The organism is Bdellovibrio bacteriovorus (assembly GCF_048286975.1).
In the GTDB taxonomy this organism is placed as follows: domain Bacteria; phylum Bdellovibrionota; class Bdellovibrionia; order Bdellovibrionales; family Bdellovibrionaceae; genus Bdellovibrio; species Bdellovibrio bacteriovorus_H.
Genome location: NZ_JBLVRT010000001.1, coordinates 681,978 through 739,156, shown reverse-complemented (window position 1 = coordinate 739,156; position 57,179 = coordinate 681,978). Strand labels below are relative to the sequence as shown.

The following is a 57,179-nucleotide window of genomic DNA, read 5'->3' as shown; positions in this document are numbered from 1 at the left end:
TTTTTTTTTAGAACAGATACTGAACCCCACCAAACAACGTCGTCATCTTGTGACTGGTGCTGGTGGCACGGGTCGCGCCCGAGAAGTCTGTGCTGTAGTTTTCAATCATCAGCTCGCCGCGAATCTTGAATCGCGTTTTCATTTTATAATCCATAAAGAAGCTGAAGGAATTGATCTTGCTGTCAGACCCTGAACCGCTGTCCTGGGATTCGCTCATGCCGGGATTCATATAGAAATCAAAGCGTCCGCCGATATCCACAGGGATTTCCTCAGACAGTGGGAACTGACCCGCCAGGCTGATCAGGAAGCCGCTATAGTCCATGCTCGTGAACGTGGTGGGCGTGCTGCCATCCACAGTGAACTTGGTTGTCATGTAACCCGCACCGATTTGCAGCTTCGGGCCGAAGAAGTCATTAGTCAGCAGGAAGTTATAGCCCGCGTTCACGCCGTATTGGCCCACAGACATGTTCAAAGACGAAGGGGAGCTTCCGGCCTGGTTATTATCAATTGCGAACACTGACTGGCGCAGGTGAACGCCCATGTACCATTCCGGGTTCAGCCACAGCTCGCCACGCACCAATATATTTGGAGCGAAGTTGTTGCTGCCACTCACCGACTCTGGCGTGGTCAGGCTGCTGTTTTGGGTGTAGTTGCCAAAACCCGCCATCAATTCCACTTTGCCGAACTGCGGAGGCATTGTTGGCAGCCATTCGGTGGGCTCTTCTCCAAACGCCACATCCTTGTCCGGGCGGGTGCTGATGTCCTGCAAAACTTTTCCGGAAGGTGTGGTGATGGGGGTTGAGTACTTCACAAATTCGTCCGGCATCACTTTGGAGCCGACGGCGATCACGCCCGGGTCTTTTTCCATTTCGACGTAACCAAAACTCATGAATGGTTCGACTTTGAAAAGTTTCACGCGGCCCAGAACCTCTTTTTCGGTGCTGACCATGAATTTTAGTTTTGGATGACGGTTGATCTTGATGATCTGAACGACGGACACACGGCTGTCAGGTTTAAGCCCGTAGTTGCTTCCCAGATTCAGCGTCACCTGCTGGCCACGGCGGCTCAGGATGGTGGCTCTGAAAGGCATGCGGTACTTCAGGTTTTCAAAAAGGCGACGGACTTCACTTTTGATTTCCGCAGTTTCAAAACCTTTGTAGTCATTCAGGGATTCCTGCAACAGGGGCAGACCTTCGCGGCCCACAAACAAAGTCAGCGTGATGGAAATTCCGCGGGGACCACGGATGATTTTTGAAGTCAGGGCGGCTTCGCTTTGCGTGGATTGCAAAACGGTTTGAACTTCAGATGGATTTTCATCCAAGGTTTCAGATTTGATTTTCAAATCTTTTGGAAAGTTGGACAAAGACCACTGTTTGTCTTCGTTCAAAAGATTTCTAAGTTCTTCTTCCGCAGGTTTTGCATAAATGCCCCCGACGTTGTCGGTGGTTGGCACCAGCACGATGGATTTGATGGCAAGATCTTGGTCGGCGGCACTGACATAGACGTTCTGGGCATTAGTCTGGGCCCACGCAGTCGGGCTGATTGAAATGAAACAGGACGCGACGAAGAGAGAACCTAGGAAGAATGATTTCATAAATTTATTCTGCCCTGCCTCTGAAAACAGGTCAATTTGGCGTCAAGTAATACGGACCGAAAGCCGAAAGATTTCTTATGAAGTCTTCATTTTCCTTTCTGATTTTTGCAGCTCTTTTTGCTTCTGCCTTTCCGGCATCAGCCCAAGTGGGTCTGGAAGGATTTTCTTCCGGGCGCTATGAAGTTCGTAAAGCCAATAAGCGCAGTCCAGCGTCTGAGACAGAAGCAACTCCGGTAATCACGGATTCCGACGGCGTGGCGGTTAGAACCCTGAAGACCAGCGAACTTGAGGCCGAGAAAAAAGCTGAAGCTGAAAAGAAGGAAAAGGAACTGGCAGCCAAAAAAGAAGCAGAAGCCAAGGCAGCCGCAGAAGCTCAATCCGCGGCGGCAGCGACGGCTGTGCCTGTAGTTCCAGCAGCAGCGTCCAAAGTGGCGGGTGCTGAGACCTCGTCTGAAGTCGAGGAACCAACCATCAGCGAACAGGCCGAGAGCCTTTTCTCTGATAAAGCCTCCAAGATCTTTCAATTTTACCGTGAACAAATTCATGAAGATGACATTCGTAACAACCGTCTTGAGCTGGATGTCATGCCGGTGGTTGCTTACAATGACTCCCAGTCCAATTATACATTCCGTGACTATCAGAGCTTCTTTAATGCGTTGAAGATTCGCACCAACGTTTGGTTCACGCCACTTATTGGTGTGAGCGGACAGATTTTGTTCTCATTTGCCGCGGATGTGGACTCTATCCAGGCGGATCAGTCCCGGGTTTCGGCAAAGTATGAATTTGTCGATCTGGGTTTGAACTTCCGTAAGTTCTTCGGCGTCTCCCGCAAATCCAATTCATTGGAATTTTCTTTGTTGTTCAGTGATAACAAGATGACCGTTCCAAGTGACAACACTTCCCGTGCCCGTCTTAAAACTCAGGGGTTGGGTGTGGGGCTGAAGGCGCGCATTCCAACGTCTGCGAACTATGCCTGGACGCTGGGGGGCAGTTTCTTCCCGCGTCTGCAGCATTCAGAAAGTGCCACGGGTGTAAATATCCAGTCCGGTGCTTCGGAAGAAAGCGTGCGCATTGGTTTGGATGTCGGTGGTGAATGGAAATTCACCCGCGAAAGCCAGATGATCTGGAGCTTGGGTGCTTCGGCTGAAAGAAACGTGTTTGACGGTGCCGCCGGTCTGCCAGACCCTGGTACAGGTTTGACTCCGAACAATGTCAGCGTGACCAACTCGCTTTATATGTTCTCACTGGGCTATCGTTGGGGTCACTAAAATCCACTCACAAAAAAGCCTGCTAAATTCTATACTGGCGGTATGAAGATTCGTTTTGCTGTTATTGATGATGCCGCCTTCTTGCGTGAACTTATCAAAAATATTGTGACCTCTGAAGGGGGCCTTTGCGTCGGCGAGGCTGCCAATGGGGACGAGGCGGTAGCGTTGGTATCAGCGACTCTGCCCGACCTGGTGTTTTTGGATATGGTTATGCCTCTTCGTAACGGCATTGAAACCGCAAAGATTCTGAAAGAGCTTCATCCCGAAATCAAGATCATCGGTTGTTCCACCATCGATCAGGAAGCTTTGGTGCAGAAGGCCTTCGAGGCGGGCTTTGATGCCTATCTGCCAAAACCATTCAGCAAAGAACAGCTTTTAAAAGAAATCACAAAAGTATTACCGCATCTGGGAGAATCGACTCATGGAAGAACTTAAATTTGTATTGAAGTGCTTTGCCGCAACAGCCTTGCTGATTGTTTTGATGCAGGTGAAAGTAGCTGGCGACTCGATTGAATCTCATTCTTTCCGCTGGTTGCAGAAATCCACGGTGTCTCAGTACATTCAGAGTGCGGCAGCCGGTGGTGCCATGGCGATCAGAAATTTGGGGCGTTCATTGGGTGATGGCGTGGCCAGCACAGTAGATGGATTCCAGGAAGGCGCTCACGAAAAGGCGATTCGCTAGGACACCCTGCCCTTTTTAAAAAAGGGGAAGGGAGAGCGACTGTAAGGGGGGGATAGTCACTCTCCCTAGGGGGCATATTCAATTCAAGCCGGGGCGTGGATTAGTTCCAGCCTTTGCTTGTTTTCTCTTTGGAAGTCTTCGTCGAAGTGTCTTTAGCAACCTTCGCTTTAAACTCCTGCTTGAACGCCGTCGTGGAATGACGACCGCTTGCACTGTTGTTTTTGCAAGAAACACCGGTGTTCGCCATTGCCACAGAGGCGATCAAAGACATAGCAATAGTGGCTTGTACGATTTTCTTCATAAAACTCTCCTTTATCTATACACACTTAAAAACATCATTAAGAACTCATAGAGGTCTATTGCATCGCGTGTGCCAGAGTTTTTGTCTCAGGATGAGACGAATCGGAGGGTTTCAGGGCAAAAAGAAAGGGCTTTGGATGTCCAAAGCCCTTTTGTGTAAGGCGAGTGTCAGGTTTCTAGACAGACAGGATTACTGTCTTCCGGTGCCGGCTTTCTCAGATCCACCAGGGGTCGCGCTGGAGCCCTTGACTTCACGGGAAACGGTGTCGTCATGGCGACGGGAGCCTTTGCCAGTGGTAGCGCCTGTACGGTAGGCAATACACTCACGGCAGTCACCCAAAGCGGACGTCGTGGCTTCAAATGGAGACGATCTGAACGCCTCATTAGGGTCTTCGCCTGGATTTACCGGGCGGTTGGCGTTTTCGTCAGCAGAGGCTGTTCCCGCGAAGGAGAAGCCCAGGGTCAGCAAGATGGAAAGAACCAAGAGTCTTTTCATATAATCACCTTCTCCTTACAGGTAAAGTTCCGCAGTTGCGGGAGCAATGATATCCAAGAGGTTATTAAATGTGCTGGCTACCTGCATGGCTACAGATGGCCCCTCTTTGCTGTCCACCTTGTTGATTTCACCATTTGGCTTATAGGATACCACAATTGTGCCCAAACCGGGACGGGTAACTACGGATGGTTTACCATAGCGTTCCTCGTACTCGATTTTAACCACTTTCTTGGCCTGATCTGTAATGGTCGCAATACGGCCGCGGCTATCATATGTCATATTGATCTTCTGGCCGTCGCTGTTCTGGGCATAGGAAAGGTTCCCTTTGCCATCGTATTTGAACTGAGCGGCCTTGGTGGCTACCTTGGCACCTTTTTCGTTGAAATAAGTGCTGTTTACAGAGCTGACCTTTTTAACCTTCGGGTCATACTCAAATGCCATCTTCATATTTGGTGCGGCTTTCACCTTCACCAGGCCATCTGGATAGTATTCGTAAGAAATACGGTCGGCATTACGACGGATGGAAACGGGTTTGCCAAAGACCTCATGGTAAGTGATGTCTGTGACGTTGCCGTTGACAGTCGTCATCACACGCTGCAGGTAATATTGACCGTCAGCGCGCTGTTGATGCCAGAATTCGTATTTATTATCCGCCATCACTTCCTTGCCGCAGGTCTTTTTCACTGTGGACCAGTAGTGATTCTTTGGATCAGTCGGGGAATCTTCGTATTTGTAGGTCTCGATACATTTATCACGATCTGCAAACGCCAGAACCCAGTCTTTTTGTTTGTCGTACTTCAAAGCGACAAACGTTTTATCCGGCCAAGTCGCCTTGGTCAGATTGTGAAGCTCGTCGTATTCGTAAGTGTACGTTTTCAACCAGGCATTCTTTACGGAAGCCAGGTCATCCAGATTTGCGAACTTGTATTCCGCCATCAGACCGTTGGGGCCAGTGATGGTTTTTACTTTTTTGTTCTGGAAGTACTTGAAAGTCAGACGACGACCGTTGTTGTCCTGGAGCGTGGAGATCACGTCCTTGTCATAGTCGAATTTCAGGAAGTTGTTGTTCTTGTCATAGATATGAGTCAGTTTGCCCTGCGGGCTGAAGCGCTGGGAGCTGCCATCTGGAAGATTTCTTGTGTAATACGTTTTGTTGAACGTGAAGTGCTCAACTTCGCGGCCGTTGGCGTAGAACTTGGTGCCTTCTTTAACCGGAACCGTGATTCCGTATTGGCGGGCATATTCCGCGCGCAGGCTGTCGTCTTCAAGCAACTGTGTTTTCAGCGTGTTGATTGCCGCCTCAGTCAGGCCGACTTTCTTTTCCGCTTTCATCTTGTTCACGATTTGCGCGATAGAGCTGTCGACATCCTTGCGCGTGATTTCACGGGGGGAGAAGGTCACTTCAAGACCGCCACCGCATTCTTTCACCTTGATATTGCCTTCGGCCGTGACTTCCATCCCGGTTTCAAAATCAGAGCACCAGCCAAAGCCGAACATACCGTTGAAAAGTGAACGGCTGTTGTAAGTGCGCACGATTTTAAGATCATACCCGCTGCCTGGAACATCCATATCAATCCAGGTGTTGGAGTAGTTGGCATTTTTCATATCCACAAGCGCGAACGCCTGGGCAGAAAAAAGAAAGGCGAACGCCAAGAGTGCTTTCTTCATTATCGATACCTCTTCCTTGAAACTGACAAACTACACTTTAATGGTAACAAGCTTTTTAATAAGCACGCCACCGATTATTTGCAGACCCAGCATCGCTGCCAGTAACACTAGACCTAGGGTTGTGTTAAACATTGGTTTGATGAAAGCCGGATCGATCACAAGGAACACGGCCATCAAGATAAACGGAATCAGAGTGACGATTATCCCTTGCATCATCCCCTGAGCGGTCAAAGCCTGAATTTTTTTCTCTACTTTTTGTCTTTCGCGCACGACCAGTACGATGGTCTGGAAAGTCTCTGCCAGATTACCACCGGTCTCTTTCAGGATGTTGATAGAGGTCACAAACATCTGCACATCCGGTCGCGGGATGCGATTCCCCAGGTCATTCAGTGCGCTTTCAAAACTGTCACCGACTTGCATCTGATACAAAACTTGCGCAAATTCCTGACTCATGGGGTTTCCCATGATCTCCACAACACGCTTCATGGATTCCTGAGGATTGGATCCGGCCTTGATACCGTTGGCCATGATGGTCAGACCATCCACCATCTGATCCACAAACTTGGTGCAGCGCTGTTCATAGATCATGCGCACCAAAAGCAAAGGCAACTGCCAGCCGGCCACGGTGATGGAAGCACCAAAGAATGCACCCATCAAAACACTTGGCCAGAAGATCAGGAACACCAGGGCTCCCAGACCGAAGCTCATCAGCAGGATGATCAGCGTGACTTTCTTTTCGTCAACGTCCATTCCCATCACACGAAGAATCTTGATCACCTCGTCGCGCTGGCCAAGGCTGCGCTTGTGCAACCATGCAATCGCCTTGTCAGCCCATAGGATGACGATGACGAAAACACAGATGCCAAACAGAGGGATCATAACCCATTCGTTAAACAGGAAACTCATGGCTTACCCCGATTTTTTCACTGGAGCCACGCCTGGCATTTTCGGCGCCATCGCAGCTGGGATTGGTGGTTTCGCAGGAGCGGCCGCCGCCGGTGTGCCTGCATTCGGGTCATTGGCAAAGATCTCACGCGGGATCACAACACCCTTGTCGCTCAATTTTTGGATAAAGCTTGGGATGGTACCGGTTGCCTGGAAGGTTCCTTGAATTTTTCTGTTTTTGTCGTAACCGGTTTCTTTGAATCTGAAGATTTCAGCCAAAGTCACCACGTCCCCTTGCATGCCCGCCACTTCGGTGATGCTCAGGATTTTACGGCTACCATCAGACAGACGGGAGATCTGCACAATCAGATTCACCGCGCCAGCGATCTGTTCACGGATCGCACGCATTGGCAGATCCATACCGGACATCATACAAAGTGTTTCCAGACGGGCCACACATTCACGCGGAGAGTTGGCGTGAGTCGTGGTCATGGAACCATCGTGACCCGTGTTCATGGCCTGCAACATGTCCAAAGCGGCGCCGTCACGGCACTCACCGACGATGATACGGTCAGGACGCATACGCAGGGCATTCTTGATCAGATCGCGGATGTGAATGGCGTTAGAGCCTTCCATTGAAGCCGGACGTGTCTCCAGGCGCACCACGTGCTCCTGTTGCAGTTGCAGCTCGGCCGCATCCTCGACCGTGATGACACGTTCGTTGGACGGGATGAAGGAAGACAGCATGTTCAGCAGGGATGTTTTACCTGAACCGGTACCGCCGGAGATCACCACGTTCAGACCGTTTTCCACGCAGATGCGCAGGAAGTCGATCATGTTCTTGGTGATACTTCCGTAACCGATATACTTTTCAGCGGTGATACCACCTTTTTTAAATTTACGAATGGTCAGTGCCGGTCCGTCAATGGCCAAAGGCTCAATCACGGCGTTCACACGTGAACCGTCTTTCAAACGCGCATCCACATACGGAGTGGAGTCGTTGATCTGACGACCCAGTGGCGTCACGATACGCTCGATAATTCGGCGCAGGTGATCGTTGGAGGTGAAGGTCACAGGACTTAGCTGAACCTTACCGCTTTTCTCGACGAAGACACGTTTATTACCGTTGACCATGATCTCGGTGACATCAGGATCCGCCAGCAGATCTTCCAACGGGCCCAGACCCAGGGCTTCTTCCAAAACCTCTTTGATAAGTTTGGAGCGTTCTTCACGGGCCGAATCCGGAGCTTCGCGATCCACGATCAAGGTGATTTCACGTTTGGTCTTTTCGCGAACTTCTTTTTCTTTATTTTCATCCTGCTTGCCGTCGACCAATAACTTTTTAAGATCCACGGTGCGGATCAGTTCGTTATGGATGCGGATTTTCAGCAGGGTGCGTGCATCCATCCCTTGCGTGGAACCCGTGCTGGCGCTGTCGCCAGTGGCCGCTGCTGCCGCCGGGGCTGGTTTCGGACGGGACAGGGTTTTCAGTCGTTGTAAAATGCCGCCGGTCAGTTTACGGGCAACATCATAGTACGCGGCCGTGACCGGAGCTTTCGGAGCGGAGATCACAAACGGCGTGTATTTTTGCAGGGACATCATGGAAGTGGCTTCATCCTGAGGAATGATTCCCAGGAAAGGCAGCTGCAGCTGATTGGAGATCGTCTGCGGGGAAAGACCCGTCGGAGAAGCCTTGTTGATCACCAGCTGGAACATGTCTTTGGGTAAAGTGGCAGAAAGAAGTTCATTCACCAGACGCTGCGTCTGAGTAACCACCAGAACTTCCGGAGTCGTCACGATCATGATCGCAGTGGCTTCCTGAAGCACGGCCATTTGCGCCGGGCCCAGTTCCGTACCCACGTCGACGATGATGAATTTATAAGCGCGGGAGAAGAACTCCACCAGTTTTCCCAAAAGATCCGGATTGATGTTCAGGCTTTCTTCCGGTCCGCGAACCGCACCCAGATAAGCCAAACCTGACTGGTGCATTGTGACGAGTGTGTTCATCGGCTGAGAGTTCAAAGAGCCCTGGAAGCTTGCAAGTTCCTTCAGTGTTTTTTGGGGTTTCAGACCCATGATCACGTTCTGATCGCCGACGCTGCGAGCATCAGCATCGATCAGAAGAACCTGGCTGCGGAGTTCGTTCATGATGGTGCAGGCGAAATTGGCTGCGAAGACGGATTTTCCAACGCCGCCTTTACCGCCAACCACTGCGATGAGATTACAATTAGGATTGATAGCCAAACAGACCTCCAGCTTTCCTATCGGCTGAAACAGGAGGTCCGTTTACGAGACCCTAGTCGCGTAAACGGAACTTCTTCTTAATTTGCTCAGCCCCGGAGCTGGCAGAAGTCTTAACTATCGGTGTGACAAAGACCACGAACTGGCTTTGTTGCTTGATGAAGTCTTTGGATGCATAAAGGCTGATGATCGGGTTCTTCTGACCTGCCGGACGATTGTACCCGGTCGAGGTCGAGTTGCGGATCAAACCACCCACCGCCGCGCTCTGACGATCTCGCACCGTCACGGTAGAGGTCATTTCATTCGCACTGGTGATTGGCGCACCACTTGGAGTGTTACCCAGAAGGCTGGACACCTTAAAGGCCATTTCCATGTGCACGCTGCCGGATTTTTCACCCAGCAATACCGGAGTGATCGCCGTCACTATACCCACTTCGGCAAAGGCGGTCCCCTGGGTGCCGTCTTTACCGATGACTGGATAAGGCTGATTGGTCACCTGTTTGATTTCACCTTTTTTACCGTCTTCCACAATCAGACTGGTGCTTTCAAGCACGCGCGCATGACCGTGTTGTTTTGCCCAGTTTAGTTTAGGCAAAAGATTGGAAACAGTTCCGGTGATCGAGCTGATCACGCCACCCGGAGAATCACCACCGGTCTGGAAGGTCATCTGCGAGTTGTCACCCAGTTCCGGAGTGAACTGGAACTTGAAGGCCTTGGAATAGTCCTTGTTCAGTTCCACATAGTGCACCACCAGCTGGATCATTTTGCTTGGTGGTTTCGCCGGAGCTTCTTTGATCTGAATCAGGTTGATCACACCATCATTCGCCGGGCGGCGTTTCTTGATCACACCTTTTTCCTCGGCCGCCTCGATCACGATGTCGGGCAGATAGGTTTTGGCGATGATTTCGGCACGTTTGGCTTCTTCATCTGAATTGGCCCAGCCCTGCAGGATGATTTTTTCATTCACCGCACGGACTTCGATTTCTGGATTGTTGATGTCACGGGCGATGAACTCTGCGATTTTCTTCTGTGCCAGCGGGCTTAAGGTCACAAGCGAGGACGCCTGTTCACCGAACTGCTGAACCACGTTATAGATACGCGCCAGGTCTTTTGGCAAAAGGATCTGACCATCCACAACCACGCGGTTGTTCACGATCTTGATGTTAATACCCTCAATGTCACCCAGAAGGGCGCGCATTTCCCGCACGACTTTGTCGAGCTTGCTTTTCTTTACGTCAATGCGGAATTCCGCGACGATCTTGCCGTTGCGCTTGTCGTGAATCGTCAGGGTCGCAAAACCCTCACCCTTCGGAGTGAAACGCATGACGTTCAGATCCTTGGCGTAAGCCGCAGTCACGATGCGACGGAAGTCACCTTTGAATTCAATGCTGTCCGGAAGCGGGGGAAGCTTCTCGTCCTGCTCAATGCCGAGGGTGAGATTGATGAATTTGCGAGAGCGGTATACGCCCTCTTCACCTTCTGTGGATGATGTCGGCGAGGCTTCCAGTTCTTCCTGGGTCCAGGCCACACTTCCACTGATCATAAACAGGCTGAGCAGCCCAGTGATCAGAATTTTACGTCTCATATATCCCCCTTAAATTCCCCTAAATCAGACCCAATTACAAAGTTTGAAACCCGTTGGCGCGTGGTCTTTGTGCTGGCGGAGGTGCTGCCCTCTGTTGTTGAACCGGTGGTACGTAAGGTCGTGGCGGCATCGCGATTGCCGGTGCTGCCGGAGCGTCCATAGAAACCATCGGTTTTCCCAATACACTGTCAGACGTCGAACTTGGCATGCGCGGTGGAATTGTTCTGTCGCTTGGATTTCTCAAAGCCATGAACAAGTTCCCCGGAGCCGTGGAAAGAATATAGAACAGATCCTGCGCCTCTTTCGGAGTCGCTTCGACCGTGATCGTGGTGTACTTGGTGTCACCAGTCAGGGCGATCTGTGTCAGGTTCTTTCCGGTTGAATCCAGTTCAAACATGCGTGGAATGTTGTTCACAACACTCACACCCGTTGCCAGAACGACCACGTCGTTCATCATGGTGAAGACTTCACGGCGCTGGTTCACACCTTTACCGGAATCCACCGCGGCATAAATATCAATGCGGTCGCCAGGGCGGATCAGTTTAGCAACCCCGCGCACTTCATCCACTGGGATAGTCACAGCACGTTTGCTGGGCGCGACCTGCAGGGAAATCCCTGTGTCCGGGCCCGGAGTCAGAAGATTGTTCTTCACGACCATCTGGCCTTTTCTGATAGGCACGGCGGCCACGTTGCCGATAATCTCGTCAGGAATCGTGATGGCGTCAGGCTGAATGAAATCCGCCGGCAGCTCTTTGGTTTCAACCATCGTGTCGTAGATGGTCTGCATTTCAGCGATGTCCTCTTTGGCAACAACCACACGCTTGGTGGAACCGAAACGCTTGTCGTACTCGGCTTTCTTTTCCTGGGAATAGCTGTAAAGCAGGAACGTCGCAAAGACACCTGCAGCAATCGAAAGCCATAAATTTCTAGTTTCGTTTGATCCCATAATGTCCCACTCTCTTAGCTTCCGGTGCCTGCGCACTCGGAGTTAAGGCAAATTCCATACGTCGTTTTAATCCAGATCGGATTCACGGAAAGACTTTCGTTTCTTCCGCCTGGAAGAGAACGGGTCTTTTCGTGTTCCGGTTTCGTTCCCGCAATTTCTGCGGCCTCACGCTGCAAAGCCATGAAGTCAATGCGGCGGGAGCTGGCCACCCAGTCGTTCGCACCTTCTTTGGTGTTTTCAGACAGGGTTCCGTGCACCCGCATGCCGACCTTGTCGTAAGTCAGAGCCACATCCGAATTCGGAGTGGAACGGAAGTACGTCAGATTGGCGCGGTTGCGGAAAGTTTCAAAAGCATAGTTGCGGGATGCGATCGAGTTCAGAATCCCGGTGTGAATGGCGCCGAAGAACCCCAAAGAGAAGTTCACCAGCAGCACGATCACAATGATAATAGGGACGAGCTCTAGCACAGCCATCCCTTTTTCGTTATTTATGGAGGATTTGCGATTTTGCTTTTTCAGCATCCGTTGTCCTCCGAGGGAATATAGCCTGCGGTGTCGCGGGCCATTTCTTTAAAGCGTTGATCCAGATTCAATACCGCCTCATAGCGGCGTTTGATCTGAAGCTCGTAGCATTCTTTCTGGGTCGGTTCGCGAATCAGGAAGGCTGTAACCTTGGCGTTGAAACCTGCATCGTCCTCGTTCGTCGGCCCCAGGAAGGCGACTTTCAGACTGAGCAGCTTGGCTGTAAAATCAAAACGCACGCCCACTTGCGGGACGCGCTCTTCGGTGTAGCGATAGTCGTTGTCAAAGGTGCGACCGGATTCACCACCACCACGAACATCAATCTGCGGAGACAGGACGAACCAGCCGCCATCAGGCTTGTTGAACAGAGGTTTAAGCTCTTTGTTGTTGATCAGGGAAAGGTATTTGTCTTTGGCCATCTGTTCCTGCTTGTCCTGATCGATATGCCCGGCTGCGTGAGCGCGGGAAGCAGAGAACGCGATATACTGGGCGATTTCGGCCATGGACAGAGTGAAATTCAGAGCGAAGAAGACAATACAAAGCCCCGCCGCAATGACGATGGCAAAAATGAACTCTGCGGAAATCATCCCGCGTTCATTTTGTATTGTTGTGGAGAAGCTCTTCGTTCTGCTCATTCTCTCCTTTAAGGTTCCGCGGTCAGTGACCTGCGAACCTGGTTGGGATGCTTGGCACGGGCATTTTCCGGGGTGTCCCAGACGCCGGACTCAATCATTCCGGAAACTTTCTGCCATGGGCTGGAGATCAGTTTTGCAAGATACTTGTTCTCGCGCAGCTGACCGGTTGCCCAGATCAGAGCTCCCACCATGAAAGTCATCAGCAGGACGGACTCGACAAGGAATTGGCCTTTGTTGTTGTTAACATGCCTTTTCATCTTGTTTCTCCGTCCCAGCCAATGTGATTTCCATCAATGGGTTTGAAACCTGCTCCTGTCGTGAGCTGCTGTTCAATGCGTGCACCCAGCCGCGGGCCTGATGTTTTAAAGGCCTCGGCCGGAGCAGTCATGAACGCCTTCAGGATAAAGAAGAAGGTCGCAAATAGTAAAAGCACATACTCTACGGTCATTGGGTCCCCCTTTTATTCCCAGCTTGATAGCGGAAATCGTCAGGAGAAACTAGTTACCGCTGAAGCCTGTGATATCACTTGCCAATGAACCCACTTTTTCTTCCATTGCGCTTTTGATTTTATCTTTGAAGATAACCACCAAAGCGACTACAACCACCAGCAACAGGATGTACTCTGTCGCACCTTGGCCGCGTTCATTCTTCAATAGCTTCTTGGAAAAGTTCTTAAACTTCTTCATGGATGTTCCTCCTTAGAGACAATATCGGATAATTTTGGGATTCTCTTTAGAGGACGGATTACAGAAACTGAACAACGCGCATGTCTCATTGTGAGAAAATGAAAAGGGAGGTCCCTGGACCTCCCTGGCGTCTAAAGAATCGACGATTTCTCTCTATTTACACTCAGCTTTGTCGGCGAAAGTCTTGCCAAGATCCTTGCCATCAAATTTGACAGTCACGAATTTCTCAGTCAGCGTGCCCTTGCGGATGATTTTGGAGCTTTTCTCGCCCCATTTCAGGCAGGCTTCTTCGCTGTCCAGATTTTTGGATTCATCAGTCGGGTTTTTACCGTTATAAGGTTTCAACGCCTCGGTTTCCTTGCCAGCACAGGCCTTACGGCTGGTTGTGATCGTGCAATCACCGGCTTGGGCGGCTACAGATCCAAAAGCAATCAAAGCGGCGATCAATGTGGATTTCTTCATGGATAACTCCTTAAATGGCGGACTCGAATTCATCGGGCCCGTGTTTGGTTTCATTTTCATGTTTCTTATTTTCTTTATGTCCGACCAAAATGTGAAGTTCACACATCATTTTGTGTAATTCTTCAGATTGGGTTTGCATGTCTTCGGTGGAGCCGGTGACGGCACCCATGGATGAAGCCACCCCTTGCAGGCTTTGATCAATCTGTGTCAGGGCTTTGTTCACCTGCTCAATGCCCTGGGATTGTTCATGCGAGCCTTGGGCGACGGTTTGAATCAGCTCAGACACCGTGCGGGTGTTTTGCACAATCGCTTTCAAGGCCGTGTCGCTGTCAGCGGCAAGGCTCACGCCTTGCTTGGATTTTTCGGAAGCCTCGTGAATAAGAACACTGATCTCTTTTGCCGCCCCGGCACTTTTTTGCGCCAGTGCGCGAACCGCGTCAGCGACGACGGCAAAGCCTTTTCCTTGTTCCCCGGCGCGAGCGGCCTCAACCGCGGCATTCAGCGCCAGCAGGTTCGTCTGAAAGGCGATGTCGTCAATCATGGTCAGGATTTCTTCGATCTTTTTCGAGTTGTTAGAGATCTCACTGATGACCTGAACCAGACGTTCCAGTTTTTTCTGTCCTTCATCCACTGTCCGCTGACCTTCGACAGAAATATTGGCTGCCTGATTGGAATTGAGAGAGTTCTGACGAACCGTGGCTGTCAGCTCTTCCATGGAGGCGACGATTTCTTCCAAAGAAGCTGCTGTGGAAGTGGAGCTGGATGAAATCTGATCACTGGAGGACACCAGTTCCGTCGCACGATTGCGAATGGTGGAGGAGCTTTCATCCAGGCCGCCTGCAACCATGTTTAAGGACCTTTGAACTTTGCGGATGTTCCAGAAGCTGACGAAAAGCCCCAGCAAAAGGCTGACACCCACAACGGAGGCAAGAATATAGATGGTCAGCTTGAAGTTCTTGGCGACATTTTCAGCGTTGCTCACGCCTGCCATGTAGCTGTCGTCGGTAAGTTTCTTCAGGGAGTCATAGGCTTTGGTGTACTGGGTGTTGGAGGGACCCTGCAGGATCTCTTCTGCGAGCTTTTCATTTTCCTGGTCAACGGCTGCCTTGAACTTTTCGCTTTCTTCCTGATAAGCCTCCCAGCCAGCCAGGAATTCTTCATAGGTTTTGCGAAGGTCATCGGTGGTCAGTAAAGGATCCAGAACCTTGGAGTAGATCGTGATATTCCCGAGCAGACTGTCCATTTCCTCCAGAACCTGCTTGCGCTCATCGGTGCTTTGAGTGGCCAGCAGATTGAATTCCAGCTTGCGATAGTTGGCCAGATTGATATTCAGATCCGCAGCTTTGCTGACGGCCGGAAGCCAGACTTCGCCAATTTCACCGGTGACCTTGTTTTGAAAGCGCAGGCGATCCAAAGAAAGCAGATTGGTGATCAGCGCGATCGCCATCAGCAGTCCGGTCACCATCAAGAAGCGGCCTTTGAGTGAAAGTTGGTTCATATAAGGGTTCCTCCGGCCAGATTCTTCGGAGTCCTTAAATGTGAATCAGAGTCTGGCCCGACTATTTTGGGCGATCCAGAGCCAAAATACGAGGCGGTATTAATTCTGATATAAGTGAGTTTTGTTTAGAAAATTGGACCTAGGTTGGGGTCCTGTGTTGACGAAGGTCTTAAGACTCTCTAGATTGGGGCTTAGGAGACTTCTCAGCATGCCTAAGCACCTAGTTTTTCTCTACGCTTTTTGTGTGGTAATTCTATTCGTCGTGAACGTCGTCGTTTCTTAACGACGTCCCCGTGATTAGTTTTTAAGCGCGTAAATATCCGGATAATTTCTTCCGAGCTCTTCGGAATCCATCCCGTATCCAACTACATAGCGGTCTTCAATAGTCTTCCCGATGTAATCAGCTTTGATTGGCAATTCACGGCGTGCAGGTTTATCCAGCAGGGTCACGATCTTCAATGAAGCCGGAGCAGATGCAAACAGACGGCTTCTTAGGAAACTCAAAGTTCTGCCCGTGTCGATGATTTCTTCAACCACGATCACGTGTTTGCCTGCGATGTTCACAGAAATATCTTTGACGATCTTGATCGCGCCACCGCGCTCAACCGCCTGCACGTGAACGAAATCCACTTGCTGAGGCAGGTCCACTTTGCGCATCAGATCCGCAGTGAAATGGATCGAGCCGCGCAGAGGGCAGATGAACACAATTTCCTTTCCTTCGTAATCAGCTTCGATTTGGGAAGCCAGAGTTTCGACAAGCTCTTTAATCTCGTCGCTTGCCAGGAAGGAAACCATTTGATCTTTAAGTTGTGCCATGTTGTGTGCCTCTTACAAGTCGATGGAAGTGATGCCAGCTGCCTGCGCCATTTTAAGATAGCGCAAAGCCTCGGGATGTTGCGGATCCCGAATAAGGATATTCTCCCATTGTTCTGTCGCTTCAGCAATATTGTTTGAGTTGTAGTAAATCGCCCCAAGCTTCAGTCGAGCTGGAATAAGGTGTGGGTATTCGCGGATCAGGGACTTCAGATCCTTGATCGCACGCTCAGCCTGGCCCAGCTGCACATGAACTTCAGCAATGCGCATGGTGATTTCCGCTTTTCTGCTGGAAAGCTTTTGTGCTTTCAGCAGTTGCTCCAAAGCTTCATTGTAGCGTTTGTACTGATAATACAGGTCTGCCAGTTCCTCGTGTTTGGAGGCGATTTTTTCGTCAACAAACGGGTCCTGCCTGCCGGATTTTTTCTCCAGCTGGGATTGAGCATCCAGGAATACCTGTTTGCCCTCATCGTATTTACCCAGATCATTCAGGATGATGGACAGACCCACACTGGCGTCGGTGTACGTTGGATCGATTTCCAAAGCACGACGGAAGGTTTTGATCGCCTTGCTGAACTGGCCTTTGTCGTAAAAGATCGTCGCCAGCATCTGGTAAACTTCCGGGTTGCGGGTGTTTTGCAGAAGCATCTGGTTCAGAATCGGTTCGGCCATCTTGTAGTTCCCGTTGATGAAGTACCCACGGGCTTCGGAGAGCATATCGTCATGAAGAGCGTTCATTACTCAAGCTCCTTTTCAGCGTCTTTCAGTTCGCGGCTGCCAGGGAAGTCACGGGCCAAAACGGCTTCGTATTTCTTTGCTTTTGCGGTGTCGCCGATTTTTTGTGCCGAGATGGTAGCACGGGAAAGGGCTTTGGCATCAAAACCAAGTCCGCGATAATTGTTGTAAAGACCTTCATAGCGGCCAAGGGCGCTGTCGAAGATTTTACGTTTGAAGTAGAAATCCGCGATGTATTCTTCTTTTTCTGCCAGCATGCGAATCGCAGCGGTGCGCTTTTCTTTGGCTTCATTCACGAACTCAGAGTTCGGATATTTCTTAATCAAATCAGAAAGATTCAAGATCGTGTCATTGGCCAGAGTTAGATCACGGTCAATGGTGGAGGGAAGCTGGTTGTAATAGCTCATACCGATACGGAACTGAACGTAGTCTGAATTCGGAACGGTAGGGTGAAGCTCTTTGAACATCTGGTAAGAGACTTGAGCTTCCGCGTAGGATTCCTGTTTGTAGTAAACATCCGCGATGGCCAGTTCGGATTTCGTGGCGAAATTGCTGTACGGGAATTTGTTTTTTACTTCAGTGTATCTGCGAATGGCCTCTTCATAACGCTCAGATTTGTCGTACTCTTCCGCAATGGCGAAAGCCCCTTCCGGCGTATTGGAGTTCTTTTCAGTGGAGGCACAGGAAACCAGAGTTCCCAGGGCCGCGAGAATGACTATGACTCGGAGCGTTTTCAACATAGAGGTAAATCATATTTTGACCAAGGTCCAGCTGTCAACGCGTCAAAAGCAGGGAGGATTTTTTAATCCAGCCGGTGAGAGAGCCGGGGTAAGTCACCTGCACCCAATCACCTTGGGTGGTGTGGGCGACAACCTCCATTCCGCCGAATAAATCGAGGATGGAGACCTGGTTTTCGCCTGGGGCGGTTTGCAACGCGACTTTCTCTTCGATGATGGTTCCTCGAGTCACAGACAGATCATAGATTTTCAACCCCAGAAGCCCTGTAAATATAACAAAGCCCAAGGTCAAAATGACGGCCACGGTCGGGAATCTTGGCAATGCGGTTTCTTCATTCAGGGCGCGGCGTCTAGCTCCCGCATAACCTAAAAGCAACCAACCAGCGACAAAGAAAAGCAGAGTGGAAAGAATGAGATACGCAGTCAGAGGCACGGGCTGCAGCAGATTTTTTCGCAAGCTTTCGTAGGTTTCAATCTGGTGCGGAACTTCCTTTACCTGCATCTGTGACAACACAAACTTTAGTCCAGCAACCGCCGTGGAAAGCTCTGGTTCTGAATCCAAAGCTTTGCGCAGAAGGCCAACTGCCAGGGGCTTGTTTCCAAGCTGAAACTCACTCAAAGCAAGATTGGTCAGAACCGTCGCGTTGTGCGGATCATTTTGCAGGGCTTTAGAGAAGCTTTCCTTCGCTTTTGCATAGTCTTTCGCGACATAAAACTGAGTTCCCTGCTTAAAAAGATCTGCAGAGGTCTCTGTTTGCGCCGCACCTAGAGAGGGCAAAATCAGAAAAAGAAAGAACACAGAGAGCAATTTCAAGTTCGACATAGCTCTCAAAGTTTACAGATAAAAGTCTCTTGATGTCTAGGGCGTGGCTTGTCTTAGTCCTGACCCAGGAGTAAACTAGACGGGCATTTCAAAAAACAATGGGTCCTGCTTAGATTAGGCCCCGCGAAAGGTATTATGAGTTCTCTTGTAGGTCATCAGATACAGCAATCCGATAAAATCAAATCCATGGTTCAGGATCTTGTTGGCGAAGTTGGAAAACTAAACGCACAGATCACTGGCATTCGCGCTCCGATGGATGAATTTAAAGATTCTGGAAAACAAAAGATTGATCTTGCCGGTCAATTCCGTGGTCGTCCTTTGCACTATCCCTATATGGGCACGGGTGCGGGTCGCGGTCCTTACGTTGAGCTTGAAGACGGCAGCGTGAAACTGGATTTGATCAACGGTATCGGTATTCACCTGATGGGCCATTCTCACCCACGCGTGATCGCTGCGGCTGTTCGTGGTTCTTTGTCAGACATTCTGACTCAAGGGAATTTGCAGCCGAACAACGAGTATCGTTTGTTCACTGAAAAAATGGTGAAACTTGCCAGCAAAAAAAGCCGCATGAAATACGCGTGGATCGCTACTTGCGGTACCATGGCCAATGAAAATGCGCTGAAACTTTCCCGTCAGAAAAATTCTCCGGCTCGTTTTGTGATGGGCTTCAAGGACGCCTTCGCGGGTCGTTCCACAATGATGGCGGAAGTGACGGACAACCCGGCCTACAAACAAGGTCTGCCGGAATATCACGAAGTTCTGCGCGTTCCCTTCTTTGACAAGCGCGATCCAAAATCCGGCGAAAAAGCTTTGAACGTGATGAAAGAGCACGTGGCAAAACATGAAGGCAACATTTCTGTCTTTGGTTTTGAACCGATGCTGGGTGAAGGTGGTTATCAGGCGGCTCCGCGTGAATTCTTCATTCCGCTGCTGGATTTCTGTAAATCCAAAAACATCGCGATCTGGGCGGACGAAGTTCAGACTTTCACACGCACCGGTGAATATTTTGCCTATGAAACGTTGGATATCGGTCAGTACATCGATATCTGCACGATTGCAAAAACGGCGCAGGTGGGTGCAACTCTTTACACTGAAGAATACAATCCAAAACCAGGCCTGATCGCGGGCACGTTCTCTGGCTCCACCCCGTCTTTGACTGCGGGTATGGAAATGCTGGACATGCTGGGCGAAGGTTTCCTGGGTCCTCAGGGTCGTATCAATCAAATTCACAGACGATTCATTGACGGCATCAACCGTTTGAATGAATCATCCTGCAAAGGCATCGCTCAGGATGCGGGTGGTATGGGTCTGATGATTGCGTTCACTCCGCACGACGGCAAAAAAGAAAGTGTGAATGCCTTCCTGAATAAATTGTTCCAAAACGGCGTGATTGCTTTCCCTTGCGGGAAAGACCCGGTTCGCGCGCGTTTCCTGGTGCCGGCGATCATTGAAGACGCTGACATCGACATCGCTTTGAAAGCGATCGAAAAAACTTTGCTTGAAGGAGTCTAGTTGGACTTCATCGAGGCCTGCCGACAACTGATCGCTATCGACAGCTCTCCCACTCACGGCAATAAAGAATTGTCCAAGTGGGTGGCGGCCTTTTGTCGTCAGCGTGGATTGCACGTTGAAGAACAAGAGGAAGTTGTCGGAGACCTTGAACAGGCAAATGTGATTGCCCGTCCGGTGGCGGAGCGCCCGGAAGCCGAGTTCCTGCTGCAAACGCATCTGGACACGGTAGATCCGGGACCGTTTTCACTTTGGACGGATACGGGTAGCAATCCGTTTGATGCGCACATTATCGATGGAAGAATCCATGGCCTTGGGGCTGCGGATGTGAAGCTGGATTTCCTGTGCAAGCTGGAAGCTCTGGCTTCGTTTGGAACCAATCGCGCCTGGCGTTTGCCGCCGGTGCTGGTGGGGACCTTCGGTGAGGAGTCCGGCATGCAAGGGGCCCTGAAGCTGATTCGCAAAAACAAGATTTCAGCAAAGATGGCGATGATCGGGGAGCCCAGTGATCTGCGAGTGATCAATGCGGCAAAAGGTTTTGCCAGCGTTGAAATTCATGTGCCGTTCTCGGATGAAGAAATGCGCTATCGGGAAGAGCACAATCTGCGTGAAAGCACCTCGACGCAGTCCAAGATTTTCCGTGGTAAAGCGGCGCACTCTTCAACCCCGCATTTGGGGGAAAGTGCGATAGCCAAGATGTTTGAATATCTCATGATGCTTCCTGATTCAGTGAACGTCATGGAGATGGATGGCGGGATCAATTTCAACACTGTTCCTAGCCATGCGTTTTTGGAAATCGATATGGTGAACCAGATCCCAGAGCCCATTTCGCGCAAGATTGCCAATATCTATCGCGCAGTGAAAGCTCTGGAGCTGGAATTCCTGGATCATAAGGATGATGATTTTTATCCGACCACGCCGACATTGAACATTGGACTGATCCGCACCAATGAAGGCGATATTCAGATTTCCGGTTCGTGCCGTATTCCTCCGGTGATCACGCACGAAATCTATGAGGGCTGGATGGATCGTCTGCGCCAGGTGTGTGAAGCCAACGGCGCCACCTTCCGCGTGAATGACTACAAAAAACCCTTCCGCACGGAAGTGACTTCGATTCTGGCTAAAGGGTGTCTGGATGAATTGCGGGCGATGGGACTTGATGACAAGCCAATCACCCAGGCTTCCACCAACGAAGCCAGCATCTTCACCCGCGTGGGCATTGAGTGTGTGTGTTTTGGTCCCGGCAAAAGGGAAGGAAACGTGCACACCCCTCAGGAGCATGTCTCTATTGAGGATCTGCAAAAAGCTATTGAGTTTTATAAAAGGATCATCGAAAGGTTTTGTTTATGAGTTTCATAATACGTCCGGTACAGCACGATGATTTGAATCAGCTGGTGGACCTGGCAAAGCAGTTCAATTTATTGAATCTGCCGGGTGATAAAAAAGTGATCGGTGAAAAGATCGATCGCAGCGAACAGTCGTTTGCGGGAAAACTTTCCAAAACCCAGTCCGAATATCTTTTCGTTCTGGAAGATGTCGAAGAAAAATACGTCGTGGGAAGTTCTCTGGTTCTGGCCAAACATGGTAACGACGAAGTTCCCCACAGTTATTTCAAAATTTTCAAACGCGACCATTTTTCTCAGGACTTGGGAGTGGGCTTTATTCATCAAGTTTTGCGCTTTCAGCTGGATTTTGACGGTCCAACAGAAATCGGAGGACTTCTTGTTGATAAATCCTATCGCCGTCGTCCGGAAAAACTGGGAAAGCAGATCAGTCTTTCCCGTTTCCTGTACATGGGTCTTTATCCGGAACGCTTTGAAGACCGCGTGCTATGTGAACTGACGCCGCCACTGACAGATGAAGGCCGCAGTGAATTCTGGGAGGCTTTGGGCCGCCGATTCACCGGTCTTCCCTATCAGGAAGCGGATCTTTTATCCCAGTCCCACAAAGAGTTTATCGAAAGTCTGTTCCCGCAAGATGATATTTATCTGTGCCTGCTGGATGCCAAAGCGCGTCTGGTGCTGGGACGTGTGGGTGAAGCCACGAAGCCTGCCCAGCATCTTTTGGAAAGCATCGGTTTTAGCTATCTGGATGAGGTCGATCCTTTTGATGGGGGTCCTCACTATGGCGCAAACGTGTCCCAGATTCTTCCCATCACTCAAGGACGCCGTCTGCGTGTGACAGAATTCAAGGATGCCGCTTACAAAGAGCAGGGCCTTGTTGCAACCACGGGTGAGGACTTCAAAGCGTCATTGGCTTCTGCAGATGTGCGCGGCAATGATGTGGCGCTGGCGCCGAAAGTGCGTCAGCTTCTGAATATTGAAGTCGGCGAAGAAATTTATATGTCTCCATTTAATTACAATAGAGGAAAATAAGAAATGAGCACCACCATCTTCCCAACCAAATACAAAGGTGACTTTATCAACGGACGTTTTGTTCCGGTCAGCAAAGGGGACGGCGAGTTCAAGGACATCAGCCCGGCCGACTTGTCAGATCTGGTCATGACGGTGCCATTTAAGCACGATCACATCGATGAAGCCTGTGTGGCGGCGAAGAAAGCCTATATGGGCTGGGCGATGCTGTCCGTGGATGAGCGTCGTGGTTATCTGATGCGCCTGAAAGAGCTGTTTGATTCCCACGCTGAACAAATGGCGCAGGTGATTTCCCGTGATACGGGAAAACCAACCTGGGAAGCATTGACGGAAGCCAAAGCTTTGGGCGCGAAGATCGACATCACTTTGAATCAGTCTTTGAATCTGGTGGCAGAGGAAAGAATTCCCAACGCCCTTCCGCAAGTGGAAGGTGTGATTCGTTATCGCTCCCGCGGGGTGATGGCGGTGGTGGGTCCGTTCAACTTCCCGGCGCACTTGCCAAACGGGCACATCATTCCGGCGCTGATTGCTGGAAATACAGTTGTATTCAAACCTTCTGAGCAGACCCCGGCAGTGGGTCAGTTCATGGCGGAAATCTATGAAAAAGCCCAGTTCCCTCCGGGTGTGTTCAACTTGGTACAAGGTGATGGTGCTGCCGGTGGCCGTCTGGTGGCAAGTGAGCATGTGGATGGGATCTTGTTCACGGGTTCCTATGAAGTTGGTTTGAAAATCAAGCAAGAGACCCTGACACACTACTGGAAAATTCTGGCGCTGGAAATGGGCGGTAAGAATGCGACTGTCGTGTGGGATGATGCTGATATGGATAAGGCGATCTATGAAAGTCTTGTTGGCAGTTACATGACTGCCGGTCAGCGCTGTTCTTGCACCAGCAGAATTATTCTGCACCCAAGAATCGCTGACGAGTTCACCGAAAGATTCTATCAGGCCGCGAAAAAACTGACGATCGGTCACTGGACAGAAAACAACTTCATGGGTCCGTTGATCAATGAAGCAGCGGTGGAAAAGTACATCCGCTTCCAGGAAATCGCCAACCGCGAAAACTGTGAAAGCCTGATGCGCGGTAAAGCTTTGGATCTGAAACACAAAGGTTACTATGTGACGCCGTCAATTCATCTGGTGAACAAGTTTGATCCAAACAGTGTTTATCAGAAAAGCGAGATCTTCGGCCCGAACGTGGCAATATATCAGTCTGATAACTTTGACGAGACTATGAATATCGTGAATTCTTCCGGTTATGGCCTGGTGATGGCGCTGTTCTCTAAGAACAAGGAGCTTTACGAGCAGGCTTTGTTGAAGGCGCGCGTGGGTCTTTTGAACTGGAATCGCACGACGAACGGATCCAGCTCCCGTCTGCCGTTTGGTGGCATGGGTAAATCCGGCAATGATCGTCCTTCTGCGCACTTTGCAATCCAGTATTGCACAGTTCCGGTGGCGAGCCTTGAAGATGCGACTCCTTTTGACCCGACAAAAATTCTGCCGGGCATGAACTTGGATATGAAGTAATGAAGAAAACGATTTTGGTTCTGATTCTTGCGGTGGTGATCCTATTGGCCTCTGTCGGTGGCGGCGTGGCCTATTTGGCATATCAGTTTACCAACTCCCGCCCCAGCGATGTGGCTCAGGATGTGGTTTACGAAGTCACTCCGGGAAAAGGCTTCACCACGATTGCCAAAGAGCTTGAAGAAAAGGGTCTGGTGAAAAACGCAGCGTTCTTTAATCTTTTTGCCCGCTTTAAAGGGGATCGTTCCAAAATCAAAGTCGGTGAATATCTTCTTCGCACCAACATGATCCCGGCTGAAGTTCTCGAGGCCATCACTTCCGGAAAAAGCATCGCCCGAAGCTTCACTGTCAGTGAGGGCTTAAGCACTTACGAAATTGCTGAGCTTTATGAAAAACAAGGTTTTGGCACGGCTGAAAGTTTTATGGCTTTGGTGCGCGATCCGGCCTTGATTCAGAGTCTGTTGGGCGAAAAAGCCGACAGTCTGGAAGGTTATCTGTTCCCGGAAACCTACATGCTGACCAAGTACACCGACACTAAAACGCTGATCTCAAACATGGTGAAGCGTTTTTTGTACGTTTATAACGAGGTGATGGCGCAGGCTGAAATCCGCTCCATGACCCGCAATCAAGTGGTGACGTTGGCAAGTATCATCGAAAAAGAAACCGGTGCTCCTGAGGAAAGGCCGCTGATTTCTTCGGTCTTCCACAATCGCCTTGCGAAAAAAATGCGTCTGCAAACCGATCCAACGGTGATTTATGGAAAAGCCGAAGCACTGGGTAAGATCGTGATCAACATCACGCGCGCGGATCTGCAAACGCCCACTCGTTACAACACGTATGTGATTTACGGATTGCCTCCTGGCCCGATCGCAAACCCAGGTCGGGAAGCGATCTTGGCAGCGGTGAAACCTCAGGAAAGTCAGTACTTGTTCTTTGTCAGTCAGAATGACGGGACCCACGTGTTCTCTGAAGATTACAAAGGCCACCAGCGTGCTGTTCAAAAATTCCAGTTGGATCGCAAAGCGCGTGAAGGAAAATCCTGGAGAGACCTGCAAAAACGCCCGGGCACTTCGGAAAAAAACTAGACTTTAAAATAAACAAAGAAAAATTTAATATGTGGTTTTTAAGAGGTAGATCGTATGCCAGAAACCACATATGGAAAACAATTGAGAGAGAGCATCACCGCGTTCTTATCCCATTACCCGGCAGAGTTTGAAAAATATATACCTTCCAAATTCGTGTGGAATGAATTAAGTATTTCTGACCTCATAAGCAATATTAAATACTTACGCAAACGTTTTGAAGATTTAAGAGATAGCTCCTTCGAGCAGGACTTTCCATATAATTTAGTTCAAGGACTTACTGGAAATCTTAATAACCTAAATAGCTATCTGGCCCATTTTAAATCCTCTGGAGATCAGAACTCGTTCAATAATGCGATTTCCACCTCCGAAACCATTCGTTCGCTACTAATTACCAATGGGTTCTCCAACTATTTAGATTTAGATCAGAATAGTATCGAAAAGAAAAGCAATCGAATTCAGGAACAGTCTTCTGAACTACAGAAGAGCATTGAGGAAGTAGAGGACATTAAGCGAAATCTTACTGAGCTTACTAAGGTTGCTACTTCTGGGGCAATAGCAGTTTCCTTCTCGAAGAGAAGTGAAGAAATTCGAAAGACCAGGTTGTTCTGGATGTATGCTGCAATTTTTCTAATTTTAGTAAGTTGCGGGATGGGCATGCATATCGCAAATGTTGTGCAGGAAATGTCTACCATTGAAAATGCCCACACTTCTGCTTCTTCAGGATCCAGTGGCTTAAATTCAACGAAGGCAGATCGAGGATCAACAACCGTAGTTAGCTTAGAAACGGATTATGCCGAAGGACTGTTTGTGCTAATGCTTCGAATTATAGCGCTTGGTCCTCTCGTATATGGATTAGTTTTTTGTATCATTCAGTATTCAAGGGAACGTGGATTAGAGGAGGAGTATGCGCACAGAGCCGCAATTTCCAGCATCCTGCCGACTTATAGTACCTTGATTTCAGAAAGCTCTGTCAAAGACAATATTATGTCAACGGCTTCAGCTGTAATCTTCACGCTTCCGGAATCAGCAGACAAAAAGAATCAGAAATTTGGAGCCTTTATGAAGGAGGCAAAGCAAATCGCAGAACTAGTGAAGGTAGTTCGTGGCGGTGATTTGGGTAAGCCAAACTAGGGTTCAAAGCCCTCAGGAGCCGTGGCCCGGTCGAAGGATTTCGTATGCGGGTTGTAGCGGAAGATATTTAATCTTGGCACCATCTGCTCATCATAAGTTGGTGCCACAATCTCAAAAGTCCCGTCTTTGTCCACATCAGTCAGTGCCAGATTCGTGGCATTTCCCTGAACCAGCACAAATCCGTCGCGGGTTTCATACAGCGGCAGTCTTGCCATCAGGGTCAAACCTTCAGCGGCTGCATCGTAAACCTCTAAGCTCAGGCTGTTGCGGCTTTGGATTTTAAGAACCACCACTTTGGGGCCGTCCGGGCCCAAAGTGCCGTCCACTTTGGCGACGATCTTGCGCTCTGAACTTAAGAAAGCATCTTTGACTTTCCCGCGCAGGGAAGGGATCACGGCGATCACCGTCAAAGCCATGGCAACCAAGGCAAGGGCTCCCATAAGGATGATTTCTTTTTTCTTGAATGTCGTTTCAGAGGTGGTCGCGTTCATAGGGAAAGTCTGCCATAAAAGTCGTTGAATGAAAAAGCATAACCGCATTAGGATATTCCCTGGCCCAAGGGCCAAGGAGTGCATGTGGCAAAACTGGTAGTTTCTAAATTTGGCGGCACCTCCATGGGAGATGCAGACTGTATGCTTCGTAGTGCAGAAGTCAGCTTCCGTCAGGGTTCTGGCCTGGTGGTTGTTTCTGCGACCTCGGGTACCACCAACGATCTTATTGCTCTTGGCAAAACGGCTGAATCCCAAACTTGGCCGGAGTCAGAAAAAATCCTTTCCAAGATTCAGGACAAACACAACAAGATCGCCCAGGATCTGAAACTGCCAGCCGATGCCAAGCTTAAACTTGAAACTTTATTTGAAGAAATGAGCTCTTTGGCAAAAGGTGTGCACCTTCTGAAAGACTGCTCCGTGAAAGCCATGGACACCCTGATGAGTCTGGGTGAAAGAATGTCTTCCGTTCTTTTTACCGAAGCGATGTCTCAGGTTCTAAAAAAGCACGGCTCCGTAAAATCCGCTGAACTTTTGGACGTGCGCACAGTTTTGCGCACGGATGATCAGTTCGGCAAAGCGAAACCACTTACAAACGAAGTTGCCAGCCTTTGTCAGAAGAATCTGTCTTTCCTGCGCGACGGGAAAAAAGTCATGTGCACGCAAGGTTACATCGGCATGACCGAAGAAGGCATCACCACAACGCTGGGCCGCGGTGGCAGTGATTACTCTGCAGCGATTCTGGCCGAGGGTGTGTCTGCCGATGTTCTGGAAATCTGGACAGATGTGGCGGGGATTGCGACGACAGACCCACGACTGTGCCCGAAGGCACAACCTATCAGCGAAATTTCCTTCAAAGAAGCTTCCGAGCTTGCCACTTTCGGCGCGAAAGTTCTGCATCCGGCGACATTGCTTCCAGCCATTCGTAAGAACATTCCGGTCTTTGTGGGGTCGAGCTTTGATGCTGAGGCCCGTGGCACCTGGGTGCGCATGGATGTGGAAGATCACCCTCTGATTCGTGCGATGGCGCTTCGAAAAAAGCAGGTGCTCGTAACCCTTTCCACTCCGGAAATGCTGTACGCGCATGGTTTCTTGTTCCAGATTTTCAAAATCTTCAATGACCACAAAGTCAGTATTGATGCGATCACCACCTCTGAAATTTCAGTCAGCGTGACTTTGGATGACTCGACTTTGCTGAATAAAAATCTAATCAAGGATCTGTCCCAGATCGCGGATGTGCAGGTCGAAGAAAACCTGGCGCTGATTTCTTTGATCGGAAATAACATCAATCACACGCCGGGCTTGGGAAAAAGAATCTTCGAAACCATTCCAGACATCAATGTGCGCATGATCTGTCTGGGTGCCAGCAAACACAACTTCTGTTTCTTGGTGGCCGATGAACAGGGCCCCGAGGCCATCAAACGCCTGCACGCCTGCTTCATCGAAGCCGGCATCGAAGAAATGGCCTAAAAGGTACCTGCTTACTTTTTCCGAAGCATCGCGTGAGGAGATTTGTGAATGGAAAAGAATGAATTTTACAAGTTGTTGGAATCACGAAAGTCCATTCGTAAGTACAAGGCCGAGCCGGTTCCGAAGGACGTGATTGAAAGAGTGCTGGCGGCGGGAATGCAGGCGCCGTCGGGAAAGAATCGTCAGAACTGGCGCTTCTTTGTTGTGACGGGAAAAAAGCGTGACGAGTATTTGAAGTACTCACAAAAATCCTGGCTGGGCATCAAAGACATTTTGTCGCAACGACTGAAGCCTTCACTTTACGATTTCACAGAAAGATTCTTCTACACACTCGGCGATGCGCCGGTGATTGTGTTTGCGTATTCCCACAATGACTCTGAAGAGCGCTATCACACCAGCATCGGATCGGTGTACATGGCGGTGGAAAACATGAATCTGGCGTGTCTGGTGGAAGGCCTTGGCAGTTGCACGATGGGCGCTCCACTAGAGATCAAAGAAGAGGTCGATCAGTTCCTGGGTGTGGATAAACTTCCGGAATATCAGCGAGGTGAACTGGAACTTTTGTGTGCGATGGTGATGGGATATCCGGATCATAATCCCCCGAAAGCCCCCCGCCAAACCGAGGGTCGCGTAACTTGGTTTGAATAAAGTAAGTTAAGTGCATAAAATTATTAGGTTTTGCATGAACAAAGGGGTCCATTTGGGCCCTTTTTCTTTGGCTTAAAGCCACCTCAATCGAATAGACGGTCTTTCAGAAGGCGCTTTCCCCGTAAAGCCCGTGGTCATCGGGTCTGAAAAACCTATAAGCTCTCGATTTCTTTTGTTTATTCGGTGGTTTTCTCTATCCATAGAATGGGGATTTTGATATATCGCTTCCCCTATGAATCCAGTTGAAGCCTTAAAGACAAATCCCTTTGTCCTTGCCCCTATGGCCGGGATCACGGATCACGCTTTTCGCACCTTTATCAAAAAACTAGATGCCAGTGTTGTCGTCACCGAACTTGTCAGTGCCAGCGGTATTGAATACAAGTCCGATCGCACGTTGAAGCTGATGAGCTTTGATGAATCTCAGCGTCCCATCGGCATCCAGCTTTTTGGTGAAGAGCCCGAAATCGTGGCGCGTGCCGCTCAGGTGGCGGAGGCCGATGGCTGTGACTTTGTGGATCTGAACTTTGGTTGTCCTGTTCCGAAGGTCGTGAAGAAGGGGGCGGGTTCCGCCATTCTGAAAGACCCGGCGGCCGTGCAAAAGATGGTTTCCACCGTCAAAGCGGCGATTAAAATTCCTCTGACAATCAAGATCCGCACGGGCTGGGATGCGAACTCCCGCAACGCCACTGAGATTTGTAATATTGCCTACAACGAAGGGGTTTCCTGGGTTGCGATCCATGGTCGTACCCGCGCTCAGTCCTATACCGGACTTGCGGACTGGGACTTTATCGCGGATGTAAAAGCCAATACCAAGATTCCCATTCTTGGAAACGGAGACATCCTCACTCCTCGTCAGGCCAACTTAAGACTGCAGCAGTCCGGTTGTGACGGGGTGATGATCGGCCGTGGATGCCTTAAAAACCCGTTTATCTTCATGGACGCCCTGTCCTTGTGGCGAGGCGAGCCGATTAAGGACGTGAAGAGGGATTATGTGAGTCTGTTCCAGGGTCTGCAAAAAGAGATCGTGGCGCATTGTGATGAGCACATCACCGGGATCCAGCTCAGAAAGTTTGCAGCTTGGTTCTCAACAGGGTATTCTGGAGCGGCTCAATTCCGTAAGAATCTATTCCAGTCCAAAAGCAATGACGAGATCATGGCCTTAGCGAATGAGTTTTTCGCAAGTATTGGAAATGTAGAACAAGAAGACACCAGTCAGGAAGATTTCTTAATGGGCGGTCACGGTTAACAAACCGTGAACTGCGGGGGCCTCTGATGGCGTTTTGACAAGAGCCTGACGAGCATTTGTTTTGATTTTAGTTTAAGTTTTAAGTGTTTTGTTTTTAGAGAGTTTCATAACGAAGGGTAAATATGATTCAAGATCCGAAGAAAATTAGAAATATCGCGATCATCGCGCACGTCGACCACGGTAAGACGACACTGGTTGACCACTTGATTAAACAAGCAGGTACTTTCCGTGACAATGAGCACGTTGAAGAGCGCCTGATGGACTCCATGGATCTTGAGAGAGAGCGTGGGATCACGATCGCGGCAAAGAACGCCTCCTTCATGTACAAAGATATCAAAGTTAACATCGTCGATACACCGGGGCACAGTGACTTCGGCGGCGAGGTTGAGCGTATCCTGAACATGGTTGATGGTTGTATCCTTCTTTGCGATGCTTCCGAAGGTCCATTGCCACAGACTCGTTTCGTTTTGAAAAAAGCTCTTGAGGGCGGCAAAAAAGTTATCGTTTGTATCAACAAAATTGACCGTTCTGATGCTCGTATTCAGGAAGTTCACAATGAGTTGTTCGACCTGTTCATCGATCTGGATGCAACTGAAGAACAATGTGATTTCCACACTGTTTACGCTATCGCGCGTGAAGGTATGGCGACTTTGGATCCAGCGGTTAACACCGGTTCCCTGGAAGTTCTTTACGATGCAATCGTAAACCTGGTTCCGCCTCCAACTATCGAAGAAAATGCTCCACTTCAGGTTATGGTTTCCAACATCTCTTACAATGATTACGTAGGTCGTCTGGCGATCGGTCGTATGAGAGCTGGTACCATCAAAGTGGGTGACGAAGTTCTTTGCGTTCAGGCGAACGCTCAGAAGAAAGTAAAAGTATCCGCTTTGTTCCAGTACAAAGTGAACTCCCAGGTTCCTGCTCAGGAAGTTGGCGCGGGTGACATGGTTGTTATCGCCGGTATGGAAGATTTCACTATCGGTGACACCATCACTTCTGCAACAGATCCTCGTCCACTTCCGCGTATCCGCGTTGAAGAGCCGACAGTGGGCATGGTCTTCTCCGTCAACAACGGTCCTTTCGCCGGCCTTGATGGTAAGAACGTGACTTCCCGTAAAATCATCGACCGTCTGGACAGAGAGTTGTTGTACAACGTGGCTATCCGCGTGGAAAAAACGGACTCTACTGACGCGTTCAAAGTTGTGGGTCGTGGTGAGCTTCAGTTGGGCGTTTTGATCGAACAAATGCGCCGTGAAAACTTCGAGCTTCTGGTTTCCAAACCGACTGTTGTCTTCAAAGAAGAAAACGGCAAGAAAATGGAACCAATGGAAATCGCGGTTATCGATATCGAAGACGCTTACGTTGGTGCCGTGACTGAAAAGTTGGGTAAACGTAAAGGTGTGATGACTAACATGGTTCAAAAAGGTTCCGGACGCACTCGTCTTGAGTTCCGTATTCCTTCCCGTGGTCTGATCGGTTACCGTTCTGAGTTCCTGACGGACACTCGTGGTACCGGTTTGTTGAACACCCAGTTTGACGGTTGGGATGACTATCGTGGTGAAATCGAACACCGTTTGAACGGTGCGATGATTTCTGACCGTAAAGGTTCTGCGACATCCTACGCGATCTGGAATCTTCAAGAGCGCGGTGTCATGATGGTTGAACACGGTGATGAAGTGTACGAAGGCATGATCGTTGGTGAACACGCCAAGGAAAATGATCTAGAAGTGAACATCACTCGTGAAAAGAAATTGTCAAACGTACGTGCTTCGGGTTCTGATGAAGCTATCCGTCTGGTTCCAGTGAAAAAATTCACTCTGGAAAGAGCGATGGAATGGATCAAAGAATCTGAGCTGATCGAAGTGACGCCGAAGCACATCCGTCTTCGTTTGCGTGAACTTGATCCGCACAAACGTGCAAAAGCAGCGAAGGAATAATGAGTACGAACGTCGCCATTGAAATCAAGGATCTGACCAAAAAGTACGACGATAAGATCGCCGTAGACGGAATCAATCTTGAAATTTACAAAGGCGAATGTTTCGGGCTTCTTGGTCCAAACGGGGCTGGCAAATCAACTACAATGAAGATGATGTATTGCTCAGCCCTGGTTTCAAGCGGAGAACTTTATGTTCTGGGCTTGAACGTTAAAAAGAATTTCCGCGAGATCAAATCTCGCATAGGGGTCGTCCCGCAAGAGGACGGCCTTGATCCTGACTTCACAGTCCTTGAAAATCTTCTCGTCTATGCAAGCTTTCATAATATCCCAGTTGCTGAGGCCGATCTTCGGGCTCAGGCCCTGCTGCGTCTGATGAAGCTGGAAGAATACCAGGACCGTTCGGTGGAAACACTTAGCGGGGGCATGAAGCGCCGTCTGGCGATTGCTCGTGGCCTGATTAATTCTCCGGAAGTGGTTTTCCTGGATGAACCAACCACAGGTCTTGATCCGCAGGCGCGGGTTTGGATCTGGGACTTTTTCAAGCATCTAAAATCTGAGAAAAGCACTTTGGTGCTGACCACCCACTATATGGAAGAAGCCGAGCAAATGTGTGATCGTGTGGCGATCATCGATGGCGGCCGCATTCTGACGATCGGTAAGCCCCGCGATCTGATTCGCGAGCTGATCGGCAAGGAAGTGGTGGAGTTTGACACAAACCCGGTGGATCTGAATTATTACCTGGGCCGACTGCGTGCTGAGGGGTTCTCTTATCAGGTGATCAAAGATACGGTGTCTGTTCTGGTGAAAGAAAATCAGGAAGGCCGCCGCGTGGTGGACCTGATTGCCAGTGACAAGATATTCATTCGCAAGCCCACTTTGAACGACGTCTTTTTGAAGCTTGCGGGTCATCAACTGAGGGACGAATAATGAAGCTGAAAGACTGCTTTACCCTTCCCACAGTGAACAGCGGCGCCATGAAAGTATGGTCCCGCAATTTCATGTATTTTAAAAAAACCTGGCTGGTGTCCCTGTTCTGGATTGTTCTGGAGCCAGTGATCTATCTGGGAGCCATTGGTTTTGGTCTTGGCGCTTTTGTGAACAACATGGGTGGCATGTCTTATATCGAATTCTTCTTCCCGGCTTTGCTTTCAACCACGGCGATGATGGTGGCTTTCTTTGAAGGCACCTATGGGAACTACACGAAACTGACTCATCAGAAAACTTACGCGACGATCATGCTGACTCGTGTGGGTCCAGAGGAAATCGTTGCGGGAGAGCTTTTGTGGGCGACCAGTAAAGGTTTCTTTGGTGTGACGGGTGTCACGATCGTGGCGCTGTTCTTTGGGTTGATTGATTCTTACCGCATTTTGCTGGCGCTGCCGATTTTGTTCCTGATGAGTGCGCTGTTTTCGTGCATTGGAATGATTCTGACTTCTTACGCACGTAACTATGACTCCTTTATCTATTCCACTTCAGGTTTGATTGTTCCAATGAGTTTGTTGAGCGGAACGTACTTCCCGCTGGATCAGTTGCCCGCGGCACTTCGTTATGTGGCGTACTTGTTCCCGCTGACTCACGCGGTGGCAGCCGTGCGCGAAGTGCTTCATCAGGGACCGACATTGTGGGTTTTGATTCACGTTTTAATTCTGCTGGTGGCGACGTGGATCTGCATGAACATCGCCTTCTTCCGCATTCGCAAGAAACTGCTGAAATAATCAATCGACCGGGGTGACCTTGATGCCGTGTTTTTTCAAAAGCTCGGCAAAAACCCCGTCGCCGTCTTTCTGAGCGCCGGTGAAGGTGCCGTCATAGATCTTTCCGCATCCGCACATGGGGGACTTGGATTTCAACAGCGCCTCGGTGGCGCCGACAAGCTTGGCAATTCTCAGAGCTTCTTCCGCACCACGGGTGTATTGCTCAGTCACATCCACACCCTGATTGGTCAGGACTTGGTCGCCGATGCGTTCTGCCGGAGGTCGGGGAGTTGAAAGACCACCCAACTGTTCCGGGCAGACGGGAATGGCTTCCCCGTTTTGCACCATCTCTTCAATCGGGGATCTTGTCTGGGCTTTGCAGTCATAGCGGCAGTGAACTCCGGAAAGGCAGGCAGATACGATCTTCATTCAACCTCCTCGCTGCTTTCAAGCTGCTCCTGGGACTCCAGGTTTTCCAGCTCTTCCAGGGTCGGAACTTCTTCGCCAGAAGTCATTTCTTCCGGTGGAGGTTCGGGTTGGAAGAAATAAGCGACTTGGGCGCTGGCAATATCGTATTCTTCCTGAGAGATGCGGTGATACTGGAAAAGATCATCAACGATACGACCCAGGCGCTTGCGCGCAAACGGAGTCAGCTCTTTGCGGTAATAGGACTGGGAGTACTTTACCGGATTCGGAAGAACCATCGCCAGGAAAGCTGACTCAACCACCGTCAATTCTGCCGGGGACTTCTTGAAATAGTATTTCGCCGCCGCCTTGACTCCATAGATGTCTTTGCCGAACTCCACCACGTTCAGATATCTTTCCAGGATTTCTTTTTTTGTCAGGGTGTGCTCGATCCGGTCGGTGATGATGGCTTCAAGACCCTTGCGGATGAAGGTGCGGTCCTTGTTCAGGAACATGTTTTTCGCCAGTTGCTGGGTGATGGTGGATCCACCACGTTTAAAGACACCGGTTTCCCAGCCCTCTTTGGCGTTCTTTTCAATCGCGTCCCAGTCAAAGCCCTTATGATTATAGAAATTGGAATCTTCAGTCAGAATGATGGTCTTTTGCAGGATTGGGGCGATTTGTTTCAGTGGAACATAGTTCTTGGAACCAGGACACAGTTCCACCTGATACATTTTCGTGACCATGCAGCCGCGAATTTCTTTGTCCGAGGGCAACCAGGCCCACAATGAACCTGCGGCCACACCCATCAAAGTCAGAACACCCAATAAAAAGAAAATCAGCTTTTTGATCATGCGGGGATTACTTTGTCACCAGTCCGTGATCCTTCATCCATTGCACAGAATTGTGAATGGCCTCTCGAGCGGGTCTTGGTGAAAAGCCAAGTTCCTTTTGTGCTTTGGAAGAATCAAACCAGTGATACATTGTTGCCGTGTAGGCATTTTCGCGGCTCAACGGTCCCTTCATGCCCATTTTTTCCATGAAGTCACCAATAGCACCCACGGCATGCAAAAGGCCGTCAGGCAGTTGATGTTTCGGAGCTGTTACGCCTGCTTCGGCGGCAATCATGGCAAAGAGGTCTTTGATCAGCATATTTTCGCCGGAAAGAATATAACGTTCACCTTTGCGACCGACTTTCCAAGCACTCAAAATTCCAGCCACCACATCTTCTGCCGCAACAACATTCACGCCGCCGGAAGTGTAGAAGTTCAGCTTTCCTTGCGCGACTTTGACCTGCATCTTGCGACTGCCCTTTTTGGCATCTCCACGGCCATAGATTGTGGATGGGTTCAGCATCACAGCATCAATTTCGTTTTTGTCGCAGGCGTTTTTTACCAGAATTTCGGCTTGGTGTTTGGTTTCAAAATACCCCAGATTCAGATCGGCGATATTATAAGGGGATTCTTCATTCAGAATCTGATCGGGAGTATATCCGGCGCCGATGGCCACTACGGACGACAAATAAACCAGGCGTCGCACGTTGTGTTCGCGGCAAACTGCAATCACATTGGCTGTGCCTTGCACGTTGACTTTGTCCATCTGGGCGCGCTGGGACTTTTTATATGCAATAACGCCGGCCAGATGAAAGACAGTATCCATGCCCTTGGTGGCTTCCAGCAAAGAATGCACATCAGTGACGTCACCGTGAACGTATTTGCATTTCACGCCTTCAAGTTCAGAAAGGTCACTTTTCGGACGAACCAGGGCATAAACATCGTGACCCTCCTCCAGAAGGGCTTTGGTCAGCCAGCTACCCAAAAAACCGTTTGCTCCGGTGACTAAAACCTTCTTCATGTTGTAACGGTCCCTTCTTCTTCTTTGATGCGATCAAGGATCAACTTGCACAGACGTGCGAACAAAATACCAAAAATCATTCCCAGCAGTGCCCCGCAGATCACGTCTGTCGGGAAGTGCACGCCATTGTAAACGCGGCTATAGGCAATCACCGTCGCCAAAGTATACAAAGGCACTGTGGCTGGTGGGAAAATAGCGGAAGTAAAGCTCGCGAAACTGAACATGTTGGTAGAATGATTGGAAACAAAACTGTATCCGCCAAAGGGAGCCCGCACCTGAACATCCAACCCTTGAGTGTTGGCCGGCCTTGGGCGCTGAACTGTCTTTTTGAAGGCCCAGTTTCCAACTCCGTCAGAGATAGAAACAGACAGAAGAGCAAAGACAAAGATGATCAGGCCTTTTTTTAGTCCCCGACGCCAGATAAACAGGGCCAGAATCACCGGCACCAGCACGTACTTGAAAAACGGTGTTTTGTGCAGATCTGTGATAAACGGGAAGAATTGATCGGCCCAGGCCGCGGTCCAATGTGAATTCACCAATACAAAAAGACTCTTATCGAGAGACAAAATAAAATCGAGCATCAGGGTGACTTTACCCTAATTTTTCGCTCGCAGAAAGTCTAGGTTCTGCACTGGTCCAAGTGTCACCAGCAAGGGCCTATGGCATCATTCTGTTTATGGACAAAGCAACATGGATTGGGATTCTGGTAGGGGTCGGTGGGATACTGCTTGGCAACCTGCTGGAGGGCGGACACACAAGTTCGCTGATGCAGTTAACGGCCTTCATTATCGTTTTAACGGGCACTATTGGTGCCGTGATGGTTTCAAGTTCTGAAAAAGACTTAAAGACCGGTTTACAGCTGGCTAAAAAAGCCTTTCGTCACGAGGAAAGCCGCAGCAAAGTGCGCCTTAATGAAATCGTCGACTGTGCAAGGCTTGCTAAAAAAGAAAACATCCTGGCTTTGGAGCCACGCCTTAATCGCATTGAAGACCCATTGTTAAAAGGAGTCCTCAGAAATGTGGTCGATGGTGTCGACATAACGACCATTCGCGATATCTTTGAAACACAGATTCACACGGAAGAAGAAGAGCTTCTGGGCGGAGCCAAAATCTGGACAGACGCCGGTGGCTTTGCGCCTACCATCGGTATCATCGGTGCAGTTTTGGGTCTTATCCATGTTATGGGAAATCTGACCGACACAAGCAAGTTGGGCGCAGGGATCGCGGTGGCCTTTGTCGCGACTGTGTACGGAGTCAGCTCGGCCAATTTGTTGTTCCTGCCTCTTGGAAACAAGCTGAAACGCCGTGTTCAGGCTTTAACTCGTGAAAAAATGATGGTCCTTGAAGGCGGTCTTCTGATTGCCAGCGGGATGAATCCGGTGGTGCTGGAACAGAAGCTTTACGCCTATCTCGACAGCGATCAAAAATAGGTCGGAAAGAATTCATGGCAAAGAAACACTGCAAACATGAAGAACATGAAAACCACGAGAGATGGCTGGTCTCTTATGCGGATTTCATCACTCTGCTGTTTGCCTTCTTTGTTGTCATGTACGCCACCTCGACTTCCAATGAAGAGAAACAAAAAGAATTTGAAGACTCCGTGAAGCTCAGTCTGCATCTGGTGGGCCGGGGCGGATCTGATGCCGAACCAAATTCCATTGGCAGTATCATCGGCGAGCTTGAAATGCCTGTTGGGAACTTCCCCAAAAAGGGCGGGCCTGGCGAGGTCGAAGACTATGTGGAAAGAGCTCTGGATAAGTCCATGGACAGCGCGCAAAAGAAGCAGGCTATTCAGGATGTTTATCACGATGCTGTCGGGGTGAGGATTGCTCTTGCAGCGTCAACATTCTTTCAGGAGGGCTCCGCGAAGCTAAAACCTGAAGCCCTTAAGAGCTTGGACAAAGTTGCGGATGTTCTAAAGACCCATAAAAAAAGAATCATTATCGAAGGTCACACGGATGATCTGCCCATTGGCGGGACTCTGTTCCCGAGCAACTGGGAGCTGGCCGGGGGGCGTGCTTCCGCAGTGGTGCGCTATCTGGTGAAAGTGCACCAGATGGATCCAAAGCGCTTTGTTTCATTGTCTTATGGTGATCAGAAGCCGGTGGTGCCCAACGATACGGATGAGCACCGGGCGATGAACCGCCGGATCGAAATTTTCATCGTCACCGACAGTTCCAAAGTTGAAATTTAGTTATTCTGGCAAAAGCCCGTCGGGAATCTGACCATTGGCGATCGCAGAAGCGATCTTCAGGTGTTCCGGACTGCCGATGATCTTGATTGCTTCTTCCAATGGAAGTGGATCAGGATTCTGGATCTTTACCTTTTTAAAGTCCATGATGCGACGATAGCTGGCTTCAAGGTCCTCTTTCTTCAAAGAACCTTGGGCCACGGCACCCAGGATGGCGTCGTAGGCCTGCGGCGGAACCTCAGGGTCATTGCAGTAAAGCAGCAGATCCACGCCCGCTTTCAGGGCGCGCACAGGCACTTCTTCTATGCCATAGTGTTTCGTCATGGCTTTCATGCCGAGGTCATCAGTGATAATCAGACCGCGATAGCGCATCTCTTCACGAATCATTTTTCGTACGAATGTCTCGGACAAAGTTACTGGCCACTCAGGGTCAATATTCGGGAACTTGATGTGCGAGGTCATGACCATGTCCACGCGGGACTTGAAAGTCTTTTTAAATGGAATCAGTTCGCAGGATTCCAGACGCTCCAGATCGGTATTTTCAACCGGCAGGTCTTCGTGGCTGTCGACGATGGTGTTGCCATGGCCGGGGAAATGTTTTGCGCAGGTGATGATATCGGCTTTGATGTATCCGCGAACCAGGGCCGAAGCGTGTTTTGCCACCATCTCGGGATCAGAACTGATAGAGCGGTCGCCGATAACGGTGTTGCCAGGGTTCGTGAAGATATCCACGCACGGAGCGAAATCCAGATTGATGCCGACGGCTTTCATTTCAAGGCCCATGCGGTTGGCAAAATGGAAAGACACGGTCGGCGCATCCAGATCGCCCAGCTTTCTTAGCGGCGGCCACACGGTGAACGGAGCCTTCAGACGGTGAACGCGGCCGCCTTCCATATCAATACCAATGAACAACGGTGCTTTGTCGACTTGTTTGTGACGCAAAGACTGGATTTCGGCGCACAGCTCGCGAACCTGCTTGGGCTCTGCGACGTTTCGGCCAAACAGGCACACACCACCGATGTTGTTTTCTACAATGAACTTTTTTTCGTCAGCGGTGAGGGCGTGACCTGATACGCCGATGAACATGTGCTGACCAATGATGTGACTGATACTCATGAACTAGTTCCCTTTTTTCTCTGTTTCCGGTTGAGCCTTGATGATGATTCCCTGTCCTTGTGGGACGCCCATTTGCTTGCTCGGGGCTGGGGCGTTGGCTTCTGCTGCTTTCAGCTTGGCATTGCGAGTGACGACATTGGCGTCGCCGGCAGGAACCTTGCCGAATAAAGTTTTTAGCAGAGAGGCGCTATAAGGGATGTTTCCAATGGCTTCAGAAGGATTTGCCACAAGTTCAGTGACGATGCCCTGGCCCATGGCGTTTGTGCCCAGGACTTCGCCACGTTCATTGACGTAGCTTAAGAATTTGATGTCTTTGAAGGTGTTCAGAATCTTGAAGGACTTAAAGCCGTTGTAGATCTCTTCTTTTCCGACCAGAGCTTGACCCTTATAGATGGCGCCGTCTTCTTCCGCGATGGCCTGATATTCATAGTTGGTTTCTGATTTCAGGCCTTCTTTGGACTTCAACATCAGATAGACCAGAAACGTTGAAAGGAAGGTTCCTTTAGGGATCTTCTTTTCGATGCGGGAAACTTTGGTGCCGTTTTTAATCACGCCCGTCAGGGTGCCACCTTTGAACTTGGCGTCGATGATCTTGGATTCTTTGCCGGCCAAAGAGGTGTATTCATAGGAAATCGGTGTCAGGTCCGCATCCGCATAGGCCTTCAGGCTTTCGGTGGTTTCGCTGGGACCTTTTCCGGTTTTCAGGAAGTAGGTGGAAATGAACTGCTTTTTCTTTGGTTCAAATTCATAGCGGCTGATCACGTAGCCGATGTGTTCTTCGCCGGAGATCACTTTCGCGTAGCCTTCAAACAAAACATCCGCGTGAGCGGGGCCCGCAAACATCAGCGTCAGTAAAATTGTCAGGCAAAGTCGTTGGACCATCGTCGAGTTCTCCCTTCAGAACTATGGATAAAAGTCTGTCATCTCACTATAGAACAAGTCAAAGTTTTAGAGGTCGAGTTGTTGCTTCATGAGACAACCTACGAGACAATGCGGGGATATAGATGTTGAACTCACGAAGCACTTTTATTCAGAATCTTAACAACAAGCGGGGGCAGATTGCCCTGTTTGTGGCGTTGATCTTTCAGATTCTGTTCCTGTTCTTTGCGATGGTTATCAACGTCGGCCTTTTGGTTCATCACAAAATCAATCTGCAAAACTCTGTCGATCTTGCCGCCTATTACGGAGCGATGAAACAAGCCGAGGGCATGAATGTGATTGCCCATACGAACTATCAGATTCGTCAGAGCTGGAAGCTTCTGGCTTGGCGCTATCGTATGCTGGGGACGGCCGGGGATTTCGAGGAGCATCCATTTGATAAGATAGGTGGCGGTCGTTTGCGCAATAGCGATGACGACAGTATCAATCCAGCGGCACAGAACTTTTACGATTCGCCTTCATTCTGTATCACTTATATTCCGTTCAAGCCGATGCCAGATGGAGAAAATACCTGCAAAGCTTTGTCTTCGCATACTGGTATTAGTGTCTTCAGGATCCCGCCTGTATTAATCGACTTGCCGAGTGTTTCCGGAAGAACTCGAAGTCTTGCCCTGAACCTGCGTGCCAGCCTGATTGAGCGTTGTAAGGACTTTGGATCCTTCAACTATCTGATGCTGGGTGGTTTCGTTGTTGCCTTTAATATCGATCAGGGCAACCGTGCTCTTTTGATATCCTATCTTTCCAAGGCGATGAGCCCGAGTTCGCCTGACGCCGATTTCTTTGATATCGACGGAAAAAGTGTCAAGCTGGGGATGGAGAACACTCTTAAGAACAATTTGACTGCGGCCAACAACACGTCTGATCTGAAAATGAGCATCTATAATTCATTGGGGCATTCGGCCTGTAATGGCTCTCAAGGAGCCAAAGGGGAGCCTGCTCGTTGGTTGAAGCAGATTAAGACTTATCCTGGATTCAGTTATATCGATACGATCTGCACGGAAACAAGCATTACGCCTAAGCCGAAAATGCTTTCAAATGTTGAATCAGATCTTCCAAATGCGACGGTAGCAGACGGAAGATTTAGAACCGAAGTTGATGAGCTGAAGAATTATATCGGTATTCGTGAGCCAATCAGTGATATTTACAACTATTCCATCGGGGTGGAAAAGAATCCTTGGTGTATGGCGTATGTCGGTGTTTCGGCATCGGCTCGTCCTAAAATTCCGTTCTCGCCTTTTGGTTCTTTGGAAATTAAAGCCCGTGCTTTCTACAAGCCGTTTGGTGGCCGTATTGGGCCGTGGTATTATAACAAGTATCCGTCCGGCTCTGCTTCTTATAATGGATCGCAAGGGGGTCCCAATGACAAAACTGATCCCAATCTGCCACCTCGCTTGATGGACCAAGCCCATGTGGGTGTGCCAGGGGATCCTACGCGGATTGCGAATTACAGTCGTTATGTCGGTGATAAAGTAGGTTTGAAAAGCCGCCGGGTTCTTTATCAATATGGACGCGCTATCTATAAGCTGGATACGAACTGGAGGATTGGTGCAGACGACAATGTAGAGGTCGGGGCTGCTCCGGAAAATACAGGAGATACCGCTCCGAACTTTGAACATTGGAAGCATCTTCCATTTAATTTCTATCAACGTGGTGGGAATCAGGATTTGCTGGCATGGGATCATGCTAATGATGGGCCTTCTCGTATGCGCATGTTAGAGCTTTCGGCGATTCTCCCTGATCCGTTTGATCTTACTTATTATTCTATCGAGCCTGATTTCTATCACAACTATTACACCCGCTTGCGTGATGGCTTCCTAAAAAGTGTAGGCTCTGGCTACTACGGCGAGAACAAAGAGTTCTTAGGCGACATCGGGACTCACAAAGGTTCCAATAAAGAGGGTATCAACTGGGATAAATTCAGCGTCATCGATCAGTATAAAGCTGTTTCCGGAAATACATTTATGAAGACGTTCGTGGATATCGCAGGGAAACTGACTTATATTTCCACAAAATGGCAGGATGTTCTGACGTCCTGGGCGCCGGTGAGCCTTGTGGATTACAGTTTGGATCCAGCCAAGTTCGGCAAATGCACGATCACACCAAGAGGTGCTGATTCCGGTGAGCCTGAAGTGCCAAACCCAGGAAACTGCGTTTCAGGCGGTACAACGGGCTACTCTGTGAAGATGGTTTCATCGGACTATCTTCGTCGTACTGATCTTGAGTTGGGCGGCACAGGGGTGCGTGGAGCATTGCTGAATCCTCCACCTGAAGACAGCGAGTTCTAAACAGATTTCATCTGAGTGTCTCAAATCGATACAAGACCCAAAAATTTAAGAAACTCTGACCTTTGTCCGAAAAGGATATGGTAGGGGAAATTCTTATGCGTAGTTTGAAGACAAGTCTTCTTTCGATGTTAATTGCATTGTCGTTCACGGCTTCTCTCGCTCATGCTGAGGGCGAAACAAAGCCGGCAGATGGTGGTGTGAAAGCTGGTGATTCGAAAGAAGCCCGATCTGATGTCTCAGATGAAGGTTATACGGATAAAGCAAATAGTTTTAAGGGTTCGGTTGAGAAGGTTATGGGGCTTGCTGATACCGCAGCTGCTGGAGGTCCTGACTTCGCGAGTTTAAAGAACCTTTCTCAAGCGGCATCGTTCTATTCGAATCTACATGGTACTTGTGTAAAATCTCAGTCAACAGCCTCTTGGTTGTGTCGAGAGAAAACAAGCCCTGAGCTTCAAAAAACACTGAATAATATTAACACTGTAGCCAGCATGATTACTGGTGTGGCGGTCCAAGATGCTTGTAGTAACCTAGCGAAGATTGCACGTCTTGCACAGGGTGGATTAACGGCATATACCGCGGCTTGTTCTACAGCGAGAGCCGCCTGTGAAGCTTCCTGTTCGACGGTTTCAAATAACTTAGAGCGTATTGTGAAGATGCAGGTAACTGCTTACGGATGTGGCCATGCAGGTCCTATTCCGCCGACGGCAGCCGGTCCATGCGAAACTTTGGCTAGTGCGCTTACAGCTCTTGATAAAGAAATTAAAGGCCTAGCTGGCACAGATAATTCGAAAGCGGATTCAAAGTCAGTGGCGAAAAAGAATGTAGCCTGTACATATGAGTATGCCAACATGATTGTATCTGCTGGTGCGGGTATTGCTTCCATGATCTCCTCTTTCAAGCAGGGTCAACAGTGCGATGAAGAGTCTAATGGTACCGGCACTGACGCAACAACAACTGCGGCAGTGGATAAGTGTGCTGATGCGACTGTGGCGGCCAATGATCCAGAGTGTATCTGTAAAGCAAATCCAAGAACCCCAGGTTGTTCGAACTCCTACCAGAAAGCTAATGACGGGACGACGTCTCGTTTGGCTTCCCAAGGTGCCGAGCTGGGAACAGCCAACGGCGCCGGGACAAATACTCTTCCAGGTATTGAAAGTGATCCTTTGGCGGGATTGCGTGACCTTGCATCCACCAACTCAGGTGGCGGTGACTCTTCCGGTATCGGTGCGCCGACCGGTGGTGGCAGTGGCTTGAGTGGTTTTGGTGGTGGCAGTGGCGGTGGTGCCGGTGCTCAGGGTGAAGCTGCGAAAAAAGGTCTGAACACTGACATTCTGTCTGGCTCTGGTGGCGGCGGAGGCGGTGGCGGATTCGGTGGCTTTAAGGGCTCTGATTCAAAACTGCGCCAATATCTGCCAGGCGGGGCGAAAGATCCTTCTCAAGGTATGGCAGGTCAGCAGGCCTGGAAAAATGAAGTGACCGGCCAGGGTGGCAAGTCCAACTGGGAAAAGATCAAAGAACGTTACCGCGATAACAAAAACACTCTTTTGAATAACTAGGGGAAGCCATGACAAAATTAACAATCAAGTGCGTTTGTATATTGTCGTTGATTTGGTCTCCGGTTATGGCGGGAGCGGTCACCGTCAGTGGTGGCACTACTTCCACGACGACACCTAAGACTACGCCCGACAAGGGGGTTGAAACCACAACGGGCAAAACTTCGTCACCATCCGTTAAAGATTCTGCAGACAAGTCAGGAAGCTCGAACAAAGGTGCCCAGGCAACTCAGTTCCTTACCGGAGCCTTGATGTTTACTATGGCGGCTGAGAAGTGGGGTGAATGCTCCAGTCAAAACTATGGGGCGTGTGCGATGGCCGCGATCTTCACTGGATTTGGCGTCCTTTCTATGGCTCAGGGTAAAGAGCATGGAAAGGCCGCAGGATCTTCAGGATTAACATCTTTCCAGTCTGACGGTTTGGGAAATGCTTATGATTACGGGAATATCGATCTGACTGATCCAAACAATCCACTTTCAAATGATCCGAATGTGAAGGCCTTGGGAACGAACACTGGAAAGCTAACTACTGGTGGGCTGCTTGATCCAAAAACAGGAGTCATCAAAACTCCGGATGGCAAAACCTACAAGGCATCCGACTTCTCTTCCGCAGCCTCTATGGCCGCGGCAGGCATTCCGCAAGGTGCGATCCTCGCAGCCCAGGATGCTTATGCTCAGGTTTCCAAAAAGTCCGCAGATAAAGTTGAAAAGCTGAAAATCGGTGCGATGACTGCTTCCAACGGCTTCAGTGAAGGCGGCGGCGGCGGTGGTGGAGGCTGGGGTCCAGCTTCTCCAACGGATGATGGCTCAGGCAGTGGTTATGCGGGTGCCGGCGGTTCTGGTTCCGGTGGCGTAAGCTTGGAACGTGATCCATCAAGTCTTGCAGGCATGCAGAAGAACTACAACGGTGAACCTATCGGTGTTGCCGCTGACAGTATCTTCCTGATGATGACTCGCAGATATAAAGTCAAAGAAAGCCAAGAGTCTTTCTATACCGACGCTGAACTGGCTTTGCAGAAGTAAAAGCCAGATATCAGAAGTAAAAAAGGGTGCTGTTTCCAGCACCCTTTTATTTTTAATAAAGCAGGTATTTCTTTCTTTCCTTCACCCAGGATTTTTCATCCTTGGCCAATGCCGCATCCAGATCTTTTGGAGTGGCCTTTGGATTTTCGATCCAGTTCTTCAGCGCCGGTCCGCCGTTAATCACATCAAATGCCAGACGGTCTTTCACGTACTCGTAAGCAAAATCTCGATAGATCGGGTACTTCGGATGCATTTCGCGAATCACCTTCAGCATCAGTGCCGTCAGACGGAAAGGTTTGAACTGATCGTGCTTGTAGCTGATGCCGTCCGTGTGAAACTGGAAGCCGTGGCAAAGCTTGCCCACATGCTTGTGGAAAGTCGGCTCAAAGAAGCATTCACGCAAGGTCACACCCTTGAACCACTGAGGTGCTTTCTTTTTCATGCGGACCAGAACTTCCGCATAATCAATATCCGAAGCACCGATGATTTCCAGCGCACGCGTTGTGCCGCGAGCTTCTGAAAGTGTTGTGCCCTCAATCAGCACGGTTCCAGAATAAGCGCGCGCCATATTCAAAGATGCTGCGTTCGGAGAAGGATTCACCCAAGGACGCTTCAGATCCCAGCCAAAGCCCGGGCCCTTGTCGGGACTGTAGCCTTTCATTTTCACGATCTGCAGGTCCAGATCCATTTTGTAGTAGTCAGCAAAGTACAAAGCCAGCTCACCCATAGTCAGGCCGTGGCGCATAGGAATCGGAGCCGCGCCCACAAAGGATTCCCAGCCTGGAAGCATCTTGAATCCTTCCACCGGACGCCCCGCAGGGTTCGGACGATCCAGGACGATGACTGTCTTTCCAAGCTTTGCGGATTCTTCCATGATGTACAAAAGCGTGGTGATGAACGTGTAAATGCGGCAGCCCAGATCCTGAAGATCAAACAGCACCACGTCGAAGTGGGACATCATCTCGGCCGTTGGACGACGAACTTCGCCATACAGGCTGAAAACTGGAATCTTGTGAACCGGATCCACAAAGTTCGGGCTTTCGATCATGTTGTCTTGTTTGTCGCCGCGAACGCCGTGCTGAGGGCCGAACGCGCAGGAAAGTTTGATTTTCTTGGAAAGCAAATCCATGCTGTGCTGAAGATTTTCATCCACGCTGGCAGGGTGGCAGACCAGGCCCACGCGTTTGCCTTTGAGGTTTTTTATCATCTTTGGATTTGCGAGAAGTACTTCAAGACCGAGTTTCATAAATGTCCTTATTACAGAAAGAGAGTGTCTTTGGCTTGAGTGCCCGCTGGCACCCGTGCGTTGGCTCCCACGATGACGTTCGTCAGTTCACAGCCATTTTCCACAATGGCTCCGGGGCCTGCGCAGAAAGTGCCATGAATTCGCGAGTGTCCCAGAAATGCGGATTTTGAAACCAAGCTGAAGCCTCCGTCAGTAGAGGCCAAAATGGTTTCTTCTTTGGAATATCTTTTCAAAGTTCCTTCAAGAATGGCCTTTTGATAAGTCACAGGTCCCGCCAAATAATGCAGGCACTTTTCAGAAGCCTCCAGAAAGTCGGTGGGATTTCCGGTTTCAAACCAAGTGCATTCAAAAGGATAAGCTTCAACGCTCAGGCCTTTTTTAATCGCCGCTGTCAAAGCGTCATACAGAATATTGGATTCACCTTGTGCTGGAATAAAATCAAAAACCTTGTCAGCAAGGATCTGAACGCCCACGAAGTGCCATGCCTTCACGGCTCCGGCGATCGGGGTTTTTCCAAAGCCCAGCACGCGGTTGTGAGCATCTGTCCAGACCCCACCAAACTTTGTTCCCACGCCAGGATGGTCCATCACCATCAAAGTCGCGATGTTGCGCTGATGACGGTGATGGGTGATCGCTTTTTTCATGATGTCAGCCTCTTTGGGAAGAATGATCTCATCGGCATTCATCATGACGAAGGAATCATCACCCACAAAGTGATCCCGGGCTTTACCCAGTCCGCCACCGCTGCCCAGAATCTGTCCAACCTCATCAGAAAAATGCAAAGACTTCGCATGGTGGCGCAGGCTGTGGAAAAGGTGGTGGATTTCGCCGGGCAGATGATAGGTGTTCACCACCAGCTTGTTGATGGCAAGATTTCCCAGAAAGCTCAGGGAGTGTCCAGCCAACGGAACTGTTACAAAGGGAATGGCTGGTTTTGGAAGTGTCAGCGTGTAGGGGCGAAGTCTTGTGCCTTCACCCGCCGCCAGCAGCATCACATTCATAGAGTTTCGTACTTTCTTTCCAGAGCACCGGAATCAATCAGGACATCGGCAAATACTTTGTATTCCGGGAATTCGTTGATGGCTTTCATCACACGGCGAAGAGTTCCGGAAAGGTATTTCAGATAACGACGGTCTTGGCGCAGGTGATAGAAGCTGGCAAAGCTTCCGCACGCCTTAAAGCAGCGCTGGATTGATTGCAGCTCATAGATGCGGTCAAACTGCTCGCGAGAGAAATCTTTTGGCAAATAAGCCTTGGATCTATCCAGATAGTAGTCAATCAGGGTGCGCGCCATGGAATCATTCATGTCCACGTAAGAATCACGCATCAGGCTGACCAGATCATACTGAATCGGCCCCAGGCGGGCGTCCTGGAAATCAATCACGCTCATCTGATCCAGTTTGATCATCAGATTGCGGGAATGATAGTCGCGGTGAGCGATGCGTTTTGGCTCCCTGTCCAGGCGGCTTGAGATATCCACAAAGATATCCGTGATTTCTTTGTTCAGGGATTCGCCGAATGGAAATTTCAGAACGCCGGAAAGCAGATTGTCTTTACCGTAGTTCATCTCCCACAGGAATTTTTCGGTGTTGAATTCGATCTTGAAAGCGGTGCAGTCAGATTTATCCAAAGTGGCCGGGTGATGGATTTTCACGATCTCGTCGACGGCCATCTGGTAGAACTCCAAAGACGCTTCCTGGCTTTGGCTTTCCCAGAATTTTCTTTCCAGGGTCAGATCGCCCAGATCCTCCAGCAGCATCAGACCTTCTTGCGGGGACTGCGCCACAACGGTCGGAACATGCACGCCGTTTTTGGCGAAGTGATTCAGCACGCTCAGGAAGGGATAGTTGTTGGGATCAAAAGGCTCCCAGCGCATCAGCACCCAGGACTGGTTGTCCTGCACCACGCGATAGTAACGGCGGTTGGAGGCGTCTCCGGCCAAGGAAAAGACCTTGTAGTTGTCGGAGTTCAAAGCTTTTGTCAAAAATGGAACTAGAAATTCATCGTGAGTGACCATAAGAAAAATTCTCACAGACACTCACGGCATTATCAAGGACAAATCAGACGGGAAAATCAGGCGTCGATCGGACCATCTTTAATGAAGAACAGCTCCAGAACTTCCTTCAGTCCCTGTGGCGTCATCGGCGCACGGTCGACTTCAAAGCAGTTCACGGAAATCTCGTCCACGAATTTTGAATCCAGCGTGCTTTCACCCAGTTCTTCCAGACTTTTCAGGGAGCTGGTAACGATCAGAGGTTCGTCGTCCAGATGCTCTTCGCTGATATAATCCATCAGCAGCTCTTGTTCGGCGGCATTCAGGTTTTCAACGTTTTCCACAAAGATTGTCATTCCACCCATGCGGGCAATATCCATGGAAGAGTGAAGCTGACCTTTGATGTCATTGAAAGGAACAAATGCCCAGCGGCCGGTCAGTTCATGCAGTTGCAAAGCGACTTTCTTGTTGTTGTTTTCGGATCGGCCCTCAAGGTGGATCAGGTGAGAAATCAGTTCTGCGGCTGGACCTTCGTTGGGGACGATCGAGTCTTCAGCCAGAAGTTCATCAATTGTTGGCATCGGTTCTTCACCAAACAGTCGAACGTTGTCCAGATTGGGTTGAACTTTGGAAAGCTCTTCAAGGTTGGCTTCTTTCTGATCCAGATACCATTTGTACATGGCTGGTTCCAGAACCATTCTTACCAACTGAGCCACTCCAGAACGCTTCTCACTATTCAGATCATCTGCGGATGGCACCACAGCTGTTCCCAAGAAGTTCCCATTCACTCGAATAGGAATATGAAGGTCACGCCCCCGCGTGAACATTTCTTCCGCGCCTGAAACTTCAGACAGGTCCATCAATTGACGGATCTGTAAACCCTTCCCATAGCGGTTGGCCAGAATCTGCTTTAGTCTTTCTACAAAAGAGCTATCCAATGTTGTCTGCATAAAACCACGTACCCCTTACACAATACCTAGCTGGAACTTCACTACTACAAGAGCAATGCCAAGTCCGAGGGGGATTCGAATTATTGAGTATATTCAGTGGGATAGCCTGTTTTTAGCAAAAAAAGTGGGCTTTAAGATTTGCTCTTAAAGCCCACTAAGTTTCGATCATTTAGGTAATTCTTTTAGGGTCGGTGCCCTTTTTAGCGCGCCAGTTTACGCTTATCCAGGCCGTACTTTTCGACCTTCATGATAAGACCCGCGCGGCTGATACCCAGTTCTTTTGCAAGCTTGGATTTGTTCCAGCCTGTGCGGCGCAGACCCTCGCGGATCATTTCGCGCTCAAGGTCTTCCAACGCATCTTTCAGCTTACCCTGCAAACGGGAACCCTGAACTTTGTTCTTTTCGCCGGCTTCCAAAACTTTCGGGGAAAGAAGTTCCGCCATCAGTTTTGTTTCGTCACCGGAAAGAACACAAAGTCTTTCGATCTCATTCTGCAGCTCACGCACGTTGCCCGGCCATGGATAGTCATAAAGCTTTTCCAAAGCACGTTTGGTGATCTGGCGTTTTGGTCCGCCTTGCTGATCGTGAATTTTGTTAAGGAAGAAATCCACCAGGAACGGGATGTCTTCTTTTCTTTCACGCATCGGAGGAACTCGGATGTTGATAACATTCAGGCGATAGTACAAGTCCTCACGGAAGGTGCCTTGTTCTACCATTTCCTTCAGGTTTCTGTTTGTTGCCGCCACGATACGCACATCCACTTTGCGGGATTCAGTCGCACCCACTGGCATGAACGTACCTTCCTGAAGAACACGCAGCAGTTTTACCTGCATCTGCGGGGAGGTGTCCCCGATCTCATCCAGGAAGAAAGTTCCTTTGTCGGCCATTTCGAAAAGACCTTTTTTGTCTTTCAAAGCACCTGTGAAGGAGCCTTTTACGTGACCGAACAATTCAGATTCCAAAAGGTTGTCATTGAACGCGGAACAGTTCTGAATGATGAAAGGCTTGTCTTTACGGTGAGAGTTGTAGTGAATTGATTTTGCGATCAATTCCTTACCGGTACCGTTTTCACCCTGTACCAATACTGTCGAATCTGCACCTTTGATTTTATCAAGCAAAGCATACAGGGACTGCATTGGTTTGGACTTACCGATCATGTTGTCATACTTGAAACGGTTACCCAGTTCTTTGTTCAATTCTTTGATGCGGTCTTCACGGGAAGAGATTTCCAGGTGAAGAGTCACGATCTCCTGAGCCACCAGTTCGCACAGCTCGTTGAAGTGAGCGCGCTCCTGATCATCCAGGAATTTCAGTTTGCCCAGGCACTTTTCAATCACTTCGCCGGACATACCGAAGGCCGCAAGGCGCTCGCGGATTTCTGTCATGCGGGAAGTGAAGTTGGAATCACGGAAGAAGCCCATAGCCACAACCGTACCCACACAGTCATTTTCGATCATGATCGGGAATACACCCACATCAAAACCAACCATGTCCCACTTGCGCAGGGAGAATCTGTTTTGGGAAGTGCGAAGATCATCCAAAGACTTGGTCACAAGTTCTGCGATGCTTTGCTGACCGGCTTCTTTTCTTACCAGAGCTGTGATTGCCGGGTTGCTGAAGGTGACTTTATCAGAGTCATAACCCTTAAGCATTCCGCGCTCGTCTGTGAAAACAACGTCAATGTTCCACCACGCGCTGAGAATCTGTTTGAGCTTGTTGATGACATGTATATGTTCAAACTCATCCCAATTAATCATAAGTATCGTCCTTTCAGTGACTGTCAAAAGTATCGATACTTTTATCGTCAAGAAAGTAGACGAACTTTAGCGGGACTGTCTAAAGAGCGTGCAAAGCTGGACCAAGGACTGGGACGCACGTCTCAAATTAGGACTTATACTCCGGGGGGATGTGCTTTCCTTCGCCATCACGAAGCGCATGATAGGTTGGGGACATGATTTCGATCTGAGCTTCGTTAAACAAATCCTGAATATTTCTGTATAGATCCGAGTACACATCGTCAAAATTGTTTGCAAGACGGGTGTAACCATTCAGTTCATACTGCACATACGAGTTGTCCAGAGCTGTCTGGAAGACAAACGGTTTAGGATCTTTTAAAACGCCTTCGGTGCGGGCCGCGGCCCCTAATAAAAGCTCGTGCACTTTTCTCCAGTTCACATCATAACCAATCGTGATTCGTGGATTCAGGATCAATCCTTTGGTGTCAGCAACAGCACTAAAGTTGATGATGTGGCTGTTAAGTACGTTGGAGTTTGGAATGGTCACATCCACATTTTTGATCGTGCGAATGCGGGTGATCAGCAAATTCTTTTCCACCACATCGCCGATCGTGGTGCCAAGCTTCACGCGGTCACCGACTTGAAACGGCCGCATGTAAGTGATCACCAGGCCCGCCACCATATTTGAAATGGCAGAACTTGAACCAAGGGAAATCAAAAGACCCAGGAACACTGAAACCCCCTGGAAGGCCGGAGAGCTGGATCCAGGCAGATGAGGGAAGATGATAATCAACGTAAAGGCGAAAACCAGAATGCGCACCAGATTGTAAGTTGGCTGGGCCCATTCCGCATGAAAGCCCTCAATTTTGAGGTAGCCCGCCTCGATACGCAGGAAGAACAAGCGGATGACTTTCAGAATATAGCGCATCACCAGGCAGATGACGATGACATAGATGGCTTTGGGGATGTAGTCGACAATTGTCTTCAGCACTTCCTTCAGGGGATCCAGGATATAGTGAAGCATGTTTTCAGAAATGTGCTGCGTGTCCGGGAAAAAGCCCAGCACAAGCGAGAAGTAGAAATAAAGACCCAGGACAGTGATGATCAGTCGCAGACCTTTCAGCAGGCTGCAGATGCCAGCGGTCAAGGACTGAGCAGTGATGATTTCGAAGTTGTGAATCTTTAGGGCGGGAAGCTGGCTATGGGGCAGCGATTTGATCTTTTTCTGCAGCCAAGGGAAAAACCAGCTGATCAGGGACAAGGCCACAATCAGGATGATGGTGGCAATACCAGTGTTGATAACAGCGCTGCTCAGTTCAGATCCAAATAAAGTAGGCATACTTTATTTAGATCATAGAATTAAGTGTGTTGTAAACTGTGGAAGCGGAAGTATTCACCCTCATTTGACATGAGGTCCTTGTGAGTTCCGATCTCGGCGATCTCTCCTGATTTCATGACGACAATCTTGTCGGCTTTTTGAATTGTCGACAGACGGTGGGCAATCACCAGAGCCGTGCGGCCCTCCATCAGATGATCAATCCCCTTTTGAACTTCGATTTCGCTGGCGGTGTCCAAGGCGCTTGTCGCTTCATCCAAAATCAGAACCGGAGCATCTTTAAACATCGCACGAGCAATGCTGATGCGCTGCTTTTCGCCGCCGGAAAGAAGATTTCCGCGGTCGCCCACGCGGCTTTGATAGCCATGCGGTGTTTTCATGATGAAGTCATGGGCGTTCGCCAGCTTTGCCATGGCCGGGATGTCTTCACGGGAGCGGTTGTAGTCACCAGCCCAGATGTTCTTTTCGATGGTATCGCTGAACAAGAACACATCCTGAGTCACCAAGGCGACATTGCGACGCAGATCCTTCAGGCCGATATCATGAATGTTCACGCCATCAATCAGAATTTCGCCGGAAGTGGGATCAAAGAATCTTTCCAGCAGGTTCACGATGGTGGATTTACCACTGCCGCTGGCGCCGACCAAAGCAACCACTTCGCCGCGGTTGATTTCCAGGTTCAGATTCTTCAGGATCATTTCTTTGCCATAGCTGAAGCTCACGTTTTTATAAGTGATCTTTTTCCAGTCTTTTGGGAATGGAACTGGATTCGCAACTTGAGGAACTTCCGATTCATTTTCAATAATCTCAAAGATTCGACGCAGGGAAATGGTCACTTCCTGAATGCGAACGTAAGCTTCCTGAACACGCTTGATCGGCTGATTGATCATCAACAAGGAAGCCACAAAGCCCACGAAAGTTCCCGGCGTGCTGCGACCAGCGGCGATTTCATAGCTCACATACATGAACACACAAAGAACAATCGCAGTTGCGAGGAATTCGGTGACAGGACCGCTGGCTTCCTGGCGTTTGTAGATGGTCTTGCGGATGCCAAGGTACTTGTCTGATTCCTTTATCAGGCGCTCACCCATGTCTTTTTCAAGGTTGAAAGACTGGATGATACGAACGCCGTCCAGACTTTCTTTGATGGTGGAGGTCATGTACTCCATCACGTCACGTTCTTGAGGAATATACTTGCGCATGCTGCGGGCGATGTTTTTCAGAATAACCGCAATCACCGGTGCAATCAGGAAAGTGGCCAATGTCAGCTTCCAGTCGATGCGGATCAGATTGATCAGCAAGCCGACCAGCATCAGCGGATACAGGAAAATGTCGGCCACAACACGCAGGCCATCCTGGATGATGCGAATGTCATTCAGAATACGGCTGATCAAGCCACCAGAACCTGCGGCATAGTTGTTATGGAAGGACAGATTCAGGCGCATGAACTTCTGCTGAAGTTTCTGGCGCAGCCCCTGAACCACGCGCTCGGCGGTGTAGTTCATCAGATAAATATGGAAGTAACGAGAGGTCGCTTGAACCAGCGCCAAACCCAAGGCCATTGGCACCAGAGTGGCCATGGCCTGTTGCTGATTTGCAGACAGTCCATCGAACAGCCCTTTGATCATATAAGCCAGCTGCGTGGTTGCCAGCGCATTCAGAATCCCTGTGGCGGCGACGATGTAAAGGGTGCTTTTGTACTGTTTAAGTTCGCCCAGGAGCTTCTTGATTTCAGGTGACATCTTTTGTTTCCAGATTACGAGGTTTGGTGGCTCTCGATATAACGCTTGAGATATTGCCCAGTCAGACTTTTCTTCACTTTCATGATATCGTCCGGGGTGCCTGTCGCCACAATGTTTCCGCCCTTTTTACCTGCTTCAGGACCGAGGTCAATCACATAATCTGAGCCACGGATCACATCGAGATTGTGTTCCACGACGACAACGCTGCCGCCCGTCTCGATCAGTTTGTTCAGGACCTTCATCAAAAGCTCCACCTCACGGAAGTGCAGACCTGTGGTCGGCTCATCCAGAATGTACAGGGTGGACTTCTGTTGGACCTGAGACAGTTCTTTGGCGATTTTCAAGCGCTGGGATTCCCCGCCGCTTAAAGAGTTGGCCGGTTGCCCCAGCTGCAGGTAATCCAGTCCGACTTCTTTCAGTACGCTCAAAGGCTTGCGGATATTCGGGTGGGCCACGAAGAAATTCATGGCTTCATTCACGGTCATTGAAAGAATTTCGTGTACGTTTTTGTTTTTATACTGAATTTCAAGGATCTCGGGACGGTACTTTTTACCGTCACAGACGTCACACGGGATAACCACGTTATCCATGAACATCATGTCGATTTCCTCATAACCCGTGCCCTTGCAGGCCGGGCAGCGCCCACCATCCACGTTCAAGCTGAAGGTTCCAGCGGTGTAACCACGGGACTGGGCTTCAGGAGTCGTGGACATGATCATACGAATGGCATCAAACGCCTTCAGGTAAGTGATTGGCGAGCTTCGTGCGGATTTACCAATCGGGGACTGGTCAATCAACAGCACGTTTTTGATATGCTCCACACCGTCCAAGCCTGAATAGTCCTGGGCTGGCATATACTCGATATCCAAAGCGCGAGCCAAAGCCGGATACAGAGTTTTTGAAATCAAAGTCGACTTGCCAGAACCACTGACGCCGGTCACAGTCACCAGGCGATTCAGCGGGAAGGTCACATCCAAATTTTTCAGGTTGTGTCCTTTGGCGCCTTTTAGTTCAATTTTGACTTTGTAGTTATCCACATCCACCGGACGAATCGTGCGTAAAGCCTGCCAGTTTTTGGAAGGCTTTAAGAATGGAACGGTGTTGGACTTTTCATAGTCATAGAACTTTTCAGTGGTGCCAGAGTAAACAACCTCACCACCCAGGTATCCAGAGCCAGGACCCATTTCGATGATGTGTTCGCTGGCTTTGATCACATCGTGATCGTGCTCAACGATAACCAGAGTGTTTCCAAGATCCTTAAGGTCTTTAAGGATCGAAATCAAACGATCATTGTCGCGCGGGTGCAGACCCACGGTCGGTTCATCCAAAACATACAAAGCTTGAGAAAGCCCCATGCCCAGTTGGTTTGCAAGAATCAAACGCTGATATTCCCCACCGGACAGTGTGCGGGTTTCACGTCCCAGGGACAGATAATGAACCCCCACGCGCATCAGGAATTCCAGACGTGAGCGTATTTGCTTTAACACCTCGCCGGCAACTTCCTGCTGGAAAGGGGTGACTTCCAGTTTTTGGAAGAAAGTATTCAGATCTTCAATCGTCAAATTGGAAAGATCATTGATATTCGAGTTGGCAATAAGAACGTGATTGGCTTCCGTGCGCAGGCGCGCGCCTTTGCAAGTCGGGCACTGGAACGGACTGCGGAAGCGGGAAATAAACACCCGCACGTGCATTTTGTATTTGATCTGATCCAGGTACTCAAACAGACCGCGCACGCCGAAGAAATCTTTGTTTCCATTCCAGATCACATCACGTTCGGCCTTCGGAAGGTCCTTCCAGGGGGTGTGAGTGTCGATCTTGGTCTTTTTGCAGTAGGCAAGCAGCTGCTTTTTTTCATGAGCCGCACTGGGCATCCAGAACGGGCTTAAGGCCCCTTGAGCCAGGCTCAAATTCGGATTTGGAATCACTTTTTCTTCGTCGATATCCAGGATGTTTCCGAAGCCTTTGCACGTCGGGCAGGCGCCAATCGGAGAATTAAAACTGAAAAGTTTCGAGCTCAGTGGCGGAGGAGTATAACCACACACCGGGCAGGACGCTTCTTCGCTGACCTGCAGGCGTTCTCCATCAGTGGAAAGAATCGTCGCTCTGCGGGTGATCAAATGCGTGTTGTATTTGATGCTGGCTTCATAGGCTTGAGTCAGTGAGTCTGCCAGACGGCCGCGTTCATCCTCGTTGAAGGACATACGGTCGATCACCAGATAGAAGGTCTCTTTAGGCAGACCTTTTTTGATTGCGGCTGCTTCGCCGATTTCGACGACAGTGCCCATTTCTTCATTGGTCAGGCCACCAGGATGAGTCGCCACAATTTCAGGATTTTCGACTTTTTTGGAGGCTTTCTTGCCGGAAGCTTTGGTTTTTTTGCCAGCTGCTTTTGCTGCCGGCTTTTTAACTTCCGTCACTTTCGGAATATAGATACGCAGATAACCATCTTGCAGCAGCAGGGAGTGAAGTTTTTTGCCTTCAGCAACGCGGCCTTCAGAATTGATTTCCACCAGAAGATAGCCGCGTTTCCCGGCAAAGTTCTTCAGAACCTTGTCAGTGGCTTCGGTCACACTTTCTTTTTCAGTGGGGCAGTGGTGAGTCGGGCAGTAGGACTTTCCGATTTTTTCGTAAAGCAGGCGAAGATAGTCGATGATTTCGGTTGTGGTTCCGACGGTCGAGCGGGAACTTTTAACCGTGTTCTTTTGTTCAATCGAAATAGCTGGGGGAATATTGTTGATGCCTTCAATGTCCGGTTTCGGTGCTTTGTTCAGAAACTGACGGGCATAGTTGGACATGCTTTCGATAAAGCGACGCTGACCTTCGGCAAACAATGTCTCGAAGGCCAGGGAAGATTTCCCGGAACCACTGGGGCCGCAGATCACCGTCATGGAACCAACCGGGATCTTGACCTCAATGTTCTTAAGATTGTTTTGTTTCACCCCCCAGAGGTGAATATCCTTCATTCCGATAAATCCTGTTTGTAGAAGTCAGTTGCTTCTTCAGCTTTGTTGGAGGCGGCTGTAGGTTCAGTTCCTTCAACGAAAGCCTGACGAATGATCTTCTTGGTTGAGGCCGAAGCCAGTTTGCCAGTTTCGCTGTCGATATTAGCAAACACGATACCGTCCGGCACGGGGAAA

55 protein-coding genes (1 of these 55 only partly in view) are annotated in these 57,179 nt (G+C 49.6%); 20 read left to right on the top strand and 35 right to left on the bottom strand.

Annotated elements, in window-relative coordinates; translation table 11 throughout:
- Positions 1-7: 7 nt before the first annotated feature.
- A complete protein-coding gene (locus ACNQKP_RS03625; RefSeq protein WP_417862901.1) occupies positions 8-1,594 on the bottom strand; it encodes a hypothetical protein in 1,587 nt (528 codons plus the stop codon).
- Between the two features lie 77 nt (positions 1,595-1,671).
- Here ACNQKP_RS03625 and ACNQKP_RS03620 point away from each other — a divergent pair, with 77 nt between their 5' ends.
- The 3 genes from ACNQKP_RS03620 to ACNQKP_RS03610 are packed head-to-tail and all read left to right on the top strand — an operon-like array spanning position 1,672 to position 3,544.
- Positions 1,672-2,862, top strand: a complete 1,191-nt coding sequence (locus ACNQKP_RS03620) for a hypothetical protein (RefSeq protein ID WP_417862900.1) — start codon at positions 1,672-1,674, stop codon at positions 2,860-2,862.
- A gap of 42 nt (positions 2,863-2,904) precedes the next feature.
- On the top strand, positions 2,905-3,297 hold the full coding sequence (locus ACNQKP_RS03615) for a response regulator (protein ID WP_417862898.1): 393 nt from the start codon (positions 2,905-2,907) through the stop codon (positions 3,295-3,297).
- Complete coding sequence (locus ACNQKP_RS03610; RefSeq protein WP_417862897.1) at positions 3,284-3,544, top strand: hypothetical protein; 261 nt, start codon at positions 3,284-3,286, stop codon at positions 3,542-3,544. The genes ACNQKP_RS03615 and ACNQKP_RS03610 overlap by 14 nt, the downstream gene beginning before the upstream one ends.
- A gap of 100 nt (positions 3,545-3,644) precedes the next feature.
- On the opposite strand, the gene ACNQKP_RS03605 is transcribed toward ACNQKP_RS03610, so the two are convergent.
- The 18 genes from ACNQKP_RS03605 to ACNQKP_RS03520 form a co-directional block, all read right to left on the bottom strand.
- Positions 3,645-3,845: a hypothetical protein gene (locus ACNQKP_RS03605; RefSeq protein WP_015089301.1), complete on the bottom strand. Its 201-nt coding sequence runs from the start codon at positions 3,843-3,845 to the stop codon at positions 3,645-3,647.
- Between the two features lie 189 nt (positions 3,846-4,034).
- Complete coding sequence (locus ACNQKP_RS03600) at positions 4,035-4,340, bottom strand: hit locus (protein ID WP_417862895.1); 306 nt, start codon at positions 4,338-4,340, stop codon at positions 4,035-4,037.
- Positions 4,341-4,355: 15 nt separating this feature from the next.
- Positions 4,356-6,008: a DUF6531 domain-containing protein gene (locus ACNQKP_RS03595; RefSeq protein ID WP_417862893.1), complete on the bottom strand. Its 1,653-nt coding sequence runs from the start codon at positions 6,006-6,008 to the stop codon at positions 4,356-4,358.
- A gap of 30 nt (positions 6,009-6,038) precedes the next feature.
- Positions 6,039-6,914 (bottom strand): type II secretion system F family protein, encoded by an 876-nt coding sequence (locus ACNQKP_RS03590; RefSeq protein WP_011162725.1) that lies wholly within the window; start codon positions 6,912-6,914, stop codon positions 6,039-6,041.
- Positions 6,915-6,917: 3 nt separating this feature from the next.
- Entirely contained in the window at positions 6,918-9,137 is a 2,220-nt protein-coding gene (locus tag ACNQKP_RS03585; RefSeq protein WP_417862891.1) for an ATPase, T2SS/T4P/T4SS family, read from the bottom strand.
- Between the two features lie 52 nt (positions 9,138-9,189).
- Entirely contained in the window at positions 9,190-10,719 is a 1,530-nt protein-coding gene (locus ACNQKP_RS03580; protein ID WP_417862889.1) for a BON domain-containing protein, read from the bottom strand.
- A 34-nt stretch (positions 10,720-10,753) separates the two neighbouring features.
- On the bottom strand, positions 10,754-11,665 hold the full coding sequence (gene cpaB, locus ACNQKP_RS03575) for a Flp pilus assembly protein CpaB (protein ID WP_015089307.1): 912 nt from the start codon (positions 11,663-11,665) through the stop codon (positions 10,754-10,756).
- Between the two features lie 14 nt (positions 11,666-11,679).
- Positions 11,680-12,186, bottom strand: coding sequence for a hypothetical protein (locus ACNQKP_RS03570; RefSeq protein ID WP_417862888.1), 507 nt, complete (start codon positions 12,184-12,186; stop codon positions 11,680-11,682).
- Positions 12,180-12,821: a hypothetical protein gene (locus ACNQKP_RS03565; RefSeq protein WP_417862887.1), complete on the bottom strand. Its 642-nt coding sequence runs from the start codon at positions 12,819-12,821 to the stop codon at positions 12,180-12,182. The genes ACNQKP_RS03570 and ACNQKP_RS03565 overlap by 7 nt, the downstream gene beginning before the upstream one ends.
- Before the next feature lie 8 nt (positions 12,822-12,829).
- Entirely contained in the window at positions 12,830-13,078 is a 249-nt protein-coding gene (locus tag ACNQKP_RS03560) for a hypothetical protein (RefSeq protein WP_015089310.1), read from the bottom strand.
- Complete coding sequence (locus ACNQKP_RS03555; RefSeq protein WP_011162732.1) at positions 13,075-13,269, bottom strand: hypothetical protein; 195 nt, start codon at positions 13,267-13,269, stop codon at positions 13,075-13,077. Before ACNQKP_RS03555 ends, ACNQKP_RS03560 begins: the two co-directional genes overlap by 4 nt.
- A 49-nt stretch (positions 13,270-13,318) precedes the next feature.
- Positions 13,319-13,507: a Flp1 family type IVb pilin gene (locus ACNQKP_RS03550; protein ID WP_088566664.1), complete on the bottom strand. Its 189-nt coding sequence runs from the start codon at positions 13,505-13,507 to the stop codon at positions 13,319-13,321.
- Positions 13,508-13,660: 153 nt separating this feature from the next.
- The gene (locus tag ACNQKP_RS03545) at positions 13,661-13,969 is read right to left on the bottom strand and encodes a hypothetical protein (protein WP_417862885.1); all 309 of its coding nucleotides are present in this window, start codon (positions 13,967-13,969) and stop codon (positions 13,661-13,663) included.
- 10 nt (positions 13,970-13,979) lie between these two features.
- The gene (locus ACNQKP_RS03540) at positions 13,980-15,467 is read right to left on the bottom strand and encodes a HAMP domain-containing methyl-accepting chemotaxis protein (protein WP_417862883.1); all 1,488 of its coding nucleotides are present in this window, start codon (positions 15,465-15,467) and stop codon (positions 13,980-13,982) included.
- A gap of 297 nt (positions 15,468-15,764) precedes the next feature.
- Complete coding sequence (hpt, locus tag ACNQKP_RS03535; RefSeq protein WP_417862882.1) at positions 15,765-16,283, bottom strand: hypoxanthine phosphoribosyltransferase; 519 nt, start codon at positions 16,281-16,283, stop codon at positions 15,765-15,767.
- Between the two features lie 12 nt (positions 16,284-16,295).
- Positions 16,296-17,018, bottom strand: a complete 723-nt coding sequence (locus ACNQKP_RS03530; RefSeq protein WP_417862880.1) for a tetratricopeptide repeat protein — start codon at positions 17,016-17,018, stop codon at positions 16,296-16,298.
- On the bottom strand, positions 17,018-17,755 hold the full coding sequence (locus ACNQKP_RS03525) for an outer membrane protein assembly factor BamD (protein ID WP_011162738.1): 738 nt from the start codon (positions 17,753-17,755) through the stop codon (positions 17,018-17,020). Before ACNQKP_RS03525 ends, ACNQKP_RS03530 begins: the two co-directional genes overlap by 1 nt.
- Positions 17,756-17,789: 34 nt before the next feature.
- Positions 17,790-18,575 carry a tetratricopeptide repeat protein gene (locus tag ACNQKP_RS03520; RefSeq protein WP_417862878.1) on the bottom strand — a complete coding sequence of 262 codons (786 nt, stop codon included), beginning with the start codon at positions 18,573-18,575 and terminating at the stop codon, positions 17,790-17,792.
- A 135-nt stretch (positions 18,576-18,710) separates the two neighbouring features.
- On the opposite strand from ACNQKP_RS03520, the gene ACNQKP_RS03515 reads away from it, so the two are divergent.
- Genes ACNQKP_RS03515 through ACNQKP_RS03490 form a run of 6 tightly spaced genes read left to right on the top strand, consistent with a single transcriptional unit; the run spans position 18,711 to position 26,193 of the window.
- Positions 18,711-20,087 (top strand): aminotransferase class III-fold pyridoxal phosphate-dependent enzyme, encoded by a 1,377-nt coding sequence (locus ACNQKP_RS03515; protein ID WP_417862876.1) that lies wholly within the window; start codon positions 18,711-18,713, stop codon positions 20,085-20,087.
- Positions 20,088-21,434 carry a M20/M25/M40 family metallo-hydrolase gene (locus ACNQKP_RS03510; protein WP_417862875.1) on the top strand — a complete coding sequence of 449 codons (1,347 nt, stop codon included), beginning with the start codon at positions 20,088-20,090 and terminating at the stop codon, positions 21,432-21,434.
- The gene (locus ACNQKP_RS03505; protein ID WP_417862873.1) at positions 21,431-22,459 is read left to right on the top strand and encodes an arginine N-succinyltransferase; all 1,029 of its coding nucleotides are present in this window, start codon (positions 21,431-21,433) and stop codon (positions 22,457-22,459) included. Before ACNQKP_RS03510 ends, ACNQKP_RS03505 begins: the two co-directional genes overlap by 4 nt.
- 3 nt (positions 22,460-22,462) lie before the next feature.
- Positions 22,463-23,980: a succinylglutamate-semialdehyde dehydrogenase gene (locus ACNQKP_RS03500; protein ID WP_417862872.1), complete on the top strand. Its 1,518-nt coding sequence runs from the start codon at positions 22,463-22,465 to the stop codon at positions 23,978-23,980.
- Positions 23,980-25,062: an endolytic transglycosylase MltG gene (mltG, locus tag ACNQKP_RS03495; protein ID WP_417862870.1), complete on the top strand. Its 1,083-nt coding sequence runs from the start codon at positions 23,980-23,982 to the stop codon at positions 25,060-25,062. The genes ACNQKP_RS03500 and mltG overlap by 1 nt, the downstream gene beginning before the upstream one ends.
- Positions 25,063-25,116: 54 nt before the next feature.
- The gene (locus ACNQKP_RS03490) at positions 25,117-26,193 is read left to right on the top strand and encodes a hypothetical protein (RefSeq protein WP_417862868.1); all 1,077 of its coding nucleotides are present in this window, start codon (positions 25,117-25,119) and stop codon (positions 26,191-26,193) included.
- Here the strand turns inward: ACNQKP_RS03490 and ACNQKP_RS03485 are convergent.
- Complete coding sequence (locus ACNQKP_RS03485) at positions 26,190-26,684, bottom strand: hypothetical protein (protein WP_417862866.1); 495 nt, start codon at positions 26,682-26,684, stop codon at positions 26,190-26,192. The two genes, ACNQKP_RS03490 and ACNQKP_RS03485, sit on opposite strands and share 4 nt — an antisense overlap.
- Before the next feature lie 84 nt (positions 26,685-26,768).
- Here ACNQKP_RS03485 and lysC point away from each other — a divergent pair, with 84 nt between their 5' ends.
- The 6 genes from lysC to ACNQKP_RS03455 all read left to right on the top strand — a co-directional run bounded on the left by lysC (position 26,769) and on the right by ACNQKP_RS03455 (position 33,696).
- Positions 26,769-28,151, top strand: a complete 1,383-nt coding sequence (lysC, locus tag ACNQKP_RS03480; RefSeq protein ID WP_417862865.1) for a lysine-sensitive aspartokinase 3 — start codon at positions 26,769-26,771, stop codon at positions 28,149-28,151.
- Between the two features lie 48 nt (positions 28,152-28,199).
- Positions 28,200-28,799: a nitroreductase family protein gene (locus ACNQKP_RS03475; RefSeq protein WP_038450497.1), complete on the top strand. Its 600-nt coding sequence runs from the start codon at positions 28,200-28,202 to the stop codon at positions 28,797-28,799.
- A gap of 232 nt (positions 28,800-29,031) precedes the next feature.
- On the top strand, positions 29,032-30,045 hold the full coding sequence (dusB, locus tag ACNQKP_RS03470; RefSeq protein ID WP_011162748.1) for a tRNA dihydrouridine synthase DusB: 1,014 nt from the start codon (positions 29,032-29,034) through the stop codon (positions 30,043-30,045).
- 122 nt (positions 30,046-30,167) lie between these two features.
- Complete coding sequence (typA, locus tag ACNQKP_RS03465) at positions 30,168-31,982, top strand: translational GTPase TypA (RefSeq protein WP_417862863.1); 1,815 nt, start codon at positions 30,168-30,170, stop codon at positions 31,980-31,982.
- Positions 31,982-32,908 (top strand): ABC transporter ATP-binding protein, encoded by a 927-nt coding sequence (locus tag ACNQKP_RS03460; protein WP_417862862.1) that lies wholly within the window; start codon positions 31,982-31,984, stop codon positions 32,906-32,908. The genes typA and ACNQKP_RS03460 overlap by 1 nt, the downstream gene beginning before the upstream one ends.
- Entirely contained in the window at positions 32,908-33,696 is a 789-nt protein-coding gene (locus tag ACNQKP_RS03455; protein WP_374027796.1) for an ABC transporter permease, read from the top strand. Before ACNQKP_RS03460 ends, ACNQKP_RS03455 begins: the two co-directional genes overlap by 1 nt.
- Here ACNQKP_RS03455 and ACNQKP_RS03450 read toward each other — a convergent pair whose 3' ends face one another.
- The 4 genes from ACNQKP_RS03450 to ACNQKP_RS03435 are packed head-to-tail and all read right to left on the bottom strand — an operon-like array spanning position 33,697 to position 36,515.
- Complete coding sequence (locus ACNQKP_RS03450; protein ID WP_011162752.1) at positions 33,697-34,104, bottom strand: DUF523 domain-containing protein; 408 nt, start codon at positions 34,102-34,104, stop codon at positions 33,697-33,699.
- Entirely contained in the window at positions 34,101-34,934 is an 834-nt protein-coding gene (mtgA, locus tag ACNQKP_RS03445) for a monofunctional biosynthetic peptidoglycan transglycosylase (protein WP_417862861.1), read from the bottom strand. Before mtgA ends, ACNQKP_RS03450 begins: the two co-directional genes overlap by 4 nt.
- A 7-nt stretch (positions 34,935-34,941) precedes the next feature.
- Positions 34,942-35,934 (bottom strand): SDR family oxidoreductase, encoded by a 993-nt coding sequence (locus ACNQKP_RS03440; RefSeq protein ID WP_417862860.1) that lies wholly within the window; start codon positions 35,932-35,934, stop codon positions 34,942-34,944.
- On the bottom strand, positions 35,931-36,515 hold the full coding sequence (locus tag ACNQKP_RS03435) for a phosphatase PAP2 family protein (RefSeq protein WP_417862859.1): 585 nt from the start codon (positions 36,513-36,515) through the stop codon (positions 35,931-35,933). The genes ACNQKP_RS03440 and ACNQKP_RS03435 overlap by 4 nt, the downstream gene beginning before the upstream one ends.
- A 95-nt stretch (positions 36,516-36,610) precedes the next feature.
- On the opposite strand from ACNQKP_RS03435, the gene ACNQKP_RS03430 reads away from it, so the two are divergent.
- Positions 36,611-37,363 carry a flagellar motor protein gene (locus ACNQKP_RS03430; RefSeq protein ID WP_038450500.1) on the top strand — a complete coding sequence of 251 codons (753 nt, stop codon included), beginning with the start codon at positions 36,611-36,613 and terminating at the stop codon, positions 37,361-37,363.
- Positions 37,364-37,377: 14 nt separating this feature from the next.
- On the top strand, positions 37,378-38,127 hold the full coding sequence (locus ACNQKP_RS03425) for an OmpA family protein (protein WP_417862858.1): 750 nt from the start codon (positions 37,378-37,380) through the stop codon (positions 38,125-38,127).
- Here ACNQKP_RS03425 and nagZ read toward each other — a convergent pair whose 3' ends face one another.
- Together nagZ and ACNQKP_RS03415 are read right to left on the bottom strand one after the other, a co-directional pair.
- Positions 38,128-39,240, bottom strand: coding sequence for a beta-N-acetylhexosaminidase (nagZ, locus tag ACNQKP_RS03420; RefSeq protein WP_417862857.1), 1,113 nt, complete (start codon positions 39,238-39,240; stop codon positions 38,128-38,130). It abuts the gene before it with no gap.
- A gap of 3 nt (positions 39,241-39,243) precedes the next feature.
- A complete protein-coding gene (locus ACNQKP_RS03415; RefSeq protein WP_417862856.1) occupies positions 39,244-40,122 on the bottom strand; it encodes a hypothetical protein in 879 nt (292 codons plus the stop codon).
- A 122-nt stretch (positions 40,123-40,244) separates the two neighbouring features.
- On the opposite strand from ACNQKP_RS03415, the gene ACNQKP_RS03410 reads away from it, so the two are divergent.
- From ACNQKP_RS03410 to ACNQKP_RS03400, 3 genes are all read left to right on the top strand, one after another.
- Positions 40,245-42,464 carry a Tad domain-containing protein gene (locus tag ACNQKP_RS03410; RefSeq protein WP_417862854.1) on the top strand — a complete coding sequence of 740 codons (2,220 nt, stop codon included), beginning with the start codon at positions 40,245-40,247 and terminating at the stop codon, positions 42,462-42,464.
- A 647-nt stretch (positions 42,465-43,111) separates the two neighbouring features.
- On the top strand, positions 43,112-44,020 hold the full coding sequence (locus ACNQKP_RS03405) for a hypothetical protein (RefSeq protein ID WP_417862853.1): 909 nt from the start codon (positions 43,112-43,114) through the stop codon (positions 44,018-44,020).
- Positions 44,021-44,028: 8 nt separating this feature from the next.
- Positions 44,029-45,039: a hypothetical protein gene (locus tag ACNQKP_RS03400; RefSeq protein ID WP_417862851.1), complete on the top strand. Its 1,011-nt coding sequence runs from the start codon at positions 44,029-44,031 to the stop codon at positions 45,037-45,039.
- A 52-nt stretch (positions 45,040-45,091) separates the two neighbouring features.
- Here the strand turns inward: ACNQKP_RS03400 and ACNQKP_RS03395 are convergent, their stop codons facing one another.
- The 9 genes from ACNQKP_RS03395 to ACNQKP_RS03355 form a co-directional block, all read right to left on the bottom strand.
- Entirely contained in the window at positions 45,092-46,285 is a 1,194-nt protein-coding gene (locus ACNQKP_RS03395; RefSeq protein WP_417862850.1) for an exo-beta-N-acetylmuramidase NamZ domain-containing protein, read from the bottom strand.
- 11 nt (positions 46,286-46,296) lie between these two features.
- A complete protein-coding gene (locus ACNQKP_RS03390; protein WP_417862849.1) occupies positions 46,297-47,286 on the bottom strand; it encodes a sugar phosphate nucleotidyltransferase in 990 nt (329 codons plus the stop codon).
- Positions 47,283-48,317 (bottom strand): aminoglycoside phosphotransferase family protein, encoded by a 1,035-nt coding sequence (locus ACNQKP_RS03385; protein WP_417862847.1) that lies wholly within the window; start codon positions 48,315-48,317, stop codon positions 47,283-47,285. The genes ACNQKP_RS03390 and ACNQKP_RS03385 overlap by 4 nt, the downstream gene beginning before the upstream one ends.
- Before the next feature lie 41 nt (positions 48,318-48,358).
- Positions 48,359-49,228: a hypothetical protein gene (locus tag ACNQKP_RS03380; protein WP_417862846.1), complete on the bottom strand. Its 870-nt coding sequence runs from the start codon at positions 49,226-49,228 to the stop codon at positions 48,359-48,361.
- A gap of 200 nt (positions 49,229-49,428) precedes the next feature.
- Positions 49,429-50,985 carry a sigma 54-interacting transcriptional regulator gene (locus ACNQKP_RS03375; RefSeq protein WP_015089343.1) on the bottom strand — a complete coding sequence of 519 codons (1,557 nt, stop codon included), beginning with the start codon at positions 50,983-50,985 and terminating at the stop codon, positions 49,429-49,431.
- Between the two features lie 127 nt (positions 50,986-51,112).
- Entirely contained in the window at positions 51,113-52,303 is a 1,191-nt protein-coding gene (locus ACNQKP_RS03370) for a mechanosensitive ion channel family protein (RefSeq protein ID WP_417862844.1), read from the bottom strand.
- A gap of 20 nt (positions 52,304-52,323) precedes the next feature.
- Entirely contained in the window at positions 52,324-54,042 is a 1,719-nt protein-coding gene (locus ACNQKP_RS03365) for an ABC transporter ATP-binding protein (protein WP_417862842.1), read from the bottom strand.
- Between the two features lie 14 nt (positions 54,043-54,056).
- Positions 54,057-57,005: an excinuclease ABC subunit UvrA gene (gene uvrA / locus ACNQKP_RS03360; protein ID WP_417862841.1), complete on the bottom strand. Its 2,949-nt coding sequence runs from the start codon at positions 57,003-57,005 to the stop codon at positions 54,057-54,059.
- On the bottom strand, positions 57,002-57,179 hold the 3' end of the coding sequence (locus tag ACNQKP_RS03355) for a penicillin-binding protein 1A (protein ID WP_417862839.1). The gene runs 2,498 nt beyond the window's last position; 178 of the gene's 2,676 nt are visible here — the last part of the coding sequence; its start codon lies off the right edge, out of view — the gene reads right to left on this strand; its stop codon occupies positions 57,002-57,004. The genes uvrA and ACNQKP_RS03355 overlap by 4 nt, the downstream gene beginning before the upstream one ends.

Excerpts from the sequence above, each read along its gene's own strand:
- ACNQKP_RS03625 (WP_417862901.1), bottom strand. The coding sequence starts at position 1,594 with ATGAAATCATTCTTCCTAGGTTCTCTCTTCGTCGCGTCCTGTTTCATT.
- ACNQKP_RS03620 (WP_417862900.1), top strand. The coding sequence starts at position 1,672 with ATGAAGTCTTCATTTTCCTTTCTGATTTTTGCAGCTCTTTTTGCTTCT.
- ACNQKP_RS03615 (WP_417862898.1), top strand. The coding sequence starts at position 2,905 with ATGAAGATTCGTTTTGCTGTTATTGATGATGCCGCCTTCTTGCGTGAA.
- ACNQKP_RS03610 (WP_417862897.1), top strand. The coding sequence starts at position 3,284 with ATGGAAGAACTTAAATTTGTATTGAAGTGCTTTGCCGCAACAGCCTTG.
- ACNQKP_RS03605 (WP_015089301.1), bottom strand. The coding sequence starts at position 3,845 with ATGAAGAAAATCGTACAAGCCACTATTGCTATGTCTTTGATCGCCTCT.
- ACNQKP_RS03600 (WP_417862895.1), bottom strand. The coding sequence starts at position 4,340 with ATGAAAAGACTCTTGGTTCTTTCCATCTTGCTGACCCTGGGCTTCTCC.
- ACNQKP_RS03595 (WP_417862893.1), bottom strand. The coding sequence starts at position 6,008 with ATGAAGAAAGCACTCTTGGCGTTCGCCTTTCTTTTTTCTGCCCAGGCG.
- ACNQKP_RS03590 (WP_011162725.1), bottom strand. The coding sequence starts at position 6,914 with ATGAGTTTCCTGTTTAACGAATGGGTTATGATCCCTCTGTTTGGCATC.
- ACNQKP_RS03580 (WP_417862889.1), bottom strand. The coding sequence starts at position 10,719 with ATGAGACGTAAAATTCTGATCACTGGGCTGCTCAGCCTGTTTATGATC.
- cpaB (WP_015089307.1), bottom strand. The coding sequence starts at position 11,665 with ATGGGATCAAACGAAACTAGAAATTTATGGCTTTCGATTGCTGCAGGT.
- ACNQKP_RS03570 (WP_417862888.1), bottom strand. The coding sequence starts at position 12,186 with ATGCTGAAAAAGCAAAATCGCAAATCCTCCATAAATAACGAAAAAGGG.
- ACNQKP_RS03565 (WP_417862887.1), bottom strand. The coding sequence starts at position 12,821 with ATGAGCAGAACGAAGAGCTTCTCCACAACAATACAAAATGAACGCGGG.
- ACNQKP_RS03560 (WP_015089310.1), bottom strand. The coding sequence starts at position 13,078 with ATGAAAAGGCATGTTAACAACAACAAAGGCCAATTCCTTGTCGAGTCC.
- ACNQKP_RS03555 (WP_011162732.1), bottom strand. The coding sequence starts at position 13,269 with ATGACCGTAGAGTATGTGCTTTTACTATTTGCGACCTTCTTCTTTATC.
- ACNQKP_RS03550 (WP_088566664.1), bottom strand. The coding sequence starts at position 13,507 with ATGAAGAAGTTTAAGAACTTTTCCAAGAAGCTATTGAAGAATGAACGC.
- ACNQKP_RS03545 (WP_417862885.1), bottom strand. The coding sequence starts at position 13,969 with ATGAAGAAATCCACATTGATCGCCGCTTTGATTGCTTTTGGATCTGTA.
- ACNQKP_RS03540 (WP_417862883.1), bottom strand. The coding sequence starts at position 15,467 with ATGAACCAACTTTCACTCAAAGGCCGCTTCTTGATGGTGACCGGACTG.
- hpt (WP_417862882.1), bottom strand. The coding sequence starts at position 16,283 with ATGGCACAACTTAAAGATCAAATGGTTTCCTTCCTGGCAAGCGACGAG.
- ACNQKP_RS03530 (WP_417862880.1), bottom strand. The coding sequence starts at position 17,018 with ATGAACGCTCTTCATGACGATATGCTCTCCGAAGCCCGTGGGTACTTC.
- ACNQKP_RS03525 (WP_011162738.1), bottom strand. The coding sequence starts at position 17,755 with ATGTTGAAAACGCTCCGAGTCATAGTCATTCTCGCGGCCCTGGGAACT.
- ACNQKP_RS03520 (WP_417862878.1), bottom strand. The coding sequence starts at position 18,575 with ATGTCGAACTTGAAATTGCTCTCTGTGTTCTTTCTTTTTCTGATTTTG.
- ACNQKP_RS03515 (WP_417862876.1), top strand. The coding sequence starts at position 18,711 with ATGAGTTCTCTTGTAGGTCATCAGATACAGCAATCCGATAAAATCAAA.
- ACNQKP_RS03505 (WP_417862873.1), top strand. The coding sequence starts at position 21,431 with ATGAGTTTCATAATACGTCCGGTACAGCACGATGATTTGAATCAGCTG.
- ACNQKP_RS03500 (WP_417862872.1), top strand. The coding sequence starts at position 22,463 with ATGAGCACCACCATCTTCCCAACCAAATACAAAGGTGACTTTATCAAC.
- mltG (WP_417862870.1), top strand. The coding sequence starts at position 23,980 with ATGAAGAAAACGATTTTGGTTCTGATTCTTGCGGTGGTGATCCTATTG.
- ACNQKP_RS03490 (WP_417862868.1), top strand. The coding sequence starts at position 25,117 with ATGCCAGAAACCACATATGGAAAACAATTGAGAGAGAGCATCACCGCG.
- ACNQKP_RS03485 (WP_417862866.1), bottom strand. The coding sequence starts at position 26,684 with ATGAACGCGACCACCTCTGAAACGACATTCAAGAAAAAAGAAATCATC.
- ACNQKP_RS03475 (WP_038450497.1), top strand. The coding sequence starts at position 28,200 with ATGGAAAAGAATGAATTTTACAAGTTGTTGGAATCACGAAAGTCCATT.
- dusB (WP_011162748.1), top strand. The coding sequence starts at position 29,032 with ATGAATCCAGTTGAAGCCTTAAAGACAAATCCCTTTGTCCTTGCCCCT.
- typA (WP_417862863.1), top strand. The coding sequence starts at position 30,168 with ATGATTCAAGATCCGAAGAAAATTAGAAATATCGCGATCATCGCGCAC.
- ACNQKP_RS03460 (WP_417862862.1), top strand. The coding sequence starts at position 31,982 with ATGAGTACGAACGTCGCCATTGAAATCAAGGATCTGACCAAAAAGTAC.
- ACNQKP_RS03455 (WP_374027796.1), top strand. The coding sequence starts at position 32,908 with ATGAAGCTGAAAGACTGCTTTACCCTTCCCACAGTGAACAGCGGCGCC.
- ACNQKP_RS03450 (WP_011162752.1), bottom strand. The coding sequence starts at position 34,104 with ATGAAGATCGTATCTGCCTGCCTTTCCGGAGTTCACTGCCGCTATGAC.
- mtgA (WP_417862861.1), bottom strand. The coding sequence starts at position 34,934 with ATGATCAAAAAGCTGATTTTCTTTTTATTGGGTGTTCTGACTTTGATG.
- ACNQKP_RS03440 (WP_417862860.1), bottom strand. The coding sequence starts at position 35,934 with ATGAAGAAGGTTTTAGTCACCGGAGCAAACGGTTTTTTGGGTAGCTGG.
- ACNQKP_RS03435 (WP_417862859.1), bottom strand. The coding sequence starts at position 36,515 with ATGCTCGATTTTATTTTGTCTCTCGATAAGAGTCTTTTTGTATTGGTG.
- ACNQKP_RS03430 (WP_038450500.1), top strand. The coding sequence starts at position 36,611 with ATGGACAAAGCAACATGGATTGGGATTCTGGTAGGGGTCGGTGGGATA.
- ACNQKP_RS03425 (WP_417862858.1), top strand. The coding sequence starts at position 37,378 with ATGGCAAAGAAACACTGCAAACATGAAGAACATGAAAACCACGAGAGA.
- nagZ (WP_417862857.1), bottom strand. The coding sequence starts at position 39,240 with ATGAGTATCAGTCACATCATTGGTCAGCACATGTTCATCGGCGTATCA.
- ACNQKP_RS03415 (WP_417862856.1), bottom strand. The coding sequence starts at position 40,122 with ATGGTCCAACGACTTTGCCTGACAATTTTACTGACGCTGATGTTTGCG.
- ACNQKP_RS03410 (WP_417862854.1), top strand. The coding sequence starts at position 40,245 with ATGTTGAACTCACGAAGCACTTTTATTCAGAATCTTAACAACAAGCGG.
- ACNQKP_RS03400 (WP_417862851.1), top strand. The coding sequence starts at position 44,029 with ATGACAAAATTAACAATCAAGTGCGTTTGTATATTGTCGTTGATTTGG.
- ACNQKP_RS03395 (WP_417862850.1), bottom strand. The coding sequence starts at position 46,285 with ATGAAACTCGGTCTTGAAGTACTTCTCGCAAATCCAAAGATGATAAAA.
- ACNQKP_RS03390 (WP_417862849.1), bottom strand. The coding sequence starts at position 47,286 with ATGAATGTGATGCTGCTGGCGGCGGGTGAAGGCACAAGACTTCGCCCC.
- ACNQKP_RS03380 (WP_417862846.1), bottom strand. The coding sequence starts at position 49,228 with ATGCAGACAACATTGGATAGCTCTTTTGTAGAAAGACTAAAGCAGATT.
- ACNQKP_RS03375 (WP_015089343.1), bottom strand. The coding sequence starts at position 50,985 with ATGATTAATTGGGATGAGTTTGAACATATACATGTCATCAACAAGCTC.
- ACNQKP_RS03370 (WP_417862844.1), bottom strand. The coding sequence starts at position 52,303 with ATGCCTACTTTATTTGGATCTGAACTGAGCAGCGCTGTTATCAACACT.
- ACNQKP_RS03365 (WP_417862842.1), bottom strand. The coding sequence starts at position 54,042 with ATGTCACCTGAAATCAAGAAGCTCCTGGGCGAACTTAAACAGTACAAA.
- uvrA (WP_417862841.1), bottom strand. The coding sequence starts at position 57,005 with ATGAAGGATATTCACCTCTGGGGGGTGAAACAAAACAATCTTAAGAAC.